The 48197-nt window shown below is 36.1% G+C and carries 39 protein-coding genes; 23 read left to right on the forward strand and 16 right to left on the reverse strand.

Annotated features, from left to right (window positions below; translation table 11 throughout):
- Positions 1 to 177 precede the first annotated feature (177 nt).
- Entirely contained in the window at positions 178 to 1092 is a 915-nt protein-coding gene (locus tag QUH73_RS19265) for a carboxypeptidase-like regulatory domain-containing protein (protein WP_289532074.1), read from the reverse strand.
- A gap of 1495 nt (positions 1093 to 2587) precedes the next feature.
- Positions 2588 to 2725 (reverse strand): hypothetical protein, encoded by a 138-nt coding sequence (locus tag QUH73_RS19270; protein ID WP_289532075.1) that lies wholly within the window; start codon positions 2723 to 2725, stop codon positions 2588 to 2590.
- 661 nt (positions 2726 to 3386) lie between these two features.
- Here QUH73_RS19270 and QUH73_RS19275 point away from each other — a divergent pair.
- Positions 3387 to 4556, forward strand: a complete 1170-nt coding sequence (locus QUH73_RS19275) for a hybrid sensor histidine kinase/response regulator (protein ID WP_289532076.1) — start codon at positions 3387 to 3389, stop codon at positions 4554 to 4556.
- A 113-nt stretch (positions 4557 to 4669) separates the two neighbouring features.
- Here the strand turns inward: QUH73_RS19275 and QUH73_RS19280 are convergent, their stop codons facing one another.
- The 4 genes from QUH73_RS19280 to QUH73_RS19295 form a co-directional block, all read right to left on the reverse strand.
- Positions 4670 to 4993 carry a four helix bundle protein gene (locus tag QUH73_RS19280; RefSeq protein WP_289532077.1) on the reverse strand — a complete coding sequence of 108 codons (324 nt, stop codon included), beginning with the start codon at positions 4991 to 4993 and terminating at the stop codon, positions 4670 to 4672.
- Between the two features lie 57 nt (positions 4994 to 5050).
- Positions 5051 to 7018, reverse strand: a complete 1968-nt coding sequence (locus QUH73_RS19285) for a DUF3857 domain-containing protein (RefSeq protein WP_289532078.1) — start codon at positions 7016 to 7018, stop codon at positions 5051 to 5053.
- Positions 7019 to 7514: 496 nt separating this feature from the next.
- A complete protein-coding gene (locus QUH73_RS19290; protein ID WP_289532079.1) occupies positions 7515 to 8177 on the reverse strand; it encodes a DUF2461 domain-containing protein in 663 nt (220 codons plus the stop codon).
- Positions 8178 to 8260: 83 nt separating this feature from the next.
- Complete coding sequence (locus tag QUH73_RS19295; RefSeq protein WP_289532080.1) at positions 8261 to 8458, reverse strand: hypothetical protein; 198 nt, start codon at positions 8456 to 8458, stop codon at positions 8261 to 8263.
- 381 nt (positions 8459 to 8839) lie between these two features.
- On the opposite strand from QUH73_RS19295, the gene QUH73_RS19300 reads away from it, so the two are divergent.
- The 4 genes from QUH73_RS19300 to QUH73_RS19315 all read left to right on the forward strand — a co-directional run bounded on the left by QUH73_RS19300 (position 8840) and on the right by QUH73_RS19315 (position 14163).
- The gene (locus QUH73_RS19300) at positions 8840 to 10012 is read left to right on the forward strand and encodes a hypothetical protein (RefSeq protein WP_289532081.1); all 1173 of its coding nucleotides are present in this window, start codon (positions 8840 to 8842) and stop codon (positions 10010 to 10012) included.
- Between the two features lie 97 nt (positions 10013 to 10109).
- Positions 10110 to 11399, forward strand: a complete 1290-nt coding sequence (locus QUH73_RS19305) for a YaiO family outer membrane beta-barrel protein (RefSeq protein ID WP_289532082.1) — start codon at positions 10110 to 10112, stop codon at positions 11397 to 11399.
- Between the two features lie 122 nt (positions 11400 to 11521).
- Positions 11522 to 12703 carry a HEAT repeat domain-containing protein gene (locus tag QUH73_RS19310; RefSeq protein WP_289532083.1) on the forward strand — a complete coding sequence of 394 codons (1182 nt, stop codon included), beginning with the start codon at positions 11522 to 11524 and terminating at the stop codon, positions 12701 to 12703.
- Entirely contained in the window at positions 12700 to 14163 is a 1464-nt protein-coding gene (locus QUH73_RS19315) for a glycosyltransferase family 2 protein (RefSeq protein ID WP_289532084.1), read from the forward strand. Before QUH73_RS19310 ends, QUH73_RS19315 begins: the two co-directional genes overlap by 4 nt.
- Positions 14164 to 14433: 270 nt before the next feature.
- Here QUH73_RS19315 and QUH73_RS19320 read toward each other — a convergent pair whose 3' ends face one another.
- The 3 genes from QUH73_RS19320 to QUH73_RS19330 all read right to left on the reverse strand — a co-directional run bounded on the left by QUH73_RS19320 (position 14434) and on the right by QUH73_RS19330 (position 16808).
- Positions 14434 to 15015 (reverse strand): DUF3332 domain-containing protein, encoded by a 582-nt coding sequence (locus QUH73_RS19320; protein ID WP_289532085.1) that lies wholly within the window; start codon positions 15013 to 15015, stop codon positions 14434 to 14436.
- Between the two features lie 167 nt (positions 15016 to 15182).
- Positions 15183 to 16424, reverse strand: a complete 1242-nt coding sequence (locus tag QUH73_RS19325; RefSeq protein ID WP_289532086.1) for an ammonium transporter — start codon at positions 16422 to 16424, stop codon at positions 15183 to 15185.
- Between the two features lie 36 nt (positions 16425 to 16460).
- On the reverse strand, positions 16461 to 16808 hold the full coding sequence (locus QUH73_RS19330; RefSeq protein ID WP_289532087.1) for a P-II family nitrogen regulator: 348 nt from the start codon (positions 16806 to 16808) through the stop codon (positions 16461 to 16463).
- 816 nt (positions 16809 to 17624) lie between these two features.
- Here QUH73_RS19330 and hisG point away from each other — a divergent pair.
- Genes hisG through hisIE form a run of 8 tightly spaced genes read left to right on the forward strand, consistent with a single transcriptional unit; the run spans position 17625 to position 24743 of the window.
- On the forward strand, positions 17625 to 18485 hold the full coding sequence (gene hisG, locus QUH73_RS19335) for an ATP phosphoribosyltransferase (protein WP_289532088.1): 861 nt from the start codon (positions 17625 to 17627) through the stop codon (positions 18483 to 18485).
- A 17-nt stretch (positions 18486 to 18502) separates the two neighbouring features.
- On the forward strand, positions 18503 to 19795 hold the full coding sequence (gene hisD / locus QUH73_RS19340; RefSeq protein ID WP_289532089.1) for a histidinol dehydrogenase: 1293 nt from the start codon (positions 18503 to 18505) through the stop codon (positions 19793 to 19795).
- Positions 19795 to 20859, forward strand: a complete 1065-nt coding sequence (gene hisC / locus QUH73_RS19345) for a histidinol-phosphate transaminase (protein ID WP_289532090.1) — start codon at positions 19795 to 19797, stop codon at positions 20857 to 20859. Before hisD ends, hisC begins: the two co-directional genes overlap by 1 nt.
- Positions 20856 to 22010, forward strand: coding sequence for a bifunctional histidinol-phosphatase/imidazoleglycerol-phosphate dehydratase HisB (gene hisB / locus QUH73_RS19350; protein ID WP_289532091.1), 1155 nt, complete (start codon positions 20856 to 20858; stop codon positions 22008 to 22010). The genes hisC and hisB overlap by 4 nt, the downstream gene beginning before the upstream one ends.
- Before the next feature lie 2 nt (positions 22011 to 22012).
- Positions 22013 to 22603 carry an imidazole glycerol phosphate synthase subunit HisH gene (hisH, locus tag QUH73_RS19355; protein ID WP_289532092.1) on the forward strand — a complete coding sequence of 197 codons (591 nt, stop codon included), beginning with the start codon at positions 22013 to 22015 and terminating at the stop codon, positions 22601 to 22603.
- An 8-nt stretch (positions 22604 to 22611) separates the two neighbouring features.
- A complete protein-coding gene (gene hisA, locus QUH73_RS19360; protein WP_289532093.1) occupies positions 22612 to 23343 on the forward strand; it encodes a 1-(5-phosphoribosyl)-5-[(5-phosphoribosylamino)methylideneamino]imidazole-4-carboxamide isomerase in 732 nt (243 codons plus the stop codon).
- Between the two features lie 2 nt (positions 23344 to 23345).
- Positions 23346 to 24101: an imidazole glycerol phosphate synthase subunit HisF gene (gene hisF, locus QUH73_RS19365; protein ID WP_289532094.1), complete on the forward strand. Its 756-nt coding sequence runs from the start codon at positions 23346 to 23348 to the stop codon at positions 24099 to 24101.
- A gap of 21 nt (positions 24102 to 24122) precedes the next feature.
- Complete coding sequence (hisIE, locus tag QUH73_RS19370) at positions 24123 to 24743, forward strand: bifunctional phosphoribosyl-AMP cyclohydrolase/phosphoribosyl-ATP diphosphatase HisIE (RefSeq protein WP_289532095.1); 621 nt, start codon at positions 24123 to 24125, stop codon at positions 24741 to 24743.
- Between the two features lie 166 nt (positions 24744 to 24909).
- On the opposite strand, the gene QUH73_RS19375 is transcribed toward hisIE, so the two are convergent.
- Positions 24910 to 25428, reverse strand: a complete 519-nt coding sequence (locus QUH73_RS19375) for a nitroreductase family protein (RefSeq protein ID WP_289532096.1) — start codon at positions 25426 to 25428, stop codon at positions 24910 to 24912.
- 219 nt (positions 25429 to 25647) lie between these two features.
- Between QUH73_RS19375 and QUH73_RS19380 the strand changes: the two genes are divergently transcribed.
- From QUH73_RS19380 to QUH73_RS19415, 8 genes are all read left to right on the forward strand, one after another.
- Positions 25648 to 26679 carry a carbohydrate-binding family 9-like protein gene (locus QUH73_RS19380; protein WP_289532097.1) on the forward strand — a complete coding sequence of 344 codons (1032 nt, stop codon included), beginning with the start codon at positions 25648 to 25650 and terminating at the stop codon, positions 26677 to 26679.
- 91 nt (positions 26680 to 26770) lie between these two features.
- On the forward strand, positions 26771 to 28468 hold the full coding sequence (ggt, locus tag QUH73_RS19385; protein WP_289532098.1) for a gamma-glutamyltransferase: 1698 nt from the start codon (positions 26771 to 26773) through the stop codon (positions 28466 to 28468).
- A gap of 385 nt (positions 28469 to 28853) precedes the next feature.
- Positions 28854 to 29393, forward strand: coding sequence for an NUDIX hydrolase (locus QUH73_RS19390; protein ID WP_289532099.1), 540 nt, complete (start codon positions 28854 to 28856; stop codon positions 29391 to 29393).
- The gene (locus tag QUH73_RS19395) at positions 29383 to 30879 is read left to right on the forward strand and encodes a capsule assembly Wzi family protein (RefSeq protein ID WP_289532100.1); all 1497 of its coding nucleotides are present in this window, start codon (positions 29383 to 29385) and stop codon (positions 30877 to 30879) included. The genes QUH73_RS19390 and QUH73_RS19395 overlap by 11 nt, the downstream gene beginning before the upstream one ends.
- 9 nt (positions 30880 to 30888) lie before the next feature.
- On the forward strand, positions 30889 to 32736 hold the full coding sequence (locus tag QUH73_RS19400; protein ID WP_289532101.1) for a CDP-glycerol glycerophosphotransferase family protein: 1848 nt from the start codon (positions 30889 to 30891) through the stop codon (positions 32734 to 32736).
- 563 nt (positions 32737 to 33299) lie between these two features.
- A complete protein-coding gene (locus QUH73_RS19405; protein WP_289532102.1) occupies positions 33300 to 34364 on the forward strand; it encodes a hypothetical protein in 1065 nt (354 codons plus the stop codon).
- 154 nt (positions 34365 to 34518) lie between these two features.
- Positions 34519 to 35682, forward strand: a complete 1164-nt coding sequence (locus QUH73_RS19410; protein WP_289532103.1) for an acylneuraminate cytidylyltransferase — start codon at positions 34519 to 34521, stop codon at positions 35680 to 35682.
- A gap of 17 nt (positions 35683 to 35699) precedes the next feature.
- Positions 35700 to 36563, forward strand: coding sequence for an N-acetylneuraminate synthase family protein (locus QUH73_RS19415; protein WP_289532104.1), 864 nt, complete (start codon positions 35700 to 35702; stop codon positions 36561 to 36563).
- Positions 36564 to 36627: 64 nt separating this feature from the next.
- Here the strand turns inward: QUH73_RS19415 and QUH73_RS19420 are convergent, their stop codons facing one another.
- The 3 genes from QUH73_RS19420 to QUH73_RS19430 form a co-directional block, all read right to left on the reverse strand.
- The gene (locus tag QUH73_RS19420) at positions 36628 to 37335 is read right to left on the reverse strand and encodes an IspD/TarI family cytidylyltransferase (protein WP_289532105.1); all 708 of its coding nucleotides are present in this window, start codon (positions 37333 to 37335) and stop codon (positions 36628 to 36630) included.
- 355 nt (positions 37336 to 37690) lie between these two features.
- Positions 37691 to 38470 carry a type I methionyl aminopeptidase gene (map, locus tag QUH73_RS19425; protein ID WP_289532106.1) on the reverse strand — a complete coding sequence of 260 codons (780 nt, stop codon included), beginning with the start codon at positions 38468 to 38470 and terminating at the stop codon, positions 37691 to 37693.
- A 286-nt stretch (positions 38471 to 38756) separates the two neighbouring features.
- Positions 38757 to 39614 (reverse strand): PPK2 family polyphosphate kinase, encoded by an 858-nt coding sequence (locus QUH73_RS19430; protein WP_289532107.1) that lies wholly within the window; start codon positions 39612 to 39614, stop codon positions 38757 to 38759.
- 209 nt (positions 39615 to 39823) lie between these two features.
- Between QUH73_RS19430 and QUH73_RS19435 the strand changes: the two genes are divergently transcribed.
- A complete protein-coding gene (locus QUH73_RS19435) occupies positions 39824 to 42865 on the forward strand; it encodes a hypothetical protein (protein ID WP_289532108.1) in 3042 nt (1013 codons plus the stop codon).
- A 157-nt stretch (positions 42866 to 43022) separates the two neighbouring features.
- Here the strand turns inward: QUH73_RS19435 and QUH73_RS19440 are convergent, their stop codons facing one another.
- Both QUH73_RS19440 and QUH73_RS19445 read right to left on the reverse strand, forming a co-directional pair.
- Positions 43023 to 43553: a transposase gene (locus tag QUH73_RS19440; protein WP_289532109.1), complete on the reverse strand. Its 531-nt coding sequence runs from the start codon at positions 43551 to 43553 to the stop codon at positions 43023 to 43025.
- A 185-nt stretch (positions 43554 to 43738) separates the two neighbouring features.
- On the reverse strand, positions 43739 to 44842 hold the full coding sequence (locus tag QUH73_RS19445) for a lipid II:glycine glycyltransferase FemX (protein ID WP_289532110.1): 1104 nt from the start codon (positions 44840 to 44842) through the stop codon (positions 43739 to 43741).
- Positions 44843 to 45233: 391 nt separating this feature from the next.
- On the opposite strand from QUH73_RS19445, the gene QUH73_RS19450 reads away from it, so the two are divergent.
- Positions 45234 to 45938 (forward strand): queuosine precursor transporter, encoded by a 705-nt coding sequence (locus tag QUH73_RS19450; RefSeq protein ID WP_289532111.1) that lies wholly within the window; start codon positions 45234 to 45236, stop codon positions 45936 to 45938.
- Between the two features lie 467 nt (positions 45939 to 46405).
- Here QUH73_RS19450 and QUH73_RS19455 read toward each other — a convergent pair.
- On the reverse strand, positions 46406 to 48197 hold a 1792-nt coding region (locus QUH73_RS19455), incomplete at its 5' end, for a DUF4139 domain-containing protein (protein WP_289532112.1).

Below are 48197 nucleotides of genomic sequence, written 5' to 3' on the forward strand. Positions count from 1 at the left end.
CTTAATTTGCAGCAGATTGCTTCAGTTCCCGAATTCTATGGTATATACAAAAAACTCCCTCGCCTTCAGGAGAGGGTTGGGGTGAGGTGTTTAATAGAGGAAAGGCTGGGGTGAGTTTTTTTTAACAAACACGGTATAAAACTCAGGCCTGTGGCACTTCTGCCACAGGCCGTTTGTTCAGTGCCCGTTCTCTGTTTCCATTTCCACCTCAAGTACATTCGTTTCACCGTAGCGGTGCACCAATTCCATGCTAATGGTTTTATAGGTTACCGCTTTAATCTGAATTTGATAGGTACCCGGGTTCAGTTTATCAATTCGGAATCCCCCTTTTTTACTGGTACACAAATGGTCAATTCCCGCTTCAGGAATCAGGATGTGCGCCTGAAGAACCGCTAGTTTGCTTTCCTTATCGGTAATGCTTCCGGATACAGCTGTTTTTCGACGCCCGACTTTCATCATATTTGTAGCTTCCAGATAACTTTGATAAAATTCGGGATCGGAACCGGCAAAGAGAGATTGCATCACATTGTCCAGTCTGGTTTTGTTGATGTTGAGAATTTCTGCCCCCACATCTTTCAGTTCCTGATTCGAAATTTTTGTATTGCTCTTTACCTCTCTGGGCCTTGGAGCCAGATCGATATAGCTTGAACGCAGCACCTTAAGATCTGCCAATTCTTCTGTACTCACAGCTGTTTCGGCCAGTTGATCGCCCAAGTTGTCACCAAATCTGCAGGTAAAGTCCAGTTTGCTGATGAATTTTTCATCGGAAAGGCTCAGGTAAAACGAAACACTGCCCTTTAAATTGGGAAGATCTTTCAGTTTGTTGCTTTTCAGGCAATAATTGTAGAAGAGAAGATTAATGCGGTTGAGATAATTGGCTGCCAATGCCTTTGTGTTGCGTTTGGTGATGGTGGTACCACTGTAATTCGTTTGGGTAAGCTCCCACAGAACATCGAACCGATCCATTTTAGTCACCTGCAGATCAGTGATTTCCTTCACAACTGGGACTGCATCCAGTTTAACTTGATTATCACTTATAAAACCTCGAAATGTTCTTTGCATTTCTTTTTGAGTTTCTAATGATTTTTTCATAATTTTTTGTTTTAAATGTTAGAAAACAGGAACAGTACTTCGGGCACTCGAGCGAAGTACAGCTCAAAAATGAAACTAGGCTTGATTCAATGAAAAAACAAAGTGCTTCCTGAACTTCACCAGGTGATCAAATGAAAATACAATGTGATTCCCGGATTTCACCAAGTGATTCCAGAACTTCATCAACTGATCAAATGAAAAAACAAAGTGCTTCCTGAACTTCACCTGGTGATCAAATGAAAATACAATGTGATTCCTGAACTTCACCTGGTGATCAAATGAAAATACAATGTGATTCCTGAACTTCACCGAGTGATTCTTAAACTTCATCAACTGATCAAATGAAAATACAAAGCCGTTCTTAAACTTCATCAGGTCATCAAATGATGCCGGAATGGGCTTCTTTTTATTCACTGATTAGAAATGGAGCCACAGAGAAACATTATTCCTTGTGAGACATTCATTCTTAACCGGAGCACTTCTGTTCCTGTAATCTACCAATGGTTTATAAAGAATTTTTAACTGAAAATAAATGAAATGAAGCTGTTTTAATTGTTGAAGAAATAGTTTTGAGTGTTTAATGATAAAGACAATTGTTGAAAGTAAGTCATTTGCAAAAAAAAAGCTTCGTGCAGATGATGCGGGTTGATTTGCACGAATTAGTTGGCAAATCACCCAGAGAGTATTTGGGTCTTGTATCGGGAGACATCCGATTGATTCCTGATCTTCCATGCTGATCAGGAGACGGTACTTGTCCGGCTTTATATCAGAAATTTTTTCTTTCGATACGGCATCACATTCAAATTGATATTTTCCTTTGGCATATCAATCTGCAAACAAAGAATTAAAACAGCTGTAACATAATTCTAAAATAAATGTAAATAAAATTATTTATATAATTCTGTAAGATGTTTAATAAAAAACCAAAACAAATGTGAATAATCGTTAAAAATCACTTATTCGTCAGGATAATTAATCTGTTAATCCATTGTTGGTGTGGTCGAAAGTCAAAAGTCCAAAAGTCCAAAAGTCTGGAAGAGTCTTGAAAAGTCGAACTATTCATGATTTTGTTTTTATGGATGTCAGTCTGATTTGTCTGAGCTTAAAGAGGTGTTGAATTCATTGCCACTTGGCTTAAGCTTGTGGATTCAAAGTCGAAATGCCTCATGTAATAATTCTCCCTTTTTTAAGGGGAGATCCCGACAGGGAGAGGCGTGTTTGAAGGTGAAAGGTCTGGGAAGGTCAAAGAGTCCAAAAGTCCATTGTAATTAAAAGAGGTAGAGGATTGGATTGCCATGTGACTTTAGCCCATGGTATAAAATAAGGATGACTTTGCTTTACCACTTGGCTTTAGCCTGTGGATTAAAAATAGAGAGACTTGAAGAGTCTTGAAAGATGCAAAAGTCCCCATCAGGGTATTTAGGGGTAGTAAAAGCAAAAATACAAAAGCTCCAAAAGAAATAATCTTTCGGAGCTTTTTGCATGTTGTGGATTCTTAAATGCAAAAATCCAATACTTTAGCGGCATTTTCCTGATCTCCTTTTTCCAAAAGGCGGGTTGCTATTTGAATCAATTGGTTTTCTTCCATGCCATTTTTAATCGCATCGGCGATTTCCTTTGGTAAATTTTCCATTGGTAAAATTTTTATAGTAGTGTATAATTTCGCTGTAAAATTAAACAAAAAAAAGAAAGGCCAAGCCGTTAAACTTGTCAAATTAATTTGTTTGTCTTTATTTCACAACCTTTGAATGTGGATTTGGAGTCGTTCGTGGAATGAGAGAGAAGTCGAAGATTCCATATTTATTCTAATAATACTCCCATTTTAAGGGGAGATGCCGACAGGCAGAGGGGTGTTTGAAGATGAAGGTCTTGAATTGCCACCTGGCTTTAGCCGTGGATTCAAAGTCGAAAGTCCAAAAGTCTTGAAGTGTCTTGAAAAGACGAACTATTCATGATTTTGTTTTTTGTCGATGTAAGTCTGATTTGTCTGAGCTTAAAGAGGCGACGAATTCATTGTCACTTGGCTTTAGCCAATATCTATAAAGAAAACAAGGTATTTGTTTTGACTTTTGACCATTCAAGCTTTCCAGATTTTTGGACTTTTTACTTTTAGAATGTTCGATGATTCAATCCAATAAACAAGCATTCAAAAAAAAACAGTTTTTAGGTTTCTATGTAAAGAATTATGTGTTATATTTATCCATTAATATTGTGAGGGTATGTGAATGTTAAATATTCTGATTCTTACATTTTCTGTTTCAATGACTACTGACTACTTATATAATTTACCGGAAATGAAGAAATACCAGATTTTAATCGTTGATGATATACCAGATAACATTAAAGTTTTACAATCCATTCTTTCCGACGACTCCTACGAAATTAGTTACGCATTAAATGGTAAAGATGCCATAATGCTATGTGTTGCAAAAAGTTTTGATTTGATTTTGCTGGACATCATGATGCCTGAAATGGATGGTTATGAGGTTTGTGAGTATTTTAAATCAAAAGAGAAAACAAAAGATATACCCGTAATTTTCCTCACTGCCAGAGTTGATGAAGAATCCATAATTAAAGGTTTTGAAGCGGGAGCTCAGGATTATGTCACCAAACCATTCAATCCACAGGAATTAGTTGCCAGAGTGAATACGCATCTTGATTTAAAAAGTAAAAATCAGGAGCTGAAGATGATGAATTTGGAATTGGAGGAGAGGGTTGCTGCCCGAACCATGGAGTTGGTTGAGTCAAACCAAAGTCTTGAGCATGCAAACCACCAGCTTTCAACTCTCGAAGATGCTAAAAATGATTTTCTGTCACTCATGTCAACAGAACTGAGGGAGCCATTAAATGGGATTGTGGGTTTTGCTGAAATGTTGGAATTTTCCATTAAAAATAAAACCAATTTAAAATATGTGCGTTACATTATTCAGGCTTGTGAAAAGCTGACTGGTGTTTCGGATATGGCCTTACTTCTTTCTGCTTTACGTTTCGATCGTTACGAAATGAAAATTTTGGGAATTTCTGTTTATGAGGTAGTGAAAGACAGCATCGAAAAATTAAAACCATTGATCGCTGAGCGAAAGATTAAAGTAAAGGTAGAGATCCCTAAAAATTATATTATTCGTGGTGATGAGAAATTGTTTGGCATCAGCATGGAGAAAGTAATTGAAAATGCAGTTACCAATGCACCTTCGCGTTCCGAAGTTTTGGTTGGTGCTTCGTTGGAAGGTCAAAGTGTCAAGGTTTTTGTTCAGGATTTAGGAGTACAATTTACTCCATCCGAAGTGAATTACACATTCCACTTTTTTGAACTAAACAAAGAAGACCGAAGACAAGATTTTAAACGTTTTACCGCTGGCTTGGTAGTTGTGAAATTGGTTATGGATTTGCACAAGGCCATTGTTGATGTTGAGAATCTTAGCGAGGGCGGTGTTCGGGTTTCATTTCAGCTTCCGGTGTACTAACTCGAAAGTCTTGAAGGGTCGAAAAGTCTCGAAATGTCGAAGCGTCAAACAGTTTTGAACAATCCAAAGGTCGAAAGGTTAAAATAGTATGGAAGTGGCTTATGATTGAATGATTAGGATTTTAAGCTGTTAATTAAATTCTGAATACTACCTGATATTAGCCTGCAATCTTTCCGTAAATTTTCAGCTGTATTATTATCAAGATAATGGAGATCTTCGGCTAAATAAAGCATACTTCGAACCTCACCGCATGATGCTTTCGAAATGTCCAAAAAACGTCTGAATTCAGTGTCTGAATATCTTTCAAAACCTTCGGCAATATTATTCATGATAGAAACTGAAGCTCGTTGAATTTGGTCTTTGAATCCAAAATCTTTAATCCCATTCATTTCTTTGTATATCTCATTAATCAATTTCCGGGCATTTTGCCAAATCACCAGTTCTTCAAATTTTTTAATTTACTCATATAATTATTTTGTTTTACTCTTTTAAACTTATGGATTTTCCCAGCCCCTTCGACATTTCCAGACTCTTCGAGACTTTGTAATCTTTTTTAGTACCAAACTTGCTTTATCAGCTTTTGCAAGTTCTTTCCTAAATGATCGAAACTCTTCGTAGCGGGATGCATGGAATGTATTTTTGTTTTTGCGGAAAATTCGTGTGTAGTAAACTTTATTGTCAACCAATTCAGCATTGCTTTGATAGTATCCAAAGTCCGATTCAATTATTTTTTCCTCAGGGAGACTTTCAATTTTGTATCCTTCAGGGAGAATAAAGCAGATACTGTCTCTATCTTCTATTGCTCTGGCATAGCGAATGTCGGTCAGTCTGTTTTCCAATTTGGGGGGAATGTAAGTAATTCTGTTGATTTTATTTAAAGGAATGAATAAACGATCCCCTGTTTGTGAAGCATAGTTTCTAACATCAAGGTTTACACTTAAAACTGACGATGGAATTTGTTTTTTATCTTCCTGAAAATGATAATCATTAATTGTAAAATCGGGTAGGTTGATGTGTTCTTCGTAAAGGAATTTTTTTTGATCATCCACACTGCTTCTATGGTAAAGAGTTTCAATGTTTTCATATTGAATTCCAGTGAAAATAGTCGAGATTTCCGCATGGGCATCTCCATTTTCCAATAGGGTAAAAGTACCATTTTGAATCTGCTGGTTTTGTTCGATTGTATATATAGGAGTATGGCATAGTTCTCCGCCATCATCATTTACACACAGCACATCGCGGTCGTCGGTAAAGGTTCCCAAATAGCCAAAAGGCATCTTCTGACTTGTGCATTCGAGCCAAATGGTGTCCTTCTGCAGCGGAACCCGTAAAATAACATGATTAAAATAGCTGTGTACAAAATCGGTATGCTGCAAATTATTGCTTTCACCTGCTTTCACTAAAGTGTAATTGGATGGAATATGAACGACTTTAAGCAGGGACTTCATATAGTTCGATAATGCTTTACAATCACCATATCCTTTTTTCGAAACCATTTCGGCCGGAAAACTTTGCCAGCCACCTATTCCTAATTGGATACCAACATAACGTGTTTTCGATTGCATGTATTCATACAATATTTTTACTTTTTCAATATCTGTCTGGCAGTCTTTGGTAAGTTCTATAATATGAGCCTGTTCTTCTTCAGTAATCTGATCGCGTCCTTGATTTAAAACCGCCGACCATTTGCCCAGACTGTTCCAGCTTTCTAAACTGCCTGGATAATTATCCATTTCAAAATCGAGAGGAGCCAAAAGAATTTGAGGTGATTGCGAGAGCACACCGGTAGAATAGGGCTCACTTTTTAAGGCAGGTAAACTATCGATACCCCATTGGTAGATATTTTGATCATTTATAGTTGTAGTACTGATCGAATCTTTAAAATTAATGCATTTGTATCGTAATTTTTCCTCCGAAGGAATAATGACTTTCATGATGGATTTTTCAACACCTACTAAATAGCCGGGATAGGCTTTCCAGCTTGGATAAACAAAAAGACCTTTGTAGTCTGATACCGATTCGTATTCAATAGTATATGGATATTGCTTTTGAACAGGTTCGTAAATTTTGAAACGTGAATCTCCGATCAGTTCACCTGCAGAACTATAGCTGTAATCTTTAATTTCTGATTCTTTTACTTTTTTAATCACTAAGCCAAGGGAATTATAGATGGTGATTTTTAAACTCTCTAAAGTTTCAAATTTGCTGTATCCAAATGGAATTGATGCGTATGCTTCTCCCTTTTTATTTAGAATTGTAATCACCATTTTTTGTGTCAGACTGGAGCTTTTTCTCGAGTGTACTGTAAATTCGGCTTCATCCAAACGAACTACGGCATTGGCATTTTTTTTAAGTTCAGCAGGGATGGTAAATGCAGGATATTTAAATGTTTCTTTTTTTGCAAAGACAGGTGTAAGAAGTAAAAAGTAAGCAATTAGACTTAGTAGTGTGATTTGTTTCATATGATTATGATTTTGTGTGTTTGCCATATGGAACTCCCAAATTACACTCATCCTCCTGTGTGTAAGACTTTTTACATGGTCGTTTCATATGATTATAATTTTGAGTGTTTGCCATATGGAACTTACCATGCTGGAATAATCATCCCCTTGTGTGTTAGAATATCTTTGGCATGAACGTTTCATTTTGTTCGTTTTTTATCTAATAAGTGTGGCAGGCTGTAAATTTTCAATCCAAATTGTACTTAATTAAGTGAGCCTTGTAAAGCTCATCTAATATAGTAAACGAACATAAAAGAATGAATCTAAATCTCCATATGCCAAGCTTTATCGACTTAAATTGAATGGATAATTTTAATTGTATCGACAGCCATCAATAGAAAAACTTTTTCTTTTAGGAGGCTAAGAGGGATCTGCTCCGACTAAGAAAAGGCTTTTCTTTGTGGTTTTCCCGCTTATAATTAGTAAGGAAATATCATCATAAAAAGAGAATTTCGTTTTATAAATCTGCCAGTATTTCGTTTAGATATGCATTAAGAGTTTGTAAACTGGCGAAGCATTCTAAAATCTCATCAGAAAATTTTTCTGATAACACGATTCGATCCGGCACCATTTTCCCGACCGCATAATTCTTGAAATTTAGCAGGTCGATGTATTCAAAATCTTTAGGATAACCACGTGGAGCAGTCTTTAGTTTTTCACCGTACATTTCAGGAAAATGAGATGAGAATTCTTTATTCGTGATGATTTCTTTAAATTCCAATGGGTTGTGAAATATTTCTTCACGAATGGCTTTAAGAACATTAGGTGCAGGCATGTAGCAACCGCCGCCTAAAAAGCTTCCTTCGGGTTCAATATGGATGTAATAACCTCCGTATTTGCTTTTCCGGCCATTTTTTGCCAGAAAAGCTCCAAAATGTGTTTTGTAGGGTTGTTTGTTTTCAGAAAACCGAACATCCCGGAATATTCTAAAAATGCAGTCTTTGGCATTTAGTCCAGATAGATCCGGATCGATAACTTTGATTTGTTCTATACTTAGTTCAACGAAAAGTTCAAAATCTTTTTTGGCCTTATCGTATTTTTTCTTATTTGTATGAAACCAATCTCTATTGTTATTCTCTCTTAGTTCGAGTAAAAACTCGTAAATACTATTGCTTAGCATGTTGTAATGTTAAAAGGTAATTACTTTATAGTCTTTTTTAAGGTATTCACTTAGTGGTTCACTCATGAATTTGACATCAATATTTAATTCTTTAAATTGAGGAGAACACCATACATATCAGCACAAGCTTTGCATGCAAAAATAGATATTCCTTTTTGCTGCATTTTTTCTATGTATGCCTGATGCTCTGCATCTTCACTTAACAGTTGTGAAGATGGCCCCCAAACAACGAGGTTGACTTCGTTCCACCAGCCCGTTTTCTTAGGGTTGTAGGTGTACATAAATACCATTTAATGGACACATCCCAGTCTCTGATTGTCCAGACGACTGCTAACTTTTGTTTTTTGTTATGGTGCATATTTTATTCTTTGAATATTGTTGATTTAACAATGAGAATTCGTTGAATTAAAATTGATACTTGCAAGAAGTAAAAATCTTGTAGTAAGAATGTTTCTCATGGAGAAATGCTTTTAATTAATAGATGAATATCAGGTTTCTGGCCAAGAAATTTATATCTTTTGTAAAAAGGATAAAATCAGTCAAGTCAAAAAAAGAGCCTTACGTCCTTAAATAAAAATTACTTATCAAAAAAAACAAACTTAATATTGACTAAGTCCGTTATAAAGATGAATATTGCAGGTAATTTAAAATAAAAAGAGCGAATGTGGAAATTACTAAGAATATTAATTCTCTTGTTTCTGATGATTCCTGTTATTTCCTGGATCAGTTGGAAGTTAAAAGATAAGGTTCAAATGAATCTGTTAGTTGTTGATAAAACAGTTCCAAACGACAATTATTCTGAGCATCTGTCTTTTTTTTGGGTTGCCAATCAAAAACGCTGGGTGAAATCGAATGGAGAGGAATATAACTTTGCCGAGGATTTTTACGGCTTTCATCCCGGAGATGATGGCAGTTATGTGATACGGGATCTGCGCATTTTTGAAAAACAGGGATTGTCTGCGCTTGCTGATTCTTTGGATTTGGCATTTTTTGCCGATACATATGGAATTTATAATTCCAACTGGAAAGATCATCCGGATTATGGAAAGGATGCAATATCCTTATTTTATGGTGGATTGCAACAGGCAGATTTCAACTTGATAAGAGAGATGAAGAGAAAAGGCAAAACGATCATTGCAGAATTTAACTTTTTCGCAGCACCAACTTCGGAATTGGTTAGAAATCAAACAGAACAATTGCTGGGACTAAAATGGAGTGGTTGGGTTGGTAAATATTATCATACTTTGGATACAGTGCTTGATCCGGAAATTCCTCGCTGGTTGCCTGATCTGTATAAAAAGAATTATAAGAAAGAGTATGATTTTAAAAATGCGGGAATTGTTCTGGTTGATAATAATGAGAGAATCGTTATTCTGGATGCTAAAAAACATTTAAACAGACATTTTCCTGTGTTGGAAAGTGAATTGAGTACACAATTGCAATATAATGTACCTGAATCGATAGATTATCCATTTTGGTTTGACATCAATTCAACCGATTCGCGTAATCATGTTTTGGCGTGGTTTAATTTAGATGTGAATGAGGAAGGAAAGGCCTTATTGGATCAGTTTAATTTGCCAAAAAAGTTTCCGGCAATTTTGGAGCACGATCAGGATTATCGATTTATTTATTTTGCCTGTGATTTTTCCGATAACGAAATGGGAATCTATTCTTCCTACTTTAATGGAGTTAATAAATTGAGTGGTGCATTTTACAATGCGAATCAAGTTAAGGATAGGAAAATGTTTTTCTGGAAGTATTACCGGCCATTTATGGGGGCTGTAATGGATAGTATATCAGCAAGAAAGGCTCGAAGGGTAATGTATGTAGATTAAACTTAAACTAATTTGATATTGTCAAGTATAAGTTGGACATTTGTGCTTTGTTTTTCTTTAATTGATTTTTTAAATAAACATAAACAATATATTTTGGATGGTGAAATTTTTATCTCTCTTAACACTTTTATTATTTCACATGATTGGGCAAGGGTTTGCTCAGGAAACTTCTGTGCCTAAGAAAAATAGCTTAGATGAATTTAATCGGGCGAGGGAATTGGCTTTTGCAGGGAATCGTGAAGAAGCCAGAAGTATCTGTTATGAAATTTTGAATCAAAATCCAAAGTTTTATGATGCGAGAATACTAATTGGAAGAACTTATGGCTGGGATAAAAATTTTCAATCTGGGAGAGAGGAGTTACAATTGGTTTTGGATGAGGATTTTGATAATAGCGATGCCATCTTTGCAATGATTGATATGGAAAAATGGGCAGGAGATCCTAATAAGGCAATTTTTTATTGTGAGTATGGTTTGTCGTTTTTTCCCAATGAAGAGGCCTTTTTGGTTGAGAAAATTAAATTACTGCAGGATATTGGTGAGGAAAGTAAATCCTTACTTGTTCTGGATGAACTGTTGAAGTCAAATCCTGGCAATGAAGAAGGATTGGCTCTGATGAAAAAATATAGATTATCCAAAATGGTTTATAAAGCGGTTTATCAGCATGATTATGAATATTTCAAAGAACCTTACAAAAGAAAGTGGCATTTAAGCTCATTTCAGTTGGCTCGAAGCAATGGTTGGGGGACTGTTATCGGGAAGATAAATTTGGGTGATTTAATTTTTAATGGCGAAGGTTTTTGGTCCAGGGAGGTGGCGAAACAATTTGAAATAGATGCTTATCCGCGGGTGACTAAAAAGAGTTATGCATATTTAAATTATGGATATTCTCCTGATAATTTGTTTCCTAGACATCGTGCAGGAGCTGAATTGTATCATAAATTACCAGAGGAGTTTGGTGCGTCTGCAGGCATGCGGTTTCTTCAGTTTGATTCTGATGCAGGGAATAAGAATATTTACATTTATACAGCTTCGCTGGAAAAATATTACCGGAATTACTGGTTTTCTTTTCGGACCTACCTGACCCCCGAAAACGGGAATGTCTCACAGTCGTATTGGTTGGAAACGAGGAGGTATTTAAGAGATTCAAAGAATTATATAGGACTTGAATTAGCGACAGGTTTTTCGCCTGATGAACCCAGAGGGAATTTTTCATCCCCGGATGTGTACAAATACAAAAGTAGAAAATTAAGATTGTCTTATCAGGATCGATTAGGGACAGATCGCTTGCTTTATCTCCTGAAATTTGGTTATGAACAGGAAGAGTATCGGGTTAATGAAAAGAGAAAGGTGCTTTCTTTCTCTGTGAAGTTGTCATATCAATTTTAAATCTCATGAATAGATGATTCTAAACATTTCTGGATGGGAATCATTTATTGAGCAACGAATAAAGGCTGTGAAAAAAGAATTTGAAATTAAGGAGGAGGGGAAGAAGTAGGATGCAGATAAAATTGATATATATAATTTTAATTGAGCTGTCTGGATGTGTTGATCATGTTCAGGGAGTACTACTCGTATTTTTCGATTTTTTAAAGACATTTGTAGAGAAAGCTCAGTCAATTGTAAATTATGCATTTGAAAGGTTGCCATACAATGCGCTGAATGGATTGATCATTTACATGATCATTGTTTTCTTTGTTGCATTGGTTTTTCTTCTTCCATCGATTCTTTTTTCTAAATTATACCTTTCTTATCGAAAGAAGAAAACGGAATTGCTGCATCAAAAGTATTCTAAAATCATTGTTCGGTTTTTGATCGATGATTTGTCGGAGAAAGAATTGTCAGATTTGAAAAATGTCAAGTCTAAATTTCATAGAAAGATATTGACAGCAGTTTTAATTTCAATTGATACAGCAGAGAGTAAGCTGGTAAGCAGTGAAATTAGAAAGTTGTATCTGGATATGAAATTAAATGAGGATTCCGTAAGAAAACTTCGTAGGAGATGGCATCATAAAATTAGAGGGATTCGTGAGCTCAGTCACATGAAAGTGAAGAGTGAGAACAAAAACATTATGGATTTTTTGAAAAGACCAAATGAAATTCTTCGAATTGAATCTCAGATGGGATTAATTAAGTTGTTGCCTTTTGTACCCTTTGCTTTTTTAGATTCTCAGGAAAAACCGTTTACCGTTTGGGAGCAGATTAATGTTTTTGATTTAATTCGCAAAAAGAGAATTGAAATACCTGAATTTCATTTGTGGCTTGATCACTGGAATGACTCTGTAGTGATGTTTTGTCTGGACATGATACGCGTTTTAAAACAAAGGGAAGCTGCACCAAAAGTGATGGAGTTACTATATCATGACAATGATTTGGTGAAAGGAAAGGTTATTAAAACTCTGGTTGATTTGGAGAGTGAGGAAGCTGTTGTTAAATTGAAAGAGCTTTTTTTATTAGAGGAGCTTCCTAATCAGATTAATATTATAAGATCGATTGGTCAATTGCGTTTGGAGAGTGAGATGAGCTTCCTTATTGAAAATATCAACAATGAAGAGTTCAGGATTCGAATGGAATGCTGTAAGTCTCTGGTACTTGTTGGTGAGTCTGGTATTGTGAAGTTGAAATCACTTTCAGAAAACGGAGATGAAGAATTGAAGAGGATAATCAGTCATGTTTTAGATCCAAGAATATGAATTACGGTGAGTTTATAAGATTTATAAGTTATTTTTTGGATGGGATTTTTATCTCCTATGCATTTCTTTTGATCTTTAGTTATACAACGCTGAGTATTATTTCCGGAGTTGCTTTGAATTATTATTTGAAGAAGAATAGCTTTGTAGATTATAATGTTATTCTTGATTCTCCTTTGGCTCCTTCTGTTTCGGTGCTTGTACCGGCATTTAATGAGTCCAAAACTATTGTAGATAATATTGAGTCTATTTATACGATCCATTATAATAATTTTGATGTTATCGTTATTAATGATGGGAGTACAGATTCAACATTTGAGGATATGCAAGCGGCATTTAAATTAGAGAAGGTCAATTTTGCAGTTAATATGGAGATTCCAACCAAAGAGGTGAGAGGGGTATATAAATCAATGCTTTCGACTTATTCCAATTTGGTGGTTATTGACAAAGAAAACGGAGGGAAAGCAGATGCCTTGAATGCAGGAATTAATGTATCGGATAAAGCTTTATTTATGGCTATTGATGCTGATTCTATTTTGGAGCCGGATGCTGTTTTGAAATTGGTAAAACCTTTCTTGGAAAGAACCGACAGAAGGGTGATTGCAGCTGGGGGTGTTGTTCGAATAGCCAACTCGTGTTTGGTTGAAAATGGAAGAATAACCAACGTGAAAGTTCCCCGGAATATTTTAGCCAGAATGCAGGTTTTGGAATATACGCGTTCATTTTTAATGGGCAGAATGGCTTGGGCTCAGCTCGATGGACTGATTATTATTTCAGGTGCAATGGGAATGTTCGATCGGGAAGTGGTGGTTCAGAGTGGTGGTTATGCACATTCGATTGGTGAGGATATGGAATTGGTTGTTCGAATTCGAAGATACATGTCCGAGAATCGTGAAAAGTATAAGATCGAATATGTTCCTGATCCTTTGTGTTGGACAGAAGCTCCTGTAAATTTGAAAGTATTTGGCAGGCAAAGAAGTAGATGGACCCGTGGTACGATTGAAACACTGACTGATCATTCAAAAATATTTCTTTCACCGCAATATGGTGCAATGGGTTTGTTGGGTTATCCTTTTTGGTTTTTATTTGAGTGGTTGGCCCCCCTGGTGGAAGTGGTGGGTATTATCTATATGATTGCGTTGTTTCTTACAGATAATTTAAGTGTGAGTTTCATATTGGTTACTTCTCTGTTTGTATATACGTTTGCGGTGTTTTTTTCTACATGGGCAATTTTGTATGAAGAATTAACTTTTCATCGTTACGAACGAAAAATGGATGTTTTTCGTTTGTGGATTGCTGCCTTGTTAGAGCCATTTATTCTTCATCCAATAAGTTTATTTTTTGCTGTAAAGGGAAATGTAGAATATTTAATGGGAAATAGAAGTTGGGGTAAAATGGAGCGTAAAGGGTTTCTTCACCGAAAGGAAAAAATTAAAAAGAATAGATTCAAGTCCTTGGATTAGCTTGTGTATCCTGCTATTGAGAGTATAAGTTTGATAAAGGTAAAAGAAGGATAAAAAAAAACACCTTGAAAAAGTACTTTTGATAGGTTTATTTTCTATTGTATTCATACTGTTCTAAAAATAAATCGCTTACTAATAAAGTTACATTTATCAGTTCAAAGAAAAATTTCAGACTATAAAATTTTAGAGTTGAGGCTAAAGCAATTGAAGAAAACCCCAAAAGTTAGATACAACAATTGGGGTTAGTTTCATTTTAGCTGGGTTTATTGTTTATTTTTGAGCCCAGTTTACTGATGTTGCGCTTAGTTGAGCTTTAATGCTTGCAAGATTATCTGTATTCTGGTCAAAAGTTACAGTCTGACCATCCGGTTTGTAGATGTGAATTAAATTTGCTTCTACATTAAGATCAACAAGCTTTTGAAGTTCTTTATTGCCATCTTTTAAACTCCATGAGTTATTTTCAGGATTGAAGATTAATTCCGCTGTATCACCTTTGTTGGCACCTTGAAGTTGTTCTATGTGAAATTTATTTTGAGTGGCTGTGATGCGGTATTTGTTGCCGTCTTTTTTTACAATTTGAACATCTTTATCATTTTCGCCCATTGTAACAGGATTGTCTCCAGTCCAAAATTCAATGGTATTTAGTACAACACCGTCAACGAAAACTGCAACTTCGTAAACTGGAATTACAATAAAAGCAAAAAATACCAGTGCGTTAATAAATTTGTCACCTACAGTGCCATTCCATTCGTGTAAATTTTTTGTCAGGCGAAATGGTCCATAACATCCGGATTGTCCAATGCTTAGCACTAGAAAAAAACAGGCTAATAAAAATACATTTACTTTCTTCATTTGATTTAATTTGGTTAAAAATTTGTGACTACTCATTCTAATCTAACGCAGAATTTTACATGAAATTACAAAGTAACTTGCAATAAAACATGGATAAATAAAAAAAAAATGGCAAGGAACAAATATTGTACCTTACCATTTATGAGAAACGAGTTTATTAAAAAGTGTTATTGATATGCTTTTTCTCCATGTTCGTAGATGTCAAGACCTTCTTCTTCGATACGGGCAGATACTCTTAGTCCAACAGTTACCTTTAGTACTTTAAAAATAATATATGCTGTTCCCAGGGCCCATGCTGCAACAGCAACAACACCTAAAACCTGAACTCCCAGCAAACTGAAACCACCTCCGTAGAATACACCACCTTCTTTGGCGAAAAATCCCACTAAAATTGTTCCCAGAGCACCATTAATTCCGTGTACAGTTACAGCACCAACCGGATCATCAATTCGTAAAACTTTGTCAATCAATTCTACTCCAAATACAAGTGCTGTACCTGCAATTAATCCAATAATAATAGCTGATTCAGGCGATACAATATCACAACCTGCAGTAATTGCTACCAAGCCGGCTAATGAACCATTCAGACTTAGTGAAAGAGTAGGACGATTATAGCGAATCCAGCTAATTAGCAGTGCGGCTAAAGTGCCTGCGGCAGCTGATAGGTTGGTTGTCAGGAATATATGAGATATTGCAACAGTATTTGCTGTTCCGTTAGCTGCTAATTGAGAGCCTGCATTAAAACCAAACCATCCAAACCAGAGAATAAATACACCAAGTGCGGCAAAGGTAAGGTTATGACCGGGAATTGCATTTACTTTACCGTTATATTTTCCAATTCTAGGGCCAATCATAGCAGCTCCGACAAGTCCCATCCATGCTCCAACAGAGTGAACAACAGTTGATCCGGCAAAATCGTGAAAACCAAGATTGCTTAACCATCCACCACCCCAAATCCAGTGTCCTGATATTGGGTAAACAATAGCTGTGGTTACAATACTAAAAAGGATATAGGCCTTAAATTCAGTTCGTTCAGCGACAGCTCCAGATACAATAGTAGCTGCTGTTGCAGCAAAAACAGTTTGGAACATTAAAAATGATAAATCAATATCAGGTCTTACATCTTCCATAAATGGCAGTTTTCCGATTAACCCTCCTATATCTGTGCCAAACATAAGGGCGTATCCAATTAGGAAAAATGCAATAGATCCAACAGCAAAATCAACAAGATTTTTCATTAGGATGTTGGCTGTGTTTTTTGATCTTGTAAAACCAGCTTCTGCCATGGCAAATCCTGGTTGCATAAACATAACAAGTGCTGTTGCTATTAAAACCCAAACAATATCAATTGAGTGTCCCGTTTCGGCAACGGCTGCTTGTAAAGTATTTAAAGTAAGTGTTTCTTCCATGATAGGTAATTTAAATTGTGAAAAAATGCTTGTTGATTACTCTTCGTCGTATAGGGAACGATCACCCGAATCTCCTGTTCGGATGCGGTAAGCATCCTCAACATTGTAAACGAAGATTCTACCGTCTCCAATTTCTCCGGTGAAAGCATTTTCACGAATGCTTACAATACAGCTATCAACATATTTATCCCGCACAATGAAAGAAATTAATGTTCTTTCTATACTGCTGGTGTCGTATATTACACCTCGATAAACTCTCTCTTCTACTGATTTTCCTACACCTCTTACATCCCAGAATGACAAATAGTCAATTCCGATATTGTGCAGGCCTTTTTTTACGTCTTCAAATTTTGTCTTACGGATAATTGCTTCGATCTTTTTCATGAGCTAATTGTTTTAATAGTTTCTCAAATCATACTCTTTCATTTTTGGCTAATTGAAACACCGAGATTCCCCGGATTAAGGAATCTCGGGTTTCGGGTTTAGACCAAGCGTAAATTCGACCGTTGTCGAAAATTTGAAGAAAGGGATTGCTCTTTTTTATCTCCGGAATGCAATGTGGCTTTGTTTCGAAGAACTAAATGATGTTTTTGCATGTGGTAAAAATTTAGGTTTTCTATAATAGTTAGTAATAATGGTTTATTTTAATCAGCCTATCCTTAAAAGGGGGGTGTTCGTCTTAAAAGATGTGGTTTTTTTTAAGACACCCCTTGTTTTAATGGGTTGATTCTGTAAAAGTATTAAAAAAATCAAAATTACAACAAGAAAATGGGGGGTAATTTATAAAAAATGATGTTTTTTGCATTTATAACGATTACGATAAGGGGGTAGAAGGGATAAAAGTTGTTTTTTTTGGGATATACCCCAAAAGGAGGTGTGGTTTTGTATCGTAAAGCGTTATGAGATTTGTTACACGCAGTCTAAATCAGGTGTTGTTTATTTAAGTTTATATTATTGTAATTGTTTGAGTCTGGATTTGGATGATTAAAATATTTTACTAATCTTTGTGGCATATCAAAGAAAAGAAAATGACATTTACTGCAATTCATCATCATCATCATTATACTTACCAACCGGTGAGCTGAGGATGTTATGCAGTATTTATAAAGATATTTTAACTAACATTTAAACGCCCGCTGGTAACAGTCGGGCGTTTTTTTATGCTTGAAACTGATACCAGAAGGCACCAAAATTTTAACCATGGGAGAAAAATTAACAATTGCAGTACAGAAATCAGGAAGACTGCAGGAAGATTCATTGCAAATTTTGAAAGAGTGTGGAATCTCCATCGATAATGGAAAGGATCAATTGAAAGCAAATGCTTCCAACTTTCCACTCGAAGTTTTATACCTAAGAAATTCTGATATTCCTCAGTATGTTCAGGATGGGGTTGCCGATATTGCTATCGTAGGAGAGAATGTAATTATCGAAAAACAAAAGGAACTTGAGGTTCTGCAGAAACTGGGGTTTTCGAAATGTCGGTTGGCAATGGCTTTGCCGAAAGATGTGGAGTATACCGGATTGGAATATTTTAACGGAAAAAAATTAGCCACTTCCTATCCAAATTCTTTGCAGCAGTTTTTAGATGCCAATAATTTGGACTGTGAAATTCACGTAATTTCCGGTTCTGTTGAAATTGCGCCTAATATTGGTTTGGCCGATGGAATTTGCGATTTGGTGAGTTCCGGCAGTACTTTATTCAAGAATGGACTGGTTGAGGTGGAAGAGGTTTTGGTTTCGGAGGCTTGTTTGGTTGCGAACAAAAATATCAGCAATCTTAAGAGTGCAATACTGGAACGATTACTGTTTCGGATGAGATCTGTTTTAGCCGCTAAAAACAACAAATATATTTTGCTGAATGCTCCTAATGATAAAGTAGAGGATATTATTAAGGTACTGCCGGGGATGAAAAGTCCGACTGTATTGCCTTTAGCGCAGGAAGGATGGAGTTCTATTCACTCTGTTATCAACGAGAATGATTTCTGGGGAGTCATTGATCAGTTAAAATTGAATGGGGCAGAAGGAATATTGATTATTCCTATTCAGAAAATGGTGTTGTAAGTTTAATTCCTACGAAAATGCAAGTAATAAAATATCCGGCAAAAGAATCCTGGAATAATGTATTGAGTCGCCCGCTTTTTAATGTGGATGAGTTAGAGGATGCCGTAAATCTGGTTTTTGGAGAAATAAAAAGGGATGGCGATAATGCATTGTTTAAATATACCCTGCAGTATGATGGTGTCAAAATTGATAAAACGGAAGTGAGTCGAGCTGATATTGATGCATCGGAGAGCATGCTAGATGATGAATTAAAACAAGCTTTGTTAATTGCGGCAAAGAATATTAGAACATTTCATGAGGCACAATTTCAGAAGTCTGAGATAATTGAGACAAGCGAAGGGGTTCGTTGCTGGAGGAAATCTACTGCAATTGAAAAGGTTGGTTTGTATGTGCCGGGTGGAAGCGCTCCTTTATTTTCAACGGTATTAATGTTGGGGATTCCTGCGAAACTAGCCGGTTGTGATGAGGTTGTTCTTTGCACACCTCCAGGGAAGAATGGAATAATTAATCCGGCAATTCTATATGCCTGTAAGTTGGTTGGAATCGATCGGGTTTTTCAGATTGGAGGCATTCAGGCAATTGGAGGCATGGCTTATGGAACCGAATCGATACCAAAAGTTCATAAAATATTTGGGCCGGGAAATCAGTATGTGACAGCTGCCAAACAACGGGCAAATAGAATAGGAGTGGCAATTGATATGCCGGCCGGACCTTCGGAGGTAATGGTTTTGGCCGATGAAACTGCTGAACCGGAATTTGTGGCTGCAGATTTATTGTCTCAGGCAGAGCATGGTGCTGATAGTCAGGTGATATTGGTGACTTGGGCTGAGCAACTAATAGAAGGCGTTGAGCAAGAGCTTGAAAAACAATTGCAGGCTCTTTCGAGAAGAGATGTTGCTGCCAAAGCTTTGGAAAACTCGAAAATTATTTTGGTAAAATCAAGGGAAGAAGCTCTTGAGTTAAGTAATTTGTATGCGCCGGAACATCTTATTGTATCTGTAAAAGATGAAAATTCTTTAATTGACGGAATCAGAAATGCCGGATCTGTTTTTTTAGGAAATTATACTCCGGAAAGTGCAGGCGATTATGCATCAGGAACCAATCACACCTTACCAACAAACGGAGCCGCAAAGGCGTATTCCGGTGTGAGTCTTGACTCTTTTATGAAGAGCATCAGTTTCCAAAAAATAAGTGAGAAGGGCTTGCTGAATCTGGGTCCTGTAATCGAGATCATGGCAAAAGCCGAACAATTAGACGCTCACAGTAACGCAGTAACGGTTCGGTTGAACAAGATAAAATTGAATTCATGATGGGAGCAAAAATAAAATCAAGCTTAGACTTGAACAAATTGGTTCGGGAGAACGTGAAAAGACTGGTGCCTTATTCTTCTGCAAGAGATGAGTTTTCAGGAATGGGATCTGTCTTTTTGGATGCCAACGAAAACCCTTATGAAAATGGAGTAAATCGTTATCCGGATCCTATGCAAAGAACATTAAAAGCACGTTTAGGAGAATTGAAAGCTGTGAATCCTGAAAATATAATTCTTGGAAATGGCAGTGATGAGGTTATCGATCTTTTGTTTAGAGCATTTTGCGAGCCAAATATTGATAATGTTATTATTTGTACCCCTACCTATGGGATGTATGAAGTTGCGGCAGGAATCAATGCCATTGAGAATCGTGAAGTGCCACTTGATAAGGATTTTCAACCGGAGGTAAGTGCTGTCCTTTCAGTTGCTGATCAGAATTCGAAACTGTTATTTCTATGCTCGCCGAATAATCCAACTGCAAATTTGTTGGACGAGAATAAGCTTGTTGAATTACTCGATAAATTTAAAGGTATTGTTATTATTGATGAGGCTTACATTGATTTTGCTCCAGGCAAAACGATGGTAGATAAATTAGCTGATTATTCCAATTTAGTGATTCTGCAAACATTGTCAAAAGCATGGGGAATGGCAGGAATTCGTTTGGGTATTGGGTTGGCTTCGAAGGAAATCATCAATGTTTTAAATAGAATAAAGCCACCTTATAACGTGAATTGCCTAACTCAGACCAAAGCTCTTGAATTATTGGAAGCTGTTGATTTGTATGAAGAGCAGGTGAAGAATATCATCACAGAAAGAGAAGGTTTGATCACTTTTTTGAGTGATTTGCCTTTTGTTGAGAAAGTATATCCTACTGATGCTAATTTTATTTTGATACGTGTGAATGATGCAAGAGGTTTATATGATTATTTACTTACCGATGAAATCATTATTCGGGACCGGTCAAAAATTCGGAGTCTGGGAAACTGTGTTCGCATTAGTATTGGTACAAGTGAGGAAAATGCGATTCTGAAAAAGACATTAACAAAATTTGAATTGAAATCATGAAGGATACAACTACAAAAAAGAAAGTTCTGTTTATTGATAGAGATGGAACATTGATTCTGGAGCCTCCTGTTGATTATCAGGTGGATAGTTTGGAAAAATTGGAGTATTATCCGGGTGTTTTTAATGGACTGGCAAAAATTGTAAAACAACTTGATTTTGAACTGGTGATGGTAACCAATCAAGATGGTTTGGGAGCCGATTCATATCCTGAGGATACCTTTTGGCCGGCGCAGAATAAAATGATGCAGGCATTTTCCAGTGAAGGAATCGAATTCGCAGATGTATGCATTGATAAAACTTTTCCGCATGAAAATGCACCAACAAGGAAACCTGGTACGGCTTTGTTGACAAAGTATTTTTCGGAGGAGTATGATTTGGAAAATTCGTTTGTGATTGGTGATCGTTGGACGGATGTTGAATTGGCAAAGAACCTTAAAGCAAAAGCAATTTTTATTTCATCAAGTGGAAATATTGGTGATGAAGAGTTGTCGGAATCGAAACAGGAACTAGAAGCATGTATTGAATTACGCACAGAATCGTGGGAGAAAATATATGAGTTTTTGCGCTTAAGTGAACGAACCGCAACGGTTGAAAGAAATACGAGCGAAACACAAATTAAAATTGTTTTGGATCTGGATGGTGAAGGAAAAGGCTTATTCGATACAGGAATCGGATTTTTCGATCACATGCTCGATCAGATTGCCCGACACTCCGGAGTTAACTTGAGCGTTACTGTAAAAGGAGATTTGGAAGTTGATGAGCATCACACCATAGAAGATACTGCAATTGCTTTGGGAGAAGCATTTAAGTTAGCTCTTGGTAATAAGTTGGGATTGGATCGTTATGGATTTTGTTTGCCGATGGATGACTGTTTGGCTCAGGTTGCTATTGATTTTGGAGGTAGAAACTGGTTGGTTTGGGAGGCTGAATTCAATCGCGAAATGATTGGAGGAATGCCAACAGAGATGTTTTTCCACTTTTTTAAGTCATTCTCCGATGGAGCTTCATGCAATCTGAACATCAAGGCAGAAGGACAAAATGAGCATCATAAAATAGAAGGCATTTTTAAAGCTTTGGCCAGAGCTATTCGCATGGCGATTCGAAGAGATGCAAATTGTTTACAATTGCCATCAACAAAAGGAACGTTATAGATATGAAGAATCAGAAAATTGTTATCATCGATTATGATGCAGGAAATATTCAATCTGTAAAATATGCTTTTGAGCGATTGGGAATTACACCTGTTGTTTCAAATGATGAAGAAGTGATTCGCAGTGCAGATAAAGTGATATTTCCCGGAGTTGGAGAAGCAGCCTGGGCCATGAATTCGCTTCGGAAGAATGGTTTGGATCAATTGATTCCTCAATTGACACAACCCGTGCTGGGGATTTGTTTGGGAATGCAGTTAATGTGTGAAAGTTCTGAAGAAAGTGACACTAAAGGATTGGGTATTTTTCCTCTGAAAGTAAAACGCTTTACCAACGAACGTAAGGTTCCTCATATGGGATGGAATCAGTTGGAGAAACTGAAAGGCAGTTTGTTTAAAGGAGTATCTGAAATGGAATTCGTCTATTTTGTACATTCCTACTATGTTCCCTGTGCTGAAGAAACTGTCGCTTCCTGCAATTACATTTTAAATTTCAGTGCGTCACTTCAGAAAGATAATTTTTATGCCTGTCAGTTTCATCCTGAAAAATCGGGATCAGTAGGAGTGAAGATCTTGGAGAATTTTGTCAATTTATAGAAAATGTCATGAGCAGAATAAAAATAATACCAGCCATCGATACCATAAAAGGGAGATGTGTGCGATTAACAAAAGGAGATTACGATACCGAAAAAGTATATAGTGAAGATCCGTTGCAGGTAGCTAAAGACTTTGAAGAATTAGGAATTACCCGTCTGCATTTGGTCGATTTGGAAGGTGCGAAATCAGGACATATTTGCAATTCGGAAGTATTACGAAGAGTGGCTTCCGGAACCAATCTGAAGATTGATTTTGGTGGAGGAGTGAAATCAGATGAAGATATTGAATTGGCTTTTCAGTGCGGAGCGAATCAGGTTACAGGTGGCAGTATTGCTGTTTCGAATCCTGAACTGTTCGAAAAATGGATGGGTAAATATGGAGCGGAAAAAATGATTCTGGGAGCTGATGTTCGAAACGAAATGGTTTCAATATCTGGTTGGAAAAAAGATTCTGATTATCATTTGTTCAAATTTTTAGAGAATTATCAGAGAAAAGGCGTAAAAACAGTAATCTGTACAGATATTTCGAAAGATGGAATGCTGCAGGGGTCCGCTGTTGAGTTGTATCAATCTGTAATGAAAGAATTTCCTAATTTAGAACTGGTTGCAAGCGGAGGTGTTGGCAACATCGAAGATGTTCGTATTTTGAATGAGATTGGCTGTTGGGGAGTGATTATTGGCAAGGCGATTTACGAAAAGCGAATTGATATGAACGAATTGGTTAACGAATTTATCCTGTAATTATGCTATCGAAACGAATAATACCCTGTTTGGATGTAAAAGACGGAAGAACAGTTAAAGGCGTGAACTTTGTCGATTTACGAGACGCCGGCGATGCTGTTGAATTGGCTGCATATTACGCAGAACAAGGAGCTGATGAATTGGTCTTTTTAGACATTACGGCCACTCACGAAAAGAGGAAAACGCTTGTTGAATTGGTTCAGAAAGTAGCCAAAGAGCTAAATATACCATTTACTGTAGGAGGTGGAATTTCTACACCGGAGGATGTTGGCGTTCTGTTGAATGCCGGAGCTGATAAGGTATCCATAAATTCTTCAGCTGTTCGAAATCCAAAGTTAATATCAGATTTGGCTTCCCGATTCGGAAGTCAGTGTGTTGTTGTTGCTGTAGATGCCCGCTTTGCTGATGGCAAATGGGAAGTCTATTTGAATGGAGGAAGACTTGCTACGGGAATTGATTTGTTTGATTGGATTCTGGAAGCGGAGAGATTGGGTGCAGGAGAAATTTTGTTTACGTCAATGAATCACGATGGAACCAAGAATGGATTTGCAAATGAAACTTTGGCGAAGTTATCCGAGATGATCAACATTCCAATTATAGCTTCGGGAGGAGCAGGAAATATGGAACATTTTGCGGATACATTTACCGAAGGGAAGGCTGATGCCGCTTTGGCTGCCAGTGTTTTTCATTTTAAGGAAATAGAAATTCCCAATTTGAAAAATTACCTAAAGAGTAAAAATATACCAGTTAGAATATAAACGAACCACAATTACATAAAGATGAATTTTAAAGATCTGACAAATCAAATTGATTTCGAAAAAGGAGAAGGACTAGTGCCTGCAATTATTCAGGATGTTAAAACACAAAAGGTGTTGATGCTGGGATACATGAATAAGGAATCGTACGAAAAAACAATAGAGTCCGGAAAAGTGACATTTTTCAGCCGGAGTAAGCAAAGACTTTGGACTAAAGGAGAAGAAAGCGGTAATTTTCTTGAGATGAAAGATTTAAGCTTAGATTGTGATAATGACACTTTACTGATAAAAGTGGCTCCCGTAGGTCCGGTTTGTCACAAAGGCACGGATACTTGCTGGCAGGAAGAGAACAAAGCATCATCCATTGATTTTTTGCTGCAGTTGCAGCAGGTAATTACCGAGAGAAAGAAGAATTTGTCTGAGAAATCTTATACCGCAAGTCTTTTTAATAAAGGAATTAATAAGATTGCTCAGAAGGTAGGTGAAGAGGCCGTTGAGCTCGTGATTGAAGCCAAGGATGATAATAAAGATTTATTTATGGGTGAAGCTGCTGATTTGATGTTTCATTATTTAGTGCTTCTTGCAGCGAAAGATTATAAGTTGGAAGAAGTTGTAAGTTTGTTGGTAGAACGTCACAGTAAATAAAAATTTATCTGAACGAAAAAAAATGAGGGTGTCCGAAAAGTAAAGTTTCCCTTGGAAATGTCATGTTGAGCGAAGTCGAAACATCTGTTATTCAAACATAAAGATTTTTCGGCAAGCTCAGAATGACAATAAAATTGAACTTTTCGGACACCTTCTTAGTAGTATTTTAGAATGTGTTCAGATGAATTTTTTCTTTTTTGAGAAAAGTTTCATCACGACCTGCTTTTTCACCATCCTTATAGCCGATAGCAATAATGGCCAGTATTTTAACATTCTCAGGCATGTTCATCACTTCCTGAATATAAGATTCTGCCGATTTTTCTTCATTGTATTCTCTTTCTCGTATTTGAATCCAACAGGTTCCCAATCCCTCTTTTTCAGCTTGTAACTGAATAAAAGTGGATGCAATGGCACAATCTTCTATCCAAACATCGCTTTTATTCGCATCGCCCGCTACTACTATAGAACAAACTGCATTTTTTAGGAATCCAGCTCCAAGTGGTTTGCAGGCTGAAAGTTTTTCATTGATTTCCTTTTGGTCAACAATGATAAATTCACATGGATATGCACTTTTTGATGAGGGAGCCAATAAGGAGGCCTGCATGATGCGCTCAAGTTTTTCTGCTTCGATCGGTTTAGATGTAAATTTTCGAATGCTTCGTCGTTTGTAAAATAAGTCTAACATGAGTTTGATTTTTAGCTTCGTTCCAAAAGTAGGAATAAATGTTTTTTTTTCATCCTACTAAACCAGATTAGTACTGATGGTGTGGAGGAATTCAATTGTAAACTCCCGTAAATGTTGCAAAGTTCGGATTTTAATGCTGAAAATTATCCTTAGATTTGAAAATGGTAAAGGAATGATTTTGTCACTTAATTTTAACTAAAAATAAATATACTGCCTGCTATGAGAACAACATTACTAATCGTTTTGATGCTAACTGTTATTGCTTTGGGAAAGGCTCAGGATCAGGCAAGATCATATATGTGCTATAAAACTTCTAATCCAATAAATATAGATGGAGTCTTAAGTGATTCGGAGTGGGGAGATGTAAATTGGTCAGAATATTTTGTGGACATAGAAGGAGATAAAAAACCTTTGCCTGCCTATAAAACTCATGTTAAAATGGCGTGGGATGAGGATTATTTTTATGTGGCTGCAGAACTTGAAGAACCACATGTTTGGGGAAAGTTAAAACAACGCGATACAGTAATATTTTACGATAATGATTTCGAGGTATTTATTGACCCTCAGGGGGATAATCACAGATATTATGAATTTGAAATGAATGCATTAAATACCATTTGGGATTTAATGCTGGCAAAACCATATCGTGATGGTGCTCCTGCAATTAATGCATGGGATATAAAAGGATTAAAATCGGCAACAGCTATTTACGGAACAATAAATGATTCTTCGGACAAGGATGAGAAGTGGACATTGGAAATTGCTTTCCCTTGGGAAGTATTAAAAGAATGCGCTCCGGAACAGCGAAAGCCGAAAAACGGAGAACAATGGCGGGTCAATTTTTCTCGGGTAAATTGGGATGTAAAAGCGGAGAAGGGAACATACTCAAAATGTATTAATCCTAAAACAGGAAAAGCCTGTCCGGAGCACAACTGGGTGTGGTCTCCGCAAGGAGCGATTGCTATGCATCAGCCGGAAACGTGGGGCTATGTGCAGTTTTCAACAACAAAGGCAGGCAAGGGGAGTGATTTATTTATCACAGACGAAGATTATCCTTTAAAAAAAGAACTTATTAAATTGTATAAGCAGCAGAAGCAGTATTATAGCGAGAAAGGATCTTATCAAAAAGAATTAAAATCAACTTTCCCAATTCAGGTGGAAGTAACGAAAAAGCAATTTCTAATTTATGCAAAAGGAAAATCCGGGAAAACTTGGTATATCGATCATGAAAGTAAGTTATGGAGTGAATAAGAAAATTTGAGGGTGTCCAAAAAGTGGCGCCCTTTTTTTGTATTAAAATCCTATTTATCTTTAGAATTCTGAATCATTTAGCAAATTTAACATGTGCAGAACAAAATTAACCTCAAGGCTTTTAGCCTTTATTCTTCTGTTTTTTTCATGTAGTGTTCCTCTTGAATCAAAATCCTATAAAAACGGGCTTGTGGTAACGGCTCATTATTTGGCTTCCGAAGTTGGGAAGGAAATATTACAAAAAGGTGGAAATGCCTTCGATGCGGCTGTTGCCGTACAATTTGCATTGGCAGTTGTTTACCCAAGAGCTGGAAATATTGCCGGAGGAGGTTTTGCCGTTATCAGAACTTCCGGCGGAGATTATAATTCGCTGGATTTTAGAGAAACAGCACCAAAAGCTGCATATGAACAGATGTATTGCGATAAGGATGGAAATGTTAATTCTGATTTGAGTCAAAATGGGGATTTGGCTGTTGGAGTTCCCGGTACTGTAGATGGAATGATGAAACTTCATCAGAAATACGGTAGGTTGAGGTGGGGAGAATTGTTGGAACCGGCTATTAAACTCGCTGAAGAGGGCGTGGTTTTAAGTTTGTTGGAAGCAAATAAATTAAATGATTATCACGATCAAATACAAAAGCAAAACAAAGGGAAGAGTTTAGTTCCTTATTTAAGGGAAGGTCTTTTTAGAGAGGGAGATACCTTGAGTAATATTGCATTGGCAAGAACATTATCACGAATAAAAGCAAGTGGACGCAATGGATTTTATGAAGGGGAAACTGCTGGATTGATTGTTGCGGAGATGGAAAAGCATGGCGGTATTATTACTGCAGAAGATCTTCAAGGGTATCAATCGGTATGGAGAGTTCCTTTAATCGGAGATTATCGGGGACATAAGATCATTTCAATGCCTCCGCCATCAAGTGGAGGTGTGGCCTTAATTCAGTTGCTGAAAGGATGCGAGATGTACAACATGAATAAGTATAGTTTTGGATCATTTGAGCACATCCATTTAATGGTGGAATTAGAAAGACGGGTGTATGCCGATCGGGCTGCATGGCTTGGTGATCCCGATTATTATCAGGTTCCTGTTGATCGATTAATTAACGATGAGTATTTAGAGAATCGATTTGCAACTATTGAAATGGATAAGAAAACAAATTCGCAGGATATAAAAGCTGGAAGTGTTGAACTGATAGAGAGTTTTGAAACGACTCATTTTTCTATTGTTGATTCGGAAGGGAATGCTATTGCTGTAACTACAACATTAAATGGGAATTACGGAAGTAAAGTGATGGTTGAAGGAGGTGGTTTTTTTCTAAACAATGAAATGGATGATTTTAGCAGTAAACCTGGTTTCCCAAATCAGTTCGGATTGGTTGGTGGTGAGGCGAATGCCATTAAGCCCGGGAAGCGAATGCTGAGCAGTATGACACCTACAATTGTTGAGAAAAATGGAAAACTGTTTATGGTGTTGGGTTCTCCCGGAGGATCGACAATAATAACCTCAGTCTTTCAAAATATTATTAATAAAATTGATTTTAAGATGGATTCGCAGCAAGTTGTTGACGCGCCACGCGTTCATTCACAATGGTTACCTGATGAGGTTTACGCAGAAGCCGAAGCTCTTTCTCCAAAAGTTAAAAGTAAACTGGAAGAATTAGGTCATATTATTAAAATTCAGAACAAAATTGGAGTGATGGCCGATATTTTTGTTTCGGACTCGGGAGAATACATTGGTGTTGCAGATACTAAAAGGCATAAGGACAGCCGGGCGTCTGGCTATTAGTAAAAAAGGCAAATCTCATTTGAAATTTGCCTTTTTTGAACTTATGGTAATTGGGTTAGAAATTTATTCTTGTTTAAGCAGTAAAAAAATAATGGGAGGCCTGGATATCTTTTCTTAATCAGTAATAGCGACTTAATGAAACATGAAAAAGATAAACCTCAAAAAAGTGTCAGGATAGAAACGAGGTTGGCTCGTCCCATTAGTAATTTGCTACGTTTTAAAAGTAATAACTTTTTCAAAATATCAAACAGCTAAATAGGAATCACAGGCTTATTTTTTGTCAATCCAAATAAATGTAATGCCAATATTCAGTTAAAAATGTCGTTTGATTATTGTGAAACAAATTTCATTCCAGTAGATTTGTTGCTCATAAAAAAAGTAGAAGATGAGCCCAACATTCCCTCAAAAGGTAATAAAATATTGTCCCAAATGTGGTGGAGCGGAGTTTCTTTACAAAAGTGATAATTCATTTTTGTGTGAGAACTGTAATTTTCATTTGTATGTAAATTCCTCTGCTGCAGTCGCCGCGTTAATAGTTAACGATAAAGGAGAGTTGTTACTTGCCAAACGAGCTGTTGAGCCGCAGAAAGGAATGCTCGATTTACCAGGAGGCTTTGTGGATGTAATGGAAACTGCAGAACAGGCCCTTTGTCGTGAAATTAAAGAAGAGTTGAATTTAAAAGTTTCAGAATTGTCCTATTTTATGTCTTATCCAAACGAATATGTTTTTGGTGGATTATCTGTATTTACCTTAGATTTGGCCTATATTTGTAAAATTAATTCTTTTAACAAAATAAGTGCAAAAGATGACATATCTGGATTTAAGTTTTATGAGACAGAATCTATTCCTTATCAGGAAATAGGATCTGTTTCAATGAAGGAAATTGTTAAATCTTTTGTAAAAAAATACAAGCATGATATTTAAATATTTTAAAAACGTTTTTGTTCTTTCCATATTGTTACTTGGTGTTGTTTCCTCTTATAGTCAAAAAAGAGAGATAACCTATGAAGCTCAAGTGATGAGCCAGTTTTCCGATAAGGGCACCATGCCTTTTTGGTTGGTTAGTAATAAGTATGGTATTATACCAAATGAAAATAGTGGTGTTGTAAATTTGCGAATTTACAGTGATTCACATGTAAATAAACAAGGACTGAAATTTAATTATGGGACATCAATTATAGGAAGTCAAGGTGGAGAATCGGAGGTTTTTATTGATGAACTGTACGCTTCAGCAATATGGAATGGAGTAAGTGTTGATTTAGGAATGCAACATCGGGATGTGAAATTTGATGGTTTGTCTGCAACTAATGGTGATTTGCTTTATTCAGGAAATGCTAGAATGTATCCTGAATTAAAATTTCAGCTAAAGGAATTTCTTCCTGTAGCATTTACCAATAAATGGTTATGGGTTAAAGGTAGTTTTAGTAATGGAATTATGTATGATGACCGATATGTCAATCATACGAATGTACATCATAAAAATGCATTTTTAAGAATCGGAAAACAAGATGGTCTGTCTTTTACTATAGGATTGGATCACTATGCACAATGGGGAGGAACATCCCCTGTTTGGGGCGACTTAGGTGGTTTTGATGCGTTTGTAGATGCTGTTTTTGTAAGAGGAGGTAAAGTGTTAGTTGACGAAAACGGTAATGAATCAATTACAGAGAGTTACAATAAATCAGGAAATCATATCGGACAAAATATGTTTGAGTTCTCATATTCAACTTCGAAAATAGAATCGGTGTTGAGTTTTAAAAATATGTATGAGGATAAGTCAGGTGATTTTAAGCATCTCAATAAGGTGAAGGATTGGAATATGAGTTTTTTTCTTAAATTCAAAGAATCAAAATTGATTTCATCCTTTATTTATGAGTATTATTATACCAAAGACCAAGGGGGCTACAGTATTCGCCCCAATCATCCAATTGAACCGGTAATTGGCTTTGATGGGTACTTCTCTAATGGTGTTTTTCGGTCAGGCTGGACAAATCATCAACGAATTATTGGTTTGCCATTGTTTACACCATCTCTAAATGATGGTATGGTGAGTGGAATTACAAATAATGCTATTGTGGCTCATCATTTTGGAATTACCGGTTTTATAGGGAAATTGAAGTACAAAACACTGCTCACTTTTTCAGAGAACTATGGACAGGCATTGCTTGTAAATGATGGGCAGGGGAATCAGGAAGAAAACTATTCAAAAAGTTATACTCATCCAGATGGACTTTCTCAACAATCCTATCTCGTAGAACTGATTTTTCCAAAATGGAAAAAATTTCCTTTTGAAGTTTCAACAAGTATTGCATTGGATCAAGGGAAATACCTCGAGGAGAATGTGGGGTTTCAAATAAAGTTGTTGAAAAAAGGAATTATAACAGGAAAGAAAAGGTTAACTAGTAAATAATTTGAGTGGATGGTTTTAACATACTATATTGTAAAATTTCCTTATAAAATGGTTTGGAATTTTCTTAATTTAATTAAGAAAAGAACTGATATTGTATTTTATTGTGCCAATGAATTGGATTTGGAAATCTTTAAAAATGTACAAAGACATTTAAATCCAATTCCAGTTGTTGCGAAGAATCGTAGTCTTCAAAAGAAATTATTAAAAAAAGGCATTAACGCAAAGCTTATGCCTGTATTTCCGAAGGGTGTAATCATGTGTCGACAAGCCTGTTACTTATTCCCAGAATCGAAAATTGTGAGAATAGGGATCAGTCATGGGGCATATCATTTTAAACCTTTTGCCAATGTGAAAGGACATAATATGTTTAACCAATTTCATTTTACAAGTTCGAAAGAAGTTGAGGAAGCCCGATTGATTGGAATTACATCTGGGGTTGGCTTAGGTTTCCCGAAAATGGATGATGCTTTTAATGGTACTTACTCTGAAGAGGTTCTTGGTAAGTTGAAGGAGGAATTAAATATTGATCCTAATAAAAAGACTGTTTTGTTTTCAGCTACCTGGGATGGCTCGCAAATGTCAGCAGTTCACGAATGGTACAATAAATTATCTAATTTCACCAGTGAATACAATGTCTTGGTTACTCTTCATGTTTGGACTTCAAAAAAATACAAAAGTGTGATCAAGAATACTCCGGGAGTCAATTATATTGAGTCGCAAGATATTACGCCGTATATCATGATTTCGGATATTTGTGTTGGAGATACAAGTTCAATATTATCAGAAATGAGTGCTTTATACAAACCAATAGTTTCTTTTAAAGTCCCGTTTGTAAAAAGAACTGTTCTGGAAGTCCGGGAAATTATTAAATCGATTAGTTTTCAGATTGAGAAAGTTAGCGAATTGGATGAAATGTTAGAATATGCCTGCCAAAATATAAACCAAAAGGAAATTGGTCAAGAGGTAGCAAATAAACGAATGTTTGAAACATTAGATGGGCGGGCTGGAGAACGTGTGGCAAATAAAATTATTGAATTATTACCTGAATTGCGCATAGAAGAAGAGAAAACGATATTAAAACGTAAAATGCGTTATAATGTAAATCCTAAATATAATTTTCTTACAGAATTAATTGAAAGACTTCCGGATATTTTTGAAAAAGGAGGAACTTGTATTTATGAGGGGCGAAATACAATTAAAACGTTTAACTATGATGGTTTAATTGTGAATGTAAAATCCTTTAAAATTCCACATTTTATCAACAAAGTGGCCTATGCTTTTTTAAGAGGTTCGAAAGCCAAACACTCGTATGATTATGGAACGGAAATTATTCGAAGAGGTGCATCCACTCCTGAACCAATAGCCTATTTGGAGTTGCTTAAAAATGGGTTGTTTAACAAGAGTTATTATGTTTCCATACATTATCCGTATGATTTTATGATAAGAGACTTGATTGGATTTGAATTTCCAGATAAGGATAATATTTTGCGTCAATTTGTAACTTATACATATGAGAAACTTCACAAAAATGGTATTTTTCACTTAGATTACTCTCGAGGGAATATTTTAATTAGGAGGATACAGGATGGAAAATACGATTTTAGTATTGTAGATATTAATCGACTGAAATTTTTAAAACTAAACTATCTTAAAGGACTTAGTAATTTTTCTCAGATTTGGGCTGATGATGAGGAGTTAGAGATTATTGCGCGTGAGTATGCTCGAATAAATAATAGAAATGAAGATGAGGCTGTTCAATTGTTAATCAAATTTGATACTGCTCACAAAACTAAAATTAATCGAAAGAATGCATTGAAGACAGTATTTAAAAGAAGTGTAAAGGGTGATAAATGTTGAATTATTATGATGAAATATTTTTAAGAGAAAATAATTTACTTGATGATCGTTTGTTTATTTCACAAATAACACCACTTGAAATTATTGAGCAGATTGAATCTTTTTTTAGTAATAAATCCAAGTGCATGGCTAATGTTTAAGTGAGCACATTTTTTTTGTAATAGCTTTTCATATACTGATAATATTTTGATACGGGTTTAACCTCTTAAGAAATCAAATAGAGATGGACTGCTAAAATTGATAACAATATAGACAGGAGTAAATTCGGTTATTATAGTTAGACGCACAAGAAAACTACCAAATCAGTTGCATTCCAAACTATAATATCTAGTTTTGTCAGCATGTAAATTGCAGATAATCTTGTTGGCCAATTGTGGACTGGATAATAATCAATGGGAATTTAATAATAAGATTTTGCGCTTTTTTATTATGAATTGATTGGTCATTTAATAAAATATTTTGTAGCTGTGGTTAAAAATATATTCTTCATTCATCGTTTCCACTTTAATCGGTCTTATTATAAGAGTGATGATTTTAACAGCCTTAAAGAAAAGGGATATAATGTGAAATATTTAGATTTGGTTAGTTTGCTTAAATCCTCAAGTCTTGAAGATACTTGCCCTCCCGATTTAAAAAAGGATGTAATTTATATTAAGAGTAAGTCCGAATTCCGTAATTTCCTTATCGCGAATAAGCAAGATAGTATTTTGGCAACCTGTGTAGGCTTACAAGTTAATAGTGCTTGGTTTTATCGAATCATAAGTAAGGCTGAAATTCCTTATGTATTTCTTGATGTAAACTTTTTCCCAAAATTGAGTTCTAAAAACAAAATTAAGAGCATTTCAACTCGAATAAAAAGGTATTTTGAAAAGATATCTCCTATTTATTTACTGCATAAATTTATAAGAAGTATAGATTTTTATTATACGTTACTATTGCTTAAACCCACAGTGGCAGTATTACATGTGAAATCGCCGATTCGAAGTCGAATTTTGAAGATTTGTAATGATCAAACTATATTTATAAGAACCACTTCTAGTGATTGGAACACAGCACATGATGCTTCAAATCAAATTATTGAAGATAAAAATTATTTGGTTTTTATAGATCAATATATTCCGTATCATCCCGATTTTGTCTCAAGAGGTATTGATTTAAAGTTTACTCCTGAAGAGTATTACAATGAATTAAATATTGCTTTGCAAGAGATTTCAACAAAAACAGGATTAAAGGTTCTTATCGCAGCCCATCCGCGTAGAGTGGGGAAGAACGATTATAATTTCCCGGTGAGTTCTAATAATACAGCTAGTCTTGTAAAATATTCAAAACTAGTAATTGCACATTACTCAACGGCAGTTAATTTTGCGGCAGTCTACAATAAGCCTTTGGTTTTTTTCACATCAGAACTTCTTAATAGAAGCTATATTGGGACAAGTATCAGCGATATGGCACATACATTTAATAAAGAACCTTTAACTATTTCTAATGAAATTTTGGGGAAAATTAATTTGGATGAGTTGATGAGAGTTGAGAAGGAGGTTTATACGAAATTTATTCAAGAAAATCTTTCGCCTCCAGAGTCAAATTCCTCTAGTATTGGAATACTGATACACGATTTAATTAAATAGAGGGAGTACAAAATAAATTTAATAAACGGTTTAAATATTATCTCTGTTCAATATTTTATATTTTAGCAAAAAGATAAATGGACAAAGTTAACTTGTAATATGTGATGGTTATAAATTGTATTACATGTGCCAATATATTCAAAGAAAATAATAGATGAAATCAGTAGCAATCATTCCACTTAGAAAAGGATCAAAAGGAATTCCAGGAAAGAATAAAAAAAAGATTTTGGGCCGACCACTGTATCAATGGTGCTTAGGAGCTGCTATTTTTTCAGATTTGGATGAGGTTTATGTATTTACAGATGATGAGGAAATAATCCAACAAGTAGAAAGTGAATACTCGTGGACTCCTAAAGTGAAAGCTTTATTACGTAGTGAGCAAAGTGCAACAGACGTAGCAAGTACCGAAGATGCAATGCTTGAATTTGCGGAAAAAATTCAATTGGATTTTGATATAATCTGTTTGCTTCAGGCAACCTCCCCATTAACTACAAAAGAAGATATTAACAACACTCTTTTTAAAATTTCAAAAGAAAAGTTTGATTCGGCCTTAACAGTTGTTCGAACCAAAAGGTTTATTTGGAGCGAAAAGGGGGAAAGTTTAAATTATGATCACTTTAATCGTCCACGACGTCAGGACTTTGATGGATTGTGTATTGAAAATGGGGCAGTTTATGCATCAAGAAAAAAGCATTTTTTAGAAGGGAAAAATAGATTAGGCGGATCGATTGGTATTGTTGAAATGCCAGAGGATACACTTACTGAAATTGATGAAGTAAGTGATATGTTGATAATCGAAAAATTATTATTGAATCGACTAAATTCACACAAGTTAGATCCCAAGAAGATTGAATTATTAGTTCTCGATGTTGATGGTGTTTTCACAGATGGAAAAGTAGGTGTTTCTGAAAATGGTGAACTTTTTAAAACCTTTTCCCTTAGAGACGGAATGGGATTGGAAAATCTTAGAAATAATGGAGTTGAAGTTGTTGTAATGACATCTGAGAATTCACCTATTGTAGAAAGGCGTATGATTAAATTAGGTATTCAAAATCTATATATGGGAGTGAAAGATAAATACTCACGTCTTAATAAGATATTATCTGATAAAGGTTTACAACGCAATAGTGTGGCTTATTTAGGAGATGATATAAACGATTTGGTCAATCTAAACTCTGTTGGATGGGGATTTTGTCCAAATGATGCAGTTTTATCAGTTAAACCATATTGTGATTTTATTTTGGTTAACAGAGGTGGAGATATGGCTATTCGGGAAGTCACAGAGTTTATTATCAAGTATAATCAAAGGTTTAGATAAAAATTAATATTTAGTATATGAAGATAGCAAAGGTTATTGCAGAAATTGGATGCAATCATAAAGGGGATATGGAAATTGCCAAAGAGTTAATTAAAGTGGCAAAAATTTTCTGTAATGCTGATGTCGTGAAGTTTCAAAAAAGACATAATAAAGAATTGTTGACAGAGGAACAATATAATGCGCCACATCCTAATCCGGCTAATTCCTATGGAGACACTTATGGAGCACACCGCGAGTATTTGGAATTTTCTCTAGATCAAAATAGGGAATTAAAAGAGTATTGTGAAGAATTGGGCATAGTTTATTCTACTTCAACATGGGATCTTACATCCGCAAAAGAGATTGCAAGTCTTAATCCGAAATTAATTAAAATTCCTTCAGCTTGTAATAATAATTATGAAATGTTAGGCTGGTTATGTGAAAATTACACCGGAGAAATTCATGTATCCACGGGAATGACACGTAAAGATGAGATTGAGGATTTGATTTGTTTCTTTGAGAAAAAGGGAAGAAACCAGGACGTGGTATTGTATGCTTGTATATCAGGTTATCCTGTGCCGTTCGAAGATGTATGTCTTTTGGAAATTAGCAGGCTCAAAGAAAATTATGCCAGTCGTGTTAAGGAAATTGGTTTTTCAGGCCACCATTTAGGTATTGCCGTTGATGTTGCAGCCTTCACATTAGGAGCAACGTGGATCGAAAGACATTACACTTTAGATAGAACATGGAAAGGAACTGATCACGCTGCGTCATTGGAACCTGCTGGTGTTCGAAAATTAGTTAGAGATCTTAAAGCGGTTCAAAAGGCATTGAATTATAAAAGTGAAGATATTTTGGATATTGAAAAGGTTCAGAGAGAGAAACTAAAGAATAAAAAATAATTTTGACGAAATTGTTGTCATACTTAAGTTATACCCCTATTCAATTTGAGTAGGGGTATTTATTTTACATGTCGTGCGTTTTTTTCTTAAAAATCTGTTCCCCCAACACCAAATCTCCTTCAAAAGTAATTTTGATATTGGATTCATGCCCCTCAACAATGAAGATGGCTTCTGTTGGTAGATATTTCAATACAACACCACAATCATCTGTTGCCACAAAATCCGGATCTTTTAAAGCAATTTCGTAAGCCGATTTAATCACATGGTACGAGAAGGCCTGTGGCGTTTGTGCTCTCCTTAAAAAAGTTCTTTGTGGAACAGAAACTATTTTGTTTTTCTCATCAATTTCAAAAATGGTATCAACTGTTGTGATAGCAACAGCAACTGATTTTCCGGCATTAAGTTCTCGAATTACATTAGAGATAATTTCGCTGGATACAAAGGGGCGTACTGCATCATGAAAGATTAAGTTGATATTTTGTTCTTCTTGATATGCATGAATAGCAGCGAGACTTGAATCACTTCTTTCTTTACCTCCCGGTAAAATGTGCCTCACTTTTTTGAAGTTATTCTCTCTCACAATGCATTCAACTTCATCAATAAAATCGGCATGAATAATGACGCAGATTTCGTCTGTTTGAGGATGATTTTCAAACGCTTCAATAGAATGCTGAATAATTGGTTTTTCTCCAAGAATCAGGAATTGTTTAGGTAATGATCCTCCCATACGTTTTCCACTTCCTCCGGCCAATATAACAGCTACATTTTTCATGTGATTATAATTTGTTTTTATTTGCCATATGGAACTCCCCAATTACACTCATCCACCTTTGTGTAACACTTTTTACCTGGTCGTTTCATCTGTTTATAATTTTTATTCAGTTGTCAGATGGAACTTACCATTTGCAAATAATTATCCCCATTGTGAGTTAATAATTATTTACTTACGGACGTTTCATATTTCTGATATCAATTAACGTCTCGAAATTACAATTAAATCGGCGTTTTAAAAAGCAAAAAAGAACCGCTCCAAATGGGAGCGGTTTATTTTTTTTGAAGAGTAGGGGAGTTGTATTTTAGTAGAACTGCCCTTTGCAATCTCATTTCTGAGGTCTCATCTTTAAAGTTTATTTGAAAATATCGTATTCTCCTACATCGGAAAGAATTTCATATCCATCTTCAGTCACTAAAACGGTATGTTCAAATTGAGCCGATAATTTTTTATCAATCGTGCGTGCTGTCCAACCATCTTTTTCATCAACAATGGCTCTTGGTTTACCGAGATTAATCATTGGTTCAATGGTGAAAATCATGCCTGCTTTCATCTTAGGGCCGGAATTCTTGGGAGCGATATGTTCAACCTGAGGTGCTTCGTGAAAGTCGACACCAACACCATGACCACAAAATTCGTAAACGACACTGTATTTTTTCCCTTTCGCAAACCTTCCAATCATGAATCCGATGTTGCCAAAGTAGTTGCCTGGTTTCACTTGCTCAATTCCCAAATACAAAGCATGCTCGGTATCTTCAACCAATTTTGCAGCTTCCTGAGAAACCTCACCAATGGTATACATGGTACTGGTATCACCATAGTAACCATCCAGAATTGTAGTTACATCAATATTCAGAATATCACCATTTTTAAGAATGGTTTTTTCATCCGGAATACCGTGGCAGATCACATCATTTAAAGAAATACAACATGATTTTGGAAAACCATGATAATTCAGAGGCGCAGGTATTGCACCATTATTTCGAATGTAGTCTTCAATCAACTGATTTAAGTATTCTGTGCTAACTCCTTCTTTAACGAAATCGCTAATATATTTTAGAGTATTTCCGGCTAGCTGAGCACTTTTTCGAATCCCCTCAATTTGCTCCGGAGTTTTAATAATTATTTTACTCATAATTTTGTGTTCGCAACAACCTGATTGTTTTGCATATTTAGAAAGGCAAAGGTCTGCATAGAAATTGAATTATGCAAATCAAATAAGGTTCAAATTTCAGGTGATTTATTAATCCGACCGAGTTGGATATCTGGTGAAGTTAACGCTGTCAGGAGCTTCGAACTCATACCACTTAAATCAATCATCAGGTTTGACATGACTTCAGTTTTTAGTTAACTGACTACTAAGCGCCGGTTACTAATTACTTTTTCGATTATTCAAAGAGGTCGTAAGCGAATTCGGCTTATTAATCGTTTTCGAGTTGCTTTTTAAATTCATCTAAATGAGACAGAGTCTCTTCGTCGAGGCTCGGTTCCACCATATCTTTGTAAGATTGTAAACTTTTAAGTATTGTTTCAGCAACAATCAACCTGGCGGTTGCTTTATCGTCAGCAGGAACAACATACCAGGGAGCACAATCTTTCGATGTACGATTGATAGCATCTTCGTAACATTCCTGATAAGCACTCCACGACTTTCGTTCTTTTAAATCATCTTTGGAAAACTTCCAGTTTTTTTCTTTTCGGCGAAGTCTTCGAAACAATCTCTTTTTCTGTTCATCTTTTGAAAGGTGCAAAAAGAATTTTAAAATAATGGTACCACTCTCGGCAATGTGCTCTTCAAAATTAACAATCCGTTCCATGCGCTTGTGATAAAAGGCATCGTCCAAATCGTTAAGACTGGTAACCGAAGGAATGTTTTCGCCTAAAATATATTCCGGGTGTACCCGTGTAACCAAAACATTTTCGTAATGGGTGCGGTTAAAAACACAAATTTTGCCCCTTTGCGGCAACGCAATGTAATGCCGCCACAAAAAATCATGTTTTAATTCCGCAGAAGTAGGAGTTTTAAAACTATGTACCACAACACCTCTGGCGTTTACATCTTTAAACACTTCTCTCACCAAACTATCCTTTCCAGATGTGTCCATTCCTTGCAGACAAATAAGCATATTGTATTTTCCATGCGCATACATGGTGTCCTGCAATTCGCTGATTTTTTTGCGGATGTGCTTTAATTTTTTCTTAGCATCATTAATTTCTTTGAAAGTGTCTGTTTTTGCCAAGCTTATTTTTTTCGAGATTTTATATTGATCGATATTCATAGGGAAGTTTATATTCAATTAAAAATAAGTATTTTTAGTGGCTTATAAAATTAATATTTATTTGGAATTGTGAGCTTACTTGCGCTGTTTTGATGGTATTCAGTTTAATTGTTATGCTTTGTGCATGAGGTTTTGTTCCTATAAATAAATATGATAAATTTTCCCGGTACTATTTTAAAAGTACAATCAATATTAATTACACTTTTGATATGATGAAATTTGTTAGAATATGTTTTGTTTTCTCCTTTTTGATAACAACTTACAGCCTTGCCAAAGGGCAATATTTTAGTACGGGACAAGACCCTGCTTCCATAAACTGGAAACAAATTAATACGAAGGATTTTCAAATTATATTTCCTGAAGGTTATGAACAAAAGGCCGGATATATGGCAGCCATTTTTCAGGATTTACTTTTAAAGGGAGGGAAGGATCTTCAACATCAACCTAAAAAGTTTTCTGTTGTAGTACATACCCAAAGTGCAACCACAAATGGTATGGTAGCATGGGCTCCGAAGCGAATGGAGGTTTATAATACTTCGGCACCCGATAATGATGCTCAGGTTTGGATTGATCATGTAACAACGCATGAATACCGGCATGTTATTCAGATGGATAAATTAGAACAAGGATTTACGCGCTTCTTGAACTATGTATTTGGTCAGCAATCTACCGTAGTTGTGGTTGGGCTGTATTTACCTCCCTGGTTTTTGGAAGGCGATGCGGTTTGTACTGAAACAGCTTTAAGCGAATCGGGACGGGGACGTCTGCCGTTTTTCGAGCAGGAACTGCGGGCTCAATTGATTGAAAAAGGAAACTATTCTTACGATAAAGCAATCAACGGATCGTATCAGGATTATGCAACCGATCGTTACAAATTGGGTTACTATTTGGTTGGTAAAGCAAGAATACATTACGGAGATGAATTGTGGGAAAAATCACTGAATCGGGTTGGGCGAAGACCTTTAGGGATTACAAGTTTTGCTGATGGAATTAAGCAGGGAATGAATGCAAATCGCGATGCCGTATTTGATTCTTTATCCGAAAAGCAAAAAGAGATTCTTGCCCAAGGAATAAAGGTAGAGGATATTGATTGGGAACAGGTAAAGGAGAAAAATACCCGGGCCGACGGCAAGCTGATGTTGTATTACGATACCATGAAGGAATTGCAATGGGAATGGGAAGTTCAGGATGCTCAATTGAATCTGACAGATTTTGAACCATTGGCAAATCGTGAGGAAATCTATACCAACAAACGCTTTCCCCATGTTAACGAATCGGGTGAAGTAATTGTCCTGAAAGAAGGTTTGGCAGATGCTGCTTATTTTGAGAGAATCAGTAAAGAAGGAAAACAAGAGAAATTGTTCGTTCCCGGATACGATTTTAATACTGGTTTCGATTACAAAAACGGAAAACTGATTTGGTCGGAACGAAAGGATCATCTGCGTTGGGAAAAAGCTGATAAAAGTGTCTTGGTAATTTATGATACCAAATCAAAAAAGAGAAGCAGGTTTAAAAACAGGAATTCTTTGTTTGCACCGGCTTTTTCAGAGGATGGGAAACGGATTGCAGCAGTGGAAACAGATGAGCTGGGCGATAATCATCTGGTAATTATCAACACGGAAAGTAAGCTGGAAGAGCAACGAATTGCAGCAGGGAAAGGTGAATTTGTTTTATCACCAAAGTGGAATGGAAACCAATCGATAGTATACATTTTATTGAATAAAGAAGGAAAGCAACTGGTATCTGTTGATTTAAATTCTGGAAACAGAACCTGCTTGTTTTCTTCTGGGAAACAGGAGATATCTCAGCTAGAGGTAAGCCATGACCATATCTTTTTTACAGCCGGATTTACAGGAATCGATAATGTTTTTGCTTTTGATAAATCAAGCGAAAAAATTTATCAGGTAACATCATCAAGGTTTGGTGCACGCGATCTTCATGCAAATGGAAACCAACTTTATTATTCCGATTACACATCCGATGGCTATTTGCCTGTAAAGACAGATTACCGGGTTAGTAATTGGAAAGAGTGGGAGGGTGATTATTCGTCATTCCCGTTAGCGGAAGGTCTATCTGAACAATTGGGCGAAAAATTGGCTCCTGATACAACAAATCTGGATCGTTTCGAGGTGAAGAATTACTCAAAATTGGGACATTTATTCAATTTTCATTCCTGGGCACCTCTGTTTATCGATGGGTTGGAACAGCAATTCGATATAGGCGTGTCGGCAGCCTCGCAAAATAAGCTGAGTACTTTGTTGACCACCGTAGGCTACAAGAAAGAACAGGGCTATAAAAACGGGCAGTTTTATGTGAACCTATCTTATCAGGGAATGTTTCCAATTTTCGATTCGAAACTGACTGTTGGTAATAAAGAAGCACAGTTTGCGACCCTTGCCGATCGAATTTATCCCCCTCAAAAAGACACAATACTAGTGCACCGCGCTCTAAAACAATGGGGCTGGGAGAATAGTATCAAGTTGCCGTTCGATCTTTCAGGAGGAAAATATTCCACACGGATTATTCCTAAGGTAACCTACAGTTTGGCAAAGCTGGCTAATATAAAATATACTGCTTTGGCTACGACCCAAACGAATCCATTAGGATTAGGAGAATATGATTTTGGCGATAAAAATATTACTCAGGAGATTATGGAGTATCAGATTTTTGCCTATAACATTGCAAAAACGGCTCCGCGCGATGTGCAGTACCAATGGGCGCAGGTGTTCGAATTCAACTATCGTCACACGCCTTTTGGAGACTCCAGATTGGGTGAAACATGGTCGGCCGAAGGGCACTTGTATTTCCCTGGATTTGTGAAGCATCATGGCATTAAATTGTATGGCGGATACCAAAACCGTTCCAGTTACAATTCCCGTTTTTCAAATACAATTAAGAGTCCAAGAGGGATGACTGATATTTACGGTGAGGATATTTTTTCGACAGGCTTTGATTATGCATTGCCTCTGTTTTACCCGGATTGGAATTTGGGACCATTGGCCTACTTTAAGCGGATAAAAATGAATGCTTTTATAGATTACGGATATCAGAAAGGAAAAGTATCAGATGTAAATCAGAATCTATTTGCCTATGATGATGCATTCACATCCTTTGGTGCTGAGCTAAGTACCGATTTGCATGTGCTTCGCTTTTCGGCTCCTGTCGATTTGGGTATTCGTGTCGGATATGAGGATCAAACGGGTAGCATGTTTGCGAATTTGTTGATATCCTTTTCGTTGAGTGCGTTTTAGTTTCCGTTTTGGATGAAAGGTTTTCAGTGGAGATGAGGGATTTTTGGTTGAGACGCAAAATTTTGCGTCTGTACGGTATTTCCTTTGAGATGAAAGATTTCCTCGTTGAGATTGAAAATCTTACGCTTGAGACGCAAGATCTTGCGTCTGTACGATATTATTTATGGAATTTATCTTCTTCCCATTTTTCGGGATTGTTCAGAATATAATCATGAATTCGTTGGTAAGCAATATCATTTCTGATGATATGATCGTGATAAAGAGATTGCCAGGCAAAGTTGATCTGGTGCAGTGCTGCATATTTTTTCACCCCAATTTTAAACCCGCGGACAATTGATGCCGGATTTTTGGATTGCGGCCCGAATTGGTTTTTTGTGGAGACAGAAGATCTTGTGTCTTTACTATGTTCTTCATCAGCTTTGTCAATCACAATTATGCCATGCACATGCATGGGCATTACCACAAGGGCATCCAGTTGCACAAAGGGGAAGTGTCCGGGTATAGCCATCCAAAAGGTTTCGGCCATTTTACCAATTTCAGATAGTTGCATTACCCCATTTACCACTTGCCCGAAAAAATGTTTCCTGTTTGCCGTACAGATGGTAACAAAATAGGGCGCATTTACTCCGTAATCCCAGCTTTGCAGGCGGGTGGTTTTTATGCGGTATTTGTTCTGGTATTTGTCCACAAGTAAAGCTTTTCTTTTCTATATTCCCTTGGGGCTTATGTGGTGTGAGAGGTGCGCCCCAACCATTTTTGCGACTTAATAAGCTGTTCTATTTTTGTCTTATCCATTTTGTCAATCAATGCAATGTCTACTTGTTTGCCAGCAGCCTTTATTCCAAACAATTCAGTCGATTAGGCTTTCGGGCTTTATTTTCTAATCTCTTGTACCCGATATAAATTATACAACTTTTTATTGTACGGATAATCCCAACATCCCATTCTATGGTAAATATTTCCACCAAATCCTTTCTTGTAAATATGAACTCCATGTAAAGGATGAGCCTGATTTAAATTAGGAGCAGAACCAAACATATCATATTCAGAACATCCCCATTCTTTTGCTATTCGTATCGATTCCCATTGCAAAGAATAGCTCGCCATTAAGTTATTTTTACAGGATGTAGATGCCCCATATAAATATGTTCCCCGTTTTTTTGATAAAACCAAAAACATTGATGAAAGAAAACTACCGCCAAAATCAGCCATTAACATTTTAACGCTTACTCCTTTTTTACTGTTGTCCTGATTTTTTAATATGGCAGCAAAGTATTCTTGATTTTGCAATGGCATGTTATGACGCATGGCTGTTTCTTGATACAATTTATACCATTGTCCAATATGATCAATACTATATTCAAGCACTCTGATTCCTTTCTTATTTGCTTTTCTTACGTTATACCTTGTATTGTATCTCATATTATTGAGCAAATCCTTCTCTTTTAAAGTCAAATCAAGAAAAAAGGTATTTTTTGGCAAATTGTCCTCTATGCTTTTGTGTAAATTCCAATTAGCCGTATTAAAATTTAGCCGGTATTCTTGAGTTGCACTTGGTGGTGGTCCTATCCAGTTTCCATGATTGTCAAAATACTCCTCTTCAAGCGCCCACTGATTCTCCCAAATCAAATCGTAACGAATAAAAATGCAATTTGGAGGAAGAAATGGTTTTATAGATTCAGATAATTGTTCTAAAAATAATCCTTGATTTTCAAACGCAGGTTCTAATTTTGGCCCGTATGGGATGTATGCAAAACAATTAACATTATCTACGTACTTGATTAAAACCAATAAATCTTCACTTTTTTTTTCCAAAGAGTTAGCTGTGCTAAATAATAAATCCTTTGAGATTGTCAACTCAAATCCCTTTGGAATAAATCCTTGATTTCTTTTTACGCGTGCCCAGAAAGGCGTTTGAGGTAATATATTTGTAGTCTTAAATTCTTCAATATCTTTCTTCTCTAAATTACAAATCATCCTTTTTTTGTTGCAAAATTAAATAATAAAATACTTAATAGGAAACGCCCGTGACAGGAATTTGTGACACACAAGGGGATGATTATTCCAGCATGGTAATCCCGAAAGCTTTCGAAACCCTATCACAACTAAAAACAAATTGTAATTATATTGAAATGAAAGATTTTCAGTGGAGATAAAAAATCTTGCGCTTGAGACGCAAGATCTTGCGTTTGTGCGATATTATTTATGGAATTTATGCTCGATGAATTTTACTTACATTTGCATCCTGAATTTGGTATTAGTACAAACAAAGCAGGTGGCATCTCCCTGCTGTGAAGTAAAAAGAAGGCCTAACAACAATTAATAGTTTGTGAGTATCCTTTCATGCTTCAATTAAAAGAATAAAAAAATGCAAAACGAAATTTTATGGCTGGTCATGTTGCTGGCAAACTTCCTGTTAATTATTTTAGCCTACCGCATATTTGGTAAATGGGGACTTATTATTTGGATTCCAATTTCTGTTATTGTTGCCAATGTTCAAGTTATTCAAACCGTTGAGCTTTTTGGACTTGTTGCAACTTTAGGTAATATCGTTTATGCCTCGTCGTTTTTAGTGACCGATATTTTGTCGGAAAATTATGGCAAAGAAGAGGCAAAAAAGGCTGTTTGGATAGGATTTTTCAGCCTCATTTCCATGACCCTATTAATGAATCTGTCCTTGCTTTTTATCCCGCTAGAAGGAGATGAGTTTGCAGGTATTGCGCACAAAGCAACCAATACAATATTTAGTTTAATGCCCCGCATAGCTATTGCCAGCCTTGCGGCATATTTACTTTCCCAACGGCATGATATTTGGGCTTATCATTTTTGGCGGAAACATTTTCCAAAAGACAAACAAATTTGGATACGCAATAATTTAAGCACATTTGTTTCTCAGTTTATTGATAGTACTGTTTTTGTACTTATTGCTTTTTGGGGCGTATTTGAAACTGCTGTGATGTGGGAAATATTTTTAAGCACCTATTTCCTGAAATTTATTGTTGCTGCAGCCGATACCCCATTCGTATATTGGGGCAAACGGATTTTCAAAAAAGAGAAGTTCTATTTAGATTGATGCCTTTATGAATAGCTTGTGGTGAAATTATTGCTTGAATAAACCGGCTTGGTTTAATAATTATCTCCTTGAGTATTGTGCCTTGTAGTTTTTGCTTTTAGCTGCAAGGAACGCGATACTACCGAAACGAAGTGGAGATCAGCGAAGCTAATCGCGCACCAGCAGGGTTCTGTCAGGCCTTCAGCCTTAAATTGTCATGCTCTGACTTATAGGCAAGCTGTAAATGTCAGGGTATGACTAGTATTGAATCGATGCTCCACATTTACAAACAAATCACGCCTAATAGACGTGATTCTTTATTCCCCATAACTTAATCCCGATCACTCGGGACCGTATACAGCCTGTCCCGATTTTTATCGGGAAGACCCGCTTAGTTTATGCTGAGCTTGCGAAGTATCTGGTGGTGTGAAAGCCTCTCCCTGCTAATGATTACTAGCGGGGCGGGCTATTCGATTATGCATAGTTTTTTATTCTATTATTAAGCTTTTATACTTTGGATATTTCACAGAGTATTTCAAATTAAATTCTTTTTCCTCAGACGGTTTTAGGGTAAACTCCCACTTAACTTCACCTGTTTCTTTGTTTTGTTTTCCTCCTGATAGATTTTGAATATCTACCTCGATTTCTTCAAGTTTGGAGATTGGAACTTGGTCAAGAACTATCATATTTATTTCTTGACTTTTATTATTCCTGATTATTGTTAACCAAGACTTAGTTTCTTCTTTCTTTGAACCTAAGAATTGTCGGGTTGTAAAGTCTTTTAAATTTTTACGGCTGACACTTACATTTTTGTCTTTTCCTAATGAAACTTGTAGGGTGTCAGATGCAAACCTGACATCAATTAATGATTTTCCGATATAAGTTTCTTCGAAAAATATGTTCGCTTCTCCTTCTAACAAATTGTATTTTTCCCAGTCTGTGATATTTGCAATTAAGAAAGCATCACTGTTAATTTTGGGAACAGAATAATATTGATAATAGGCAGGAACTTGATAAACAGCCATATCAACAGAATAACTTTTATTATCAGATTTCACAGAATAAGGTGTTTTAATTTCAAAATCAACGGTGGTCTGATTTTCTGTTTTTTGAAATGGTACTGCAATACTCTCTGATTCTCTACTTTTCATTCTGGAATTTCCTTGAACCGAGACTCCGGCGAGTCTACCTTGAAGTGCACCTTCATAATCAGTATCTCCCTGAACACCATATGCAACAGTAACAACTTCATCAAGAGCTAAAAATTCTTCTTGCATTTTTACATTAATTACTGAACTTGTTATTGGTAATGTTTGTGTTTTAAAACCTATAAATGAAAAGCTTAAATAATCTGTATTTGTTGGTATGGTAATGGAGTACCTCCCGTTTATATCGGTCACAGCTCCAATTGTTGTTTCTGGAACCATGACAGTTGTTCCCGGTAATGGTTGGTTCTCCTGGTCAACAACTTGTCCTGTAACGGAATTTATTGATGTATTATAAACAGGTGGGAAATTATTATAATCTAAATAGTAAGTTTTTAATTCAGGAGCAACTCCAGAGGTCGTGGGATTGGATGATGAGAATTTTAATTTGACATTATTCCAGTCAATTTTGGTGTCTTGCCTAACATTCGCTTTGTATATTATTTCAACAGGGTCATTAATTGATTTTGCACGAATATCGTATGTTGGATACCAACCGGCATTTTCCACTAAATAAGAAATTTCAATTGATGCAGAAGTTTTTGTTTTAGCTTCAACTTTAACTAAAATTTCTCCCATTGGAAATTCCTTTTTACTTGAACTTGTATTTAATTGGTTTTCAAGATTGTTTTTTTGTTCATTTAGTTTTTCTAGTGTCTTATTTCTTTCAATTTTTTTCAACATCAAGTCCGTGAGTTGAGTACTATAAAATTCAGAAGTCTCTTTTAGGTTTGCGACACTTAATTCACTGTTTTTACCCCCAATTACTCTATTGTCTTTTAAGAAATTTAGTTGTTCATTTAGTATAGATAAATGAGTTTGTTCTAATTCTATTTTTGAATCAAGGTCATTTATTTTTGATTCTATGATTTTAACGTCTTCTGATTTTTCAAGCTCGTCTAAAAAATTTTGTTGATGATTGACAGACAAAACAGTAACATCTCCATTTGCTTTAACCTGAACACTTTTGGCATCAATAAAAGGAGATAGGTTATTAAATTTGAGTACTGTTTCACCTTGAGTGTGTATTTCGGTGTATATGTGCCACCCATTTCGGTGATGTTGTGCCACTAAA

It is taken from the genome of Labilibaculum sp. K2S, from assembly GCF_030372765.1.
In the GTDB taxonomy this organism is placed as follows: Bacteria; Bacteroidota; Bacteroidia; order Bacteroidales; family Marinifilaceae; genus Labilibaculum.

Bases quoted from the DNA above. Each gene is read 5' to 3' on its own strand.
- QUH73_RS19265 (WP_289532074.1), bottom strand. From the start codon at position 1,092: ATGAAAAAATCATTAGAAACTCAAAAAGAAATGCAAAGAACATTTCGA.
- QUH73_RS19390 (WP_289532099.1), top strand. From the start codon at position 28,854: ATGAGCCCAACATTCCCTCAAAAGGTAATAAAATATTGTCCCAAATGT.
- QUH73_RS19300 (WP_289532081.1), top strand. From the start codon at position 8,840: ATGTGGAAATTACTAAGAATATTAATTCTCTTGTTTCTGATGATTCCT.
- QUH73_RS19320 (WP_289532085.1), bottom strand. From the start codon at position 15,015: ATGAAGAAAGTAAATGTATTTTTATTAGCCTGTTTTTTTCTAGTGCTA.
- hisG (WP_289532088.1), top strand. From the start codon at position 17,625: ATGGGAGAAAAATTAACAATTGCAGTACAGAAATCAGGAAGACTGCAG.
- QUH73_RS19295 (WP_289532080.1), bottom strand. From the start codon at position 8,458: ATGTACACCTACAACCCTAAGAAAACGGGCTGGTGGAACGAAGTCAAC.
- QUH73_RS19400 (WP_289532101.1), top strand. From the start codon at position 30,889: ATGGTTTTAACATACTATATTGTAAAATTTCCTTATAAAATGGTTTGG.
- hisF (WP_289532094.1), top strand. From the start codon at position 23,346: ATGCTATCGAAACGAATAATACCCTGTTTGGATGTAAAAGACGGAAGA.
- QUH73_RS19380 (WP_289532097.1), top strand. From the start codon at position 25,648: ATGAGAACAACATTACTAATCGTTTTGATGCTAACTGTTATTGCTTTG.
- QUH73_RS19450 (WP_289532111.1), top strand. From the start codon at position 45,234: ATGCAAAACGAAATTTTATGGCTGGTCATGTTGCTGGCAAACTTCCTG.
- QUH73_RS19430 (WP_289532107.1), bottom strand. From the start codon at position 39,614: ATGAATATCGATCAATATAAAATCTCGAAAAAAATAAGCTTGGCAAAA.
- ggt (WP_289532098.1), top strand. From the start codon at position 26,771: ATGTGCAGAACAAAATTAACCTCAAGGCTTTTAGCCTTTATTCTTCTG.
- QUH73_RS19375 (WP_289532096.1), bottom strand. From the start codon at position 25,428: ATGTTAGACTTATTTTACAAACGACGAAGCATTCGAAAATTTACATCT.
- QUH73_RS19435 (WP_289532108.1), top strand. From the start codon at position 39,824: ATGATGAAATTTGTTAGAATATGTTTTGTTTTCTCCTTTTTGATAACA.
- QUH73_RS19275 (WP_289532076.1), top strand. From the start codon at position 3,387: ATGAAGAAATACCAGATTTTAATCGTTGATGATATACCAGATAACATT.
- QUH73_RS19285 (WP_289532078.1), bottom strand. From the start codon at position 7,018: ATGAAACAAATCACACTACTAAGTCTAATTGCTTACTTTTTACTTCTT.
- hisH (WP_289532092.1), top strand. From the start codon at position 22,013: ATGAAGAATCAGAAAATTGTTATCATCGATTATGATGCAGGAAATATT.
- QUH73_RS19290 (WP_289532079.1), bottom strand. From the start codon at position 8,177: ATGCTAAGCAATAGTATTTACGAGTTTTTACTCGAACTAAGAGAGAAT.
- QUH73_RS19330 (WP_289532087.1), bottom strand. From the start codon at position 16,808: ATGAAAAAGATCGAAGCAATTATCCGTAAGACAAAATTTGAAGACGTA.
- QUH73_RS19415 (WP_289532104.1), top strand. From the start codon at position 35,700: ATGAAGATAGCAAAGGTTATTGCAGAAATTGGATGCAATCATAAAGGG.
- QUH73_RS19315 (WP_289532084.1), top strand. From the start codon at position 12,700: ATGAATTACGGTGAGTTTATAAGATTTATAAGTTATTTTTTGGATGGG.
- QUH73_RS19420 (WP_289532105.1), bottom strand. From the start codon at position 37,335: ATGAAAAATGTAGCTGTTATATTGGCCGGAGGAAGTGGAAAACGTATG.
- hisB (WP_289532091.1), top strand. From the start codon at position 20,856: ATGAAGGATACAACTACAAAAAAGAAAGTTCTGTTTATTGATAGAGAT.
- QUH73_RS19270 (WP_289532075.1), bottom strand. From the start codon at position 2,725: ATGGAAAATTTACCAAAGGAAATCGCCGATGCGATTAAAAATGGCATG.
- QUH73_RS19410 (WP_289532103.1), top strand. From the start codon at position 34,519: ATGAAATCAGTAGCAATCATTCCACTTAGAAAAGGATCAAAAGGAATT.
- QUH73_RS19395 (WP_289532100.1), top strand. From the start codon at position 29,383: ATGATATTTAAATATTTTAAAAACGTTTTTGTTCTTTCCATATTGTTA.
- map (WP_289532106.1), bottom strand. From the start codon at position 38,470: ATGAGTAAAATAATTATTAAAACTCCGGAGCAAATTGAGGGGATTCGA.
- QUH73_RS19445 (WP_289532110.1), bottom strand. From the start codon at position 44,842: ATGATTTGTAATTTAGAGAAGAAAGATATTGAAGAATTTAAGACTACA.
- hisIE (WP_289532095.1), top strand. From the start codon at position 24,123: ATGAATTTTAAAGATCTGACAAATCAAATTGATTTCGAAAAAGGAGAA.
- hisC (WP_289532090.1), top strand. From the start codon at position 19,795: ATGGGAGCAAAAATAAAATCAAGCTTAGACTTGAACAAATTGGTTCGG.
- hisA (WP_289532093.1), top strand. From the start codon at position 22,612: ATGAGCAGAATAAAAATAATACCAGCCATCGATACCATAAAAGGGAGA.
- QUH73_RS19305 (WP_289532082.1), top strand. From the start codon at position 10,110: ATGGTGAAATTTTTATCTCTCTTAACACTTTTATTATTTCACATGATT.
- hisD (WP_289532089.1), top strand. From the start codon at position 18,503: ATGCAAGTAATAAAATATCCGGCAAAAGAATCCTGGAATAATGTATTG.
- QUH73_RS19325 (WP_289532086.1), bottom strand. From the start codon at position 16,424: ATGGAAGAAACACTTACTTTAAATACTTTACAAGCAGCCGTTGCCGAA.